This is a genomic window from Streptomyces sp. NPDC002386, assembly GCF_053593175.1.
Genome location: NZ_JBSFBX010000009.1, coordinates 115,109 through 172,246, shown reverse-complemented (window position 1 = coordinate 172,246; position 57,138 = coordinate 115,109). Strand labels below are relative to the sequence as shown.

At 72.2% G+C, this 57,138-nt stretch carries 50 protein-coding genes and 5 tRNA genes (2 of these 55 only partly in view); 21 read left to right on the top strand and 34 right to left on the bottom strand.

Annotated features, from left to right (window positions below):
* A protein-coding gene (gene recG / locus ACWCPN_RS19815; RefSeq protein ID WP_451207714.1) for an ATP-dependent DNA helicase RecG crosses the window boundary here: on the bottom strand, positions 1-587 show its 5' portion. Its footprint begins 1,630 nt before the window's first position; only the first 587 of its 2,217 coding nucleotides appear in the window; the start codon lies at positions 585-587; the stop codon falls past the left edge of the window.
* A gap of 203 nt (positions 588-790) precedes the next feature.
* Here recG and ACWCPN_RS19810 point away from each other — a divergent pair, with 203 nt between their 5' ends.
* On the top strand, positions 791-2,617 hold the full coding sequence (locus ACWCPN_RS19810) for an HSP90 family protein (RefSeq protein WP_451207711.1): 1,827 nt from the start codon (positions 791-793) through the stop codon (positions 2,615-2,617).
* Positions 2,617-5,565, top strand: a complete 2,949-nt coding sequence (locus ACWCPN_RS19805; protein ID WP_451207708.1) for a tetratricopeptide repeat protein — start codon at positions 2,617-2,619, stop codon at positions 5,563-5,565. Before ACWCPN_RS19810 ends, ACWCPN_RS19805 begins: the two co-directional genes overlap by 1 nt.
* A 32-nt stretch (positions 5,566-5,597) precedes the next feature.
* Here the strand turns inward: ACWCPN_RS19805 and ACWCPN_RS19800 are convergent, their stop codons facing one another.
* A complete protein-coding gene (locus ACWCPN_RS19800; RefSeq protein ID WP_451207706.1) occupies positions 5,598-7,292 on the bottom strand; it encodes a DAK2 domain-containing protein in 1,695 nt (564 codons plus the stop codon).
* Between the two features lie 259 nt (positions 7,293-7,551).
* On the opposite strand from ACWCPN_RS19800, the gene rpmB reads away from it, so the two are divergent.
* On the top strand, positions 7,552-7,737 hold the full coding sequence (gene rpmB, locus ACWCPN_RS19795) for a 50S ribosomal protein L28 (RefSeq protein WP_003993230.1): 186 nt from the start codon (positions 7,552-7,554) through the stop codon (positions 7,735-7,737).
* Positions 7,738-7,863: 126 nt separating this feature from the next.
* Here rpmB and thiD read toward each other — a convergent pair whose 3' ends face one another.
* Both thiD and ACWCPN_RS19785 read right to left on the bottom strand, forming a co-directional pair.
* Positions 7,864-8,655, bottom strand: coding sequence for a bifunctional hydroxymethylpyrimidine kinase/phosphomethylpyrimidine kinase (gene thiD / locus ACWCPN_RS19790; RefSeq protein WP_451207703.1), 792 nt, complete (start codon positions 8,653-8,655; stop codon positions 7,864-7,866).
* The gene (locus ACWCPN_RS19785) at positions 8,652-9,617 is read right to left on the bottom strand and encodes a thiamine-phosphate kinase (RefSeq protein ID WP_199212156.1); all 966 of its coding nucleotides are present in this window, start codon (positions 9,615-9,617) and stop codon (positions 8,652-8,654) included. Before ACWCPN_RS19785 ends, thiD begins: the two co-directional genes overlap by 4 nt.
* A gap of 205 nt (positions 9,618-9,822) precedes the next feature.
* On the opposite strand from ACWCPN_RS19785, the gene ACWCPN_RS19780 reads away from it, so the two are divergent.
* Both ACWCPN_RS19780 and ACWCPN_RS19775 read left to right on the top strand, forming a co-directional pair.
* A complete protein-coding gene (locus ACWCPN_RS19780; RefSeq protein ID WP_143635949.1) occupies positions 9,823-10,056 on the top strand; it encodes an Lrp/AsnC family transcriptional regulator in 234 nt (77 codons plus the stop codon).
* 20 nt (positions 10,057-10,076) lie between these two features.
* A complete protein-coding gene (locus ACWCPN_RS19775; protein WP_451207699.1) occupies positions 10,077-10,595 on the top strand; it encodes a DUF3515 domain-containing protein in 519 nt (172 codons plus the stop codon).
* 10 nt (positions 10,596-10,605) lie between these two features.
* On the opposite strand, the gene ACWCPN_RS19770 is transcribed toward ACWCPN_RS19775, so the two are convergent.
* The 3 genes from ACWCPN_RS19770 to ACWCPN_RS19760 all read right to left on the bottom strand — a co-directional run bounded on the left by ACWCPN_RS19770 (position 10,606) and on the right by ACWCPN_RS19760 (position 13,743).
* Complete coding sequence (locus tag ACWCPN_RS19770) at positions 10,606-11,763, bottom strand: D-alanine--D-alanine ligase family protein (protein WP_199212154.1); 1,158 nt, start codon at positions 11,761-11,763, stop codon at positions 10,606-10,608.
* Positions 11,764-11,911: 148 nt separating this feature from the next.
* The gene (locus ACWCPN_RS19765) at positions 11,912-12,922 is read right to left on the bottom strand and encodes an NAD(P)H-dependent glycerol-3-phosphate dehydrogenase (protein ID WP_451207696.1); all 1,011 of its coding nucleotides are present in this window, start codon (positions 12,920-12,922) and stop codon (positions 11,912-11,914) included.
* On the bottom strand, positions 12,919-13,743 hold the full coding sequence (locus ACWCPN_RS19760; RefSeq protein ID WP_392295134.1) for a lysophospholipid acyltransferase family protein: 825 nt from the start codon (positions 13,741-13,743) through the stop codon (positions 12,919-12,921). Before ACWCPN_RS19760 ends, ACWCPN_RS19765 begins: the two co-directional genes overlap by 4 nt.
* A gap of 218 nt (positions 13,744-13,961) precedes the next feature.
* Here ACWCPN_RS19760 and cofC point away from each other — a divergent pair, with 218 nt between their 5' ends.
* The gene (cofC, locus tag ACWCPN_RS19755; protein WP_451207693.1) at positions 13,962-14,600 is read left to right on the top strand and encodes a 2-phospho-L-lactate guanylyltransferase; all 639 of its coding nucleotides are present in this window, start codon (positions 13,962-13,964) and stop codon (positions 14,598-14,600) included.
* Positions 14,601-14,710: 110 nt separating this feature from the next.
* Positions 14,711-14,914, top strand: a complete 204-nt coding sequence (locus tag ACWCPN_RS19750) for a hypothetical protein (RefSeq protein ID WP_199212151.1) — start codon at positions 14,711-14,713, stop codon at positions 14,912-14,914.
* An 82-nt stretch (positions 14,915-14,996) separates the two neighbouring features.
* Here the strand turns inward: ACWCPN_RS19750 and ACWCPN_RS19745 are convergent, their stop codons facing one another.
* From ACWCPN_RS19745 to leuC, 4 genes are all read right to left on the bottom strand, one after another.
* Positions 14,997-15,647 (bottom strand): HU family DNA-binding protein, encoded by a 651-nt coding sequence (locus tag ACWCPN_RS19745; protein ID WP_451207689.1) that lies wholly within the window; start codon positions 15,645-15,647, stop codon positions 14,997-14,999.
* A 136-nt stretch (positions 15,648-15,783) separates the two neighbouring features.
* A complete protein-coding gene (locus ACWCPN_RS19740) occupies positions 15,784-16,014 on the bottom strand; it encodes an SCO5555 family protein (RefSeq protein ID WP_451207686.1) in 231 nt (76 codons plus the stop codon).
* Positions 16,015-16,279: 265 nt separating this feature from the next.
* A complete protein-coding gene (gene leuD, locus ACWCPN_RS19735; protein ID WP_451207683.1) occupies positions 16,280-16,873 on the bottom strand; it encodes a 3-isopropylmalate dehydratase small subunit in 594 nt (197 codons plus the stop codon).
* A gap of 2 nt (positions 16,874-16,875) precedes the next feature.
* Positions 16,876-18,303, bottom strand: a complete 1,428-nt coding sequence (leuC, locus tag ACWCPN_RS19730) for a 3-isopropylmalate dehydratase large subunit (protein WP_451207680.1) — start codon at positions 18,301-18,303, stop codon at positions 16,876-16,878.
* 190 nt (positions 18,304-18,493) lie between these two features.
* On the opposite strand from leuC, the gene ndgR reads away from it, so the two are divergent.
* On the top strand, positions 18,494-19,210 hold the full coding sequence (gene ndgR, locus ACWCPN_RS19725; protein WP_451207677.1) for an IclR family transcriptional regulator NdgR: 717 nt from the start codon (positions 18,494-18,496) through the stop codon (positions 19,208-19,210).
* A gap of 91 nt (positions 19,211-19,301) precedes the next feature.
* Here ndgR and ACWCPN_RS19720 read toward each other — a convergent pair whose 3' ends face one another.
* On the bottom strand, positions 19,302-19,826 hold the full coding sequence (locus ACWCPN_RS19720) for a DUF4188 domain-containing protein (RefSeq protein WP_451207674.1): 525 nt from the start codon (positions 19,824-19,826) through the stop codon (positions 19,302-19,304).
* Between the two features lie 81 nt (positions 19,827-19,907).
* Here ACWCPN_RS19720 and ACWCPN_RS19715 point away from each other — a divergent pair, with 81 nt between their 5' ends.
* Positions 19,908-20,552: a MerR family transcriptional regulator gene (locus ACWCPN_RS19715; RefSeq protein WP_451207671.1), complete on the top strand. Its 645-nt coding sequence runs from the start codon at positions 19,908-19,910 to the stop codon at positions 20,550-20,552.
* Between the two features lie 52 nt (positions 20,553-20,604).
* Here the strand turns inward: ACWCPN_RS19715 and ACWCPN_RS19710 are convergent.
* The 9 genes from ACWCPN_RS19710 to ACWCPN_RS19670 form a co-directional block, all read right to left on the bottom strand.
* Positions 20,605-20,677 (bottom strand) — tRNA-Glu (locus tag ACWCPN_RS19710).
* A gap of 28 nt (positions 20,678-20,705) precedes the next feature.
* Positions 20,706-20,777, bottom strand: a tRNA-Gln gene (locus tag ACWCPN_RS19705).
* Between the two features lie 21 nt (positions 20,778-20,798).
* Positions 20,799-20,871, bottom strand: a tRNA-Glu gene (locus ACWCPN_RS19700).
* A gap of 62 nt (positions 20,872-20,933) precedes the next feature.
* Positions 20,934-21,006: transfer RNA gene (locus ACWCPN_RS19695), tRNA-Glu, on the bottom strand.
* A 38-nt stretch (positions 21,007-21,044) separates the two neighbouring features.
* A tRNA-Gln gene (locus ACWCPN_RS19690) sits at positions 21,045-21,116 on the bottom strand.
* Positions 21,117-21,207: 91 nt separating this feature from the next.
* Entirely contained in the window at positions 21,208-21,942 is a 735-nt protein-coding gene (locus ACWCPN_RS19685) for an HAD family hydrolase (RefSeq protein ID WP_451207668.1), read from the bottom strand.
* A 130-nt stretch (positions 21,943-22,072) separates the two neighbouring features.
* Positions 22,073-23,557 (bottom strand): glutamate--tRNA ligase, encoded by a 1,485-nt coding sequence (gltX, locus tag ACWCPN_RS19680; protein WP_451207665.1) that lies wholly within the window; start codon positions 23,555-23,557, stop codon positions 22,073-22,075.
* Positions 23,550-24,335 (bottom strand): fumarylacetoacetate hydrolase family protein, encoded by a 786-nt coding sequence (locus ACWCPN_RS19675; protein ID WP_365130101.1) that lies wholly within the window; start codon positions 24,333-24,335, stop codon positions 23,550-23,552. Before ACWCPN_RS19675 ends, gltX begins: the two co-directional genes overlap by 8 nt.
* A 463-nt stretch (positions 24,336-24,798) precedes the next feature.
* Complete coding sequence (locus ACWCPN_RS19670; protein WP_351664614.1) at positions 24,799-24,990, bottom strand: hypothetical protein; 192 nt, start codon at positions 24,988-24,990, stop codon at positions 24,799-24,801.
* A gap of 565 nt (positions 24,991-25,555) precedes the next feature.
* Here ACWCPN_RS19670 and ACWCPN_RS19665 point away from each other — a divergent pair.
* The 8 genes from ACWCPN_RS19665 (at position 25,556) to ACWCPN_RS19630 (ending at position 36,101) form a co-directional block, all read left to right on the top strand.
* A complete protein-coding gene (locus tag ACWCPN_RS19665) occupies positions 25,556-29,311 on the top strand; it encodes a sensor histidine kinase (RefSeq protein ID WP_451207662.1) in 3,756 nt (1,251 codons plus the stop codon).
* A 9-nt stretch (positions 29,312-29,320) separates the two neighbouring features.
* Entirely contained in the window at positions 29,321-29,734 is a 414-nt protein-coding gene (locus tag ACWCPN_RS19660; RefSeq protein ID WP_003973453.1) for a roadblock/LC7 domain-containing protein, read from the top strand.
* A gap of 111 nt (positions 29,735-29,845) precedes the next feature.
* The gene (locus ACWCPN_RS19655) at positions 29,846-30,244 is read left to right on the top strand and encodes a DUF742 domain-containing protein (protein ID WP_143635912.1); all 399 of its coding nucleotides are present in this window, start codon (positions 29,846-29,848) and stop codon (positions 30,242-30,244) included.
* Positions 30,225-30,800, top strand: coding sequence for a GTP-binding protein (locus ACWCPN_RS19650; protein ID WP_100828422.1), 576 nt, complete (start codon positions 30,225-30,227; stop codon positions 30,798-30,800). The genes ACWCPN_RS19655 and ACWCPN_RS19650 overlap by 20 nt, the downstream gene beginning before the upstream one ends.
* 375 nt (positions 30,801-31,175) lie before the next feature.
* On the top strand, positions 31,176-34,451 hold the full coding sequence (locus ACWCPN_RS19645) for a nitrate- and nitrite sensing domain-containing protein (protein ID WP_451207658.1): 3,276 nt from the start codon (positions 31,176-31,178) through the stop codon (positions 34,449-34,451).
* A gap of 10 nt (positions 34,452-34,461) precedes the next feature.
* The gene (locus tag ACWCPN_RS19640; RefSeq protein WP_005479603.1) at positions 34,462-34,875 is read left to right on the top strand and encodes a roadblock/LC7 domain-containing protein; all 414 of its coding nucleotides are present in this window, start codon (positions 34,462-34,464) and stop codon (positions 34,873-34,875) included.
* 94 nt (positions 34,876-34,969) lie between these two features.
* Entirely contained in the window at positions 34,970-35,539 is a 570-nt protein-coding gene (locus ACWCPN_RS19635; RefSeq protein WP_365130098.1) for a DUF742 domain-containing protein, read from the top strand.
* A complete protein-coding gene (locus tag ACWCPN_RS19630) occupies positions 35,520-36,101 on the top strand; it encodes a GTP-binding protein (RefSeq protein WP_026248371.1) in 582 nt (193 codons plus the stop codon). The genes ACWCPN_RS19635 and ACWCPN_RS19630 overlap by 20 nt, the downstream gene beginning before the upstream one ends.
* A gap of 200 nt (positions 36,102-36,301) precedes the next feature.
* On the opposite strand, the gene ACWCPN_RS19625 is transcribed toward ACWCPN_RS19630, so the two are convergent.
* From ACWCPN_RS19625 to ACWCPN_RS19610, 4 genes are all read right to left on the bottom strand, one after another.
* Positions 36,302-36,490, bottom strand: coding sequence for an acyl-CoA carboxylase subunit epsilon (locus tag ACWCPN_RS19625; protein WP_199212144.1), 189 nt, complete (start codon positions 36,488-36,490; stop codon positions 36,302-36,304).
* 57 nt (positions 36,491-36,547) lie between these two features.
* Entirely contained in the window at positions 36,548-38,143 is a 1,596-nt protein-coding gene (locus ACWCPN_RS19620) for an acyl-CoA carboxylase subunit beta (protein WP_199212143.1), read from the bottom strand.
* Between the two features lie 154 nt (positions 38,144-38,297).
* On the bottom strand, positions 38,298-40,625 hold the full coding sequence (locus tag ACWCPN_RS19615) for a polysaccharide lyase 8 family protein (RefSeq protein WP_451207653.1): 2,328 nt from the start codon (positions 40,623-40,625) through the stop codon (positions 38,298-38,300).
* Between the two features lie 24 nt (positions 40,626-40,649).
* Positions 40,650-41,156 (bottom strand): hypothetical protein, encoded by a 507-nt coding sequence (locus tag ACWCPN_RS19610; protein WP_451207650.1) that lies wholly within the window; start codon positions 41,154-41,156, stop codon positions 40,650-40,652.
* Between the two features lie 270 nt (positions 41,157-41,426).
* On the opposite strand from ACWCPN_RS19610, the gene ACWCPN_RS19605 reads away from it, so the two are divergent.
* Complete coding sequence (locus tag ACWCPN_RS19605; protein ID WP_199212141.1) at positions 41,427-42,026, top strand: YceI family protein; 600 nt, start codon at positions 41,427-41,429, stop codon at positions 42,024-42,026.
* A gap of 158 nt (positions 42,027-42,184) precedes the next feature.
* Here ACWCPN_RS19605 and ACWCPN_RS19600 read toward each other — a convergent pair whose 3' ends face one another.
* Together ACWCPN_RS19600 and ACWCPN_RS19595 are read right to left on the bottom strand one after the other, a co-directional pair.
* Positions 42,185-43,537, bottom strand: coding sequence for a hypothetical protein (locus ACWCPN_RS19600; RefSeq protein WP_451207647.1), 1,353 nt, complete (start codon positions 43,535-43,537; stop codon positions 42,185-42,187).
* A 58-nt stretch (positions 43,538-43,595) separates the two neighbouring features.
* Positions 43,596-46,607 carry a glycoside hydrolase family 3 N-terminal domain-containing protein gene (locus ACWCPN_RS19595; RefSeq protein ID WP_451207644.1) on the bottom strand — a complete coding sequence of 1,004 codons (3,012 nt, stop codon included), beginning with the start codon at positions 46,605-46,607 and terminating at the stop codon, positions 43,596-43,598.
* A 233-nt stretch (positions 46,608-46,840) separates the two neighbouring features.
* Here ACWCPN_RS19595 and ACWCPN_RS19590 point away from each other — a divergent pair, with 233 nt between their 5' ends.
* The 3 genes from ACWCPN_RS19590 (at position 46,841) to ACWCPN_RS19580 (ending at position 49,818) form a co-directional block, all read left to right on the top strand.
* The gene (locus ACWCPN_RS19590) at positions 46,841-48,709 is read left to right on the top strand and encodes a lectin (protein WP_451207640.1); all 1,869 of its coding nucleotides are present in this window, start codon (positions 46,841-46,843) and stop codon (positions 48,707-48,709) included.
* 70 nt (positions 48,710-48,779) lie between these two features.
* Positions 48,780-49,133, top strand: coding sequence for a hypothetical protein (locus ACWCPN_RS19585; RefSeq protein ID WP_451207637.1), 354 nt, complete (start codon positions 48,780-48,782; stop codon positions 49,131-49,133).
* Between the two features lie 82 nt (positions 49,134-49,215).
* Positions 49,216-49,818 (top strand): GPP34 family phosphoprotein, encoded by a 603-nt coding sequence (locus ACWCPN_RS19580; protein ID WP_451207635.1) that lies wholly within the window; start codon positions 49,216-49,218, stop codon positions 49,816-49,818.
* A 1-nt stretch (position 49,819) separates the two neighbouring features.
* On the opposite strand, the gene ACWCPN_RS19575 is transcribed toward ACWCPN_RS19580, so the two are convergent.
* The 7 genes from ACWCPN_RS19575 to ACWCPN_RS19545 form a co-directional block, all read right to left on the bottom strand.
* Positions 49,820-50,248, bottom strand: a complete 429-nt coding sequence (locus ACWCPN_RS19575) for a VOC family protein (protein ID WP_365130092.1) — start codon at positions 50,246-50,248, stop codon at positions 49,820-49,822.
* 13 nt (positions 50,249-50,261) lie between these two features.
* Entirely contained in the window at positions 50,262-51,872 is a 1,611-nt protein-coding gene (cimA, locus tag ACWCPN_RS19570; RefSeq protein WP_199212136.1) for a citramalate synthase, read from the bottom strand.
* A 348-nt stretch (positions 51,873-52,220) separates the two neighbouring features.
* On the bottom strand, positions 52,221-52,832 hold the full coding sequence (locus ACWCPN_RS19565) for a TetR/AcrR family transcriptional regulator (protein ID WP_451207631.1): 612 nt from the start codon (positions 52,830-52,832) through the stop codon (positions 52,221-52,223).
* Between the two features lie 9 nt (positions 52,833-52,841).
* The gene (locus tag ACWCPN_RS19560; protein ID WP_199212134.1) at positions 52,842-53,861 is read right to left on the bottom strand and encodes an agmatine deiminase family protein; all 1,020 of its coding nucleotides are present in this window, start codon (positions 53,859-53,861) and stop codon (positions 52,842-52,844) included.
* Between the two features lie 15 nt (positions 53,862-53,876).
* Positions 53,877-55,601, bottom strand: coding sequence for an urease subunit alpha (locus ACWCPN_RS19555; RefSeq protein WP_451207628.1), 1,725 nt, complete (start codon positions 55,599-55,601; stop codon positions 53,877-53,879).
* Positions 55,598-56,308, bottom strand: a complete 711-nt coding sequence (gene ureA, locus ACWCPN_RS19550) for an urease subunit gamma (RefSeq protein WP_451207625.1) — start codon at positions 56,306-56,308, stop codon at positions 55,598-55,600. Before ureA ends, ACWCPN_RS19555 begins: the two co-directional genes overlap by 4 nt.
* A 213-nt stretch (positions 56,309-56,521) precedes the next feature.
* Positions 56,522-57,138 carry the 3' portion of a branched-chain amino acid aminotransferase gene (locus tag ACWCPN_RS19545; RefSeq protein WP_365130089.1) on the bottom strand. It continues 472 nt past the right edge of the window, so 617 of the gene's 1,089 nt are visible here — the last part of the coding sequence; the start codon falls outside the window, past its right edge — the gene reads right to left on this strand; the stop codon is at positions 56,522-56,524.

Below are 57,138 nucleotides of genomic sequence, written 5' to 3'. Positions count from 1 at the left end.
AGCGGGTCGACGGCCTCCCCGGCGCTGGGCAGCACCGTCTGGACCGCCTTGCCGATCTTCCAGGACTCCAGTTTCGCGGTGGCCGGATAGATCGGGATCAGGGCGCCGGCCCAGGTCTCGACGGTCTCCTCGCTGTCGCCGCGCAGCAGTTCGTAGGCCGGGTGGGCGAGCTGGAGGCGGCGGTTGAAGACGGAGACCTTGCCGGAGAACATCGCGCGGGTGCCCGGCAGCAGGTCCTTGTGGGGCTTGTGCACGCCGTTGCCGAAGAAGACCAGCTGGATCCTGCCGCTGCCGTCGGTGATCGTGACCTCGAGGCGCTGCCCCTTGCCGCGCGGGGCCCGGGACGAGGCGAAGGTGTGCAGGCGGGCGTCGGCGACCTGGGCGACCACCGTGACGTGCTCGTCCATCGGGAGCTCGGCGAGGGGGGTGAGCCGGCCGCGCTCCTCGTATCTGCGCGGGTAGTGGTGCAGGAGGTCGCCGACCGAGGTCAGGCCGAGGTGCTCGGCCATCACCTTCGCGGTGGCGGGGCCGAGCACTGACTTCAGTGACTGCTTCAGTGGTTCTTCCAGTGCGGGCACGCGATCCATTGCACACCACCACACTGACAAAGCCGTAGCGGCCGGCCGGCGGCGTCGTGCGCACCAGCCGCGCGGGGTTCGCGAAACCGCTGGTCAGGTGGCCCGTTCCGGCTCTAGGATGGCGCGCTCCGGCCATCCCCCGCGGTCACCGCCCCACCCGGGACCGCCCGACCCCGCGCCGAACGCACGCTCCCCCCGCCGGCGCTGCGACGATGGACTCCCAGACCTCACAGTCATCCCAGGCATCCCAGTCACCCCACACGTTCCAGGTCGACCTGCGCGGTCTGGTGGACCTGCTCTCCCATCACCTCTACTCCAGTCCCAAGGTCTATCTGCGCGAACTGCTGCAGAACGCGGTGGACGCCGTCACGGCACGGCGGGCCGAGGATCCCGGCGCTCCGGCGCGGGTGCGGCTGTACGCGGCGGACGGGACGCTGCGGGTGGAGGACACCGGCGTCGGGCTCACCGAGCCGGACGTGCACAGCCTGCTGGCGACCATCGGCCGCAGCTCGAAGCGGGCGGAGGGCGTGCAGGAGGCCCGGTCCGACTTCCTCGGGCAGTTCGGCATCGGCCTGCTGGCCTGTTTCGTGGTCGCCGAGCGGATCCGGGTGGTCAGCCGCAGCGCCCGTACGCCCGGGGCGCCGCCGGTGGAGTGGACGGCCCGTGACGACGGCTCGTACTCGGTGCGCACGCTGCCGGACGCGGAGCGTCCCGAGCCGGGTACCACCGTGCACCTGGTGGCGCGGGCCGGTGCCGCGGAGTGGCTGTCGCCCGAGCGGGTCCGCGCCCTGGCCCGGGACTTCGGTTCGCTGCTGCCGTACGACGTCCGGGTGGACGGGGAGGCGGTCACCGACCTGCCGGCGCCCTGGGACCGCCCGTACCCCTCTCCGGCCGCCCGGAGGGTGGCGCTGGCCCGGCACTGCCACGAGCTGTTCGGGTTCACCCCGCTGGACTCGATCGGCCTGGACGTGCCGGTCGCCGGGATCCGCGGGGTGGCGTACGTGCTGCCGTCGGCGGTCAGCCCGGCGCAACGGGCCACGCACCGCGTGCACCTGAAGGGCATGCTGCTCACCGAGCGGGCCGAACAGCTCCTGCCGGACTGGGCGTTCTTCGTGCGCTGTGTGCTGGACACCGACAGCCTGCGGCCCACGGCCTCGCGCGAGGCGCTGTACGAGGACGAGACGCTGGCGGCCGTGCGGGAGGCCCTGGGCGAGCGGATCAGGTCCTGGCTGACCGGACTGGCGGCCGGCGACCCGGAGCGGCTGGCGGCGTTCCTCGCCGTGCACCACCTGGGCGTGAAGTCCCTGGCCCGGCACGACGCGGAGATGCTCCGCACGATGCTGCCGTGGCTGCCGTTCGAGACCTCCGACGGCCGGCTCTCCCTGGAGGAGTTCGCACAGCGGCACCCGGTGGTGCACTTCACGCGGACGGTCGAGGAGTACCGGCAGGTCGCGCCGATCGCCTCCGCGCAGGGCGTCGGGGTGGTCAACGGCGGTTACACCTACGACAGCGAACTGGTGGAGGCGCTGCCCTCGGTGCGGCCGGGCACGGTGGTCGCCGAACTGGACGCGGACACGGTGACCGCCCATCTGGACGCGGTGGATCCGGCGGAGGAGCTGGCGCTGTCCGGCTTCCTGGCGGCCGCGCGGGCGAAGCTCGACCCGCTGGGCTGTGACGTCGTCCTGCGCGCGTTCCACCCGCTGTCGGTGCCCGCGCTGCACCTGGACGACCGGGCCGCCCGGCACGAACAGGCCCGGGCCGAGGCCGAGGAGCGGGCCGACGACCTGTGGGCGGGCATCCTGGGCTCGCTGCGCGGCGGCGCACCGCGCGCGCGGCTGGTGCTCAACCACCTCAACCCGCTGATCCGGCGGATCGCGGCGCTGCGCGACCCGGAGCTGATCGGCACCGCCACCGAGTCCCTGTACGGGCAGGCGCTGCTGATGGCACAGCGCCCGCTCAGGCCGGCGGACTCGGCGCTGCTCAACCGGGCGTTCATCGGTCTGCTGGAGTGGGCCACACACGGGGAGAACGGTCACTGATGGGCGAGATCACGGACTTCGACGCACTGCGCCGGGCGATGGCGGAGAACTCCGGCCTGCCGGAGGGACCGGCCCGCAACGCGCGCGCGGAGCAGTTGCTCGCCGAGGCCGAGCGGCTGGACGTCCCGCTCGCCGTGATCGAGGCGCTCGGGCACCAGCTGAAGGTCTACAACTACAGCTCCGAGAAGGACAAGATGTTCGTCCCGTTCGCGCGGCTGCTGCGCATGTGGGACGAACGGCCCGAGGACTTCGACGAGTACGAGACGCACTCGCTGCACTGGGTCTTCAAGTGGATGTCGGCGGGCATGCTGGACCAGCCGCACGTCCCGCTGGCCTCGGTCGAGAAGTGGCTCGCCGAGATGGAGCACCGCTACCGGCTCGCCGGGCACTCCGAACGAGCCGTGCGCGCCGCCGAGTTCAGCGTGGCCGCGCACATCGGCGACCTCGGCCGGGCCGGGCGGGCGTACGCGGCCTGGCTGGCCGCGGACCGGGACCGGATGGCCGACTGCCACGCCTGCGAGCTGCACGGCCAGGGCACCTGGCAGGTCGAGTGCGGCGAGGACGCGGAGGCGCTGCGGCTGTGGCGGCCGGTTCTGGAGGGCGAGTACAGCTGCGCCCACGAGCCGCACACCGTGCTGGCCTCCTCGCTGGCGCCGCTGCTGCGGCTGGGCCGGACCGAGGAGGCCCGTGCCCACCATCTGCGCGGGTTCCGACTGGTGCGCCCCATGGAGAGCATGCGCGGCGCCTACGCCGACCACGTGGAGTTCTGCGCCCTGACCGGGAACGAGGCGCGCGGTCTGGAACTGCTGGCCGAGCGGCCTGCGTACTTCACGGACACCGGGCATCCGCGCAGCCGGCTGGACTTCCTGGCCGTGGTGGCGCTGCTGATGGACCGGCTGACCGTCCTCGGTCTGGGCGGGCAGCGGGTGCCGGGACCGGCCGGCCGGTCCCCGACCGCGGCGGAACTGGCCGCCCACGCGCGTGCGGAGGCGCTGGAGTTGGCGGCGCGGTTCGACGCGCGCAACGGCACCTCGTACGTCGGCGACCGCGTCCGCGCGCGGATGGCCCAGGAGCCGCTGGCGGAGCGGCTGCCGCTCGGGGTGCGCACCGTGCGCGCCCGGCCGGCGGCGGTGGTCGCGCCGGCCGCGCCCGAGGCGCCCGAGGCGGCCGCCGCTTCCGGCGAGTCGGGCCTGGCGGCCCTGCTGGCCGAGGCGCGCCGGCTGTCGGACACGCTGCGGCCGCACGCGCCGGAGGCGTGGGCCGCGGTCGCGCGGGCCGCCGAGGGGACCGGGCTGGACCCGCGCGACCGGGCGGAGATCGCCGACCACGAGGCGATGGAACGCGGCCCCGAGGGCGCCCCCCTGTTCGAGCGGGCCGCCGCGCTGTACGCGGAGGCGGGCGACCTCGGCGAGGCGCTGGCGGCACGCGCGCGCGGTGCGTACGCGCGGGCGCTGGCGGGCGAGACGGACGCCGCGGTGACGGCGGTCGCCGCGCTCCGCGACGAGGTGCTCGCGCTGTACGCCGCGGAGGGCACCGGAGTACGGCAGACGGCGGCGGTGCTGATGAGCCGGGCGCGGATCCTCGTGCGGCGGCTGCACGAGCGCGCGGGCGACGGCGGCACGGGTGACGGCGCGGAGGCGGCGCTCGCGGAGGCCGGACAGGCCGTGCGGGAGGTGCGGGCGCTCGTCGACGGGCGCGCGGACGGCGACGTACGGCTGGCCGCCCGGGCCGCCGAGGCGAGCGGGATGCTCGCCGGGCTGGCCGCGCTCACCGGGGACGCGGAGCGGGCCGCCGAGGGCTACGCGCTGGCCGCCGCCGAGTACGTGGCGGCCGGTCTGCCCTGGTTCGCGCTGGAGTACGAGGTCGAGGCGGCCGGGCTGGCCCACGGGCTCGGCGACGCGGCCGGGACCGAGCGGGCGCTGCGGTCGGCGCTGGAGCACGGCGGCCCCTACGTGGAGCCGGCCGGAAGGGCCCAGCTCCATCTCCAGCTCGCCGAGGTGATCGGCGGCCGGGGCGGGACCGGGGAGGCCGCGGAGCACGCGCTGGAGGCCGCGCACTGGGCCGACGAGGCGGGCGAGAGCGGCACGCTGGGCGCGTGGGCGCGCCACCAGCTCGGCGGCTTCCTGCTGCGTGAGGGGCGGTGCGCGGAGGCCGCCGAGGTGCTGGAGTCGGCGCTGCCCGACCTGACCGCCGAGACGCACGGCGAAGGGGCCGTCGTCCAGGCGCTGTGGTGGCTCGGGGACTGCCTGAGCGAGCTGGGCGAGCACCGGGAGGCGGCGGAACGGCGGCTGCGGGCCGCCGGGATCGCCCGGCACTGGCCCGAGCAGCAGGACCACGCCACGCTCGCGCATCTCGCCGCGGAGTCGCTGGGCGACGCGGGGCTGCTCGAGGACGCGGACCGCGCCTACGCGCGCGCGGGCGAGCTGTGGCGCGGGCTCGGCAACCCGTACTTCCTGGTGCGCTCGGTGCGCGCCCGTGCCTGGCTGGCGCTGCGCGGCGAGGGGCCGGCGGACGGGGCGCGGGCGCTGATGGCGGAGGCGGTGCGCGAGTGCGAGCGGGCCCTGGCGGCGGCGGAGCCGGCGGTCCGGGACCGGCTCACCGCGGAACTGGCGAACACGCACCGTCAGTTCGGTGATCTGCTGGCCCGGTCGGCCGGGGGCTCCGAGGACGGGGAGCAGGACGCCGAGGAGGCCTTCGAGGCGGCGCTGGCCCGGATGGACCGCGCGGCCGAGCTGTTCGGCGCGCTCGGCGCGGAGGGGCTGCACGGCCGCACCGGTGCCGAGCTCGCCGCCGGCCGGCTGGAGGCGGGCCTCGGCCGTCCGGCGGAGGCGGCGGCACGCGCGCGCGGTGTCCTCGCGGCGTACGAGGGCGCCGGTACGCCGGACGACACGGCCCGCTCCCGCCGGGCCGAGGCCGAGGAGCTGCTGGGCGCCCTGCCGGACCACTGAGCGGGCGGCTCACGGCACCAAGGGCACCGGGGTCACTCCACGCCGATGAGCAGCGGGGATCCCTGGCGGCCGCCCCGGTAGACCAGCGTGTCCACCGCCAGGTAGGACTCGCGGACGTGGGTCTCCAGGTGGGTGGCGACGGACTCGGGGGCCTCGTCGCCGACGACGAGGGTGACCAGTTCGCCGCCCGCCCGGAGCATGCGGTCCAGGAGGGTCTCGGCGGTGGCGGTGAGGTCGGGCCCGATCACCGCCACGTCGCCGTCGATCAGGCCCAGCACGTCCCCGGCCTGGCAGATGCCGGCCGACGTCCAGGACCGGTGTTCGGCGACGAGGACCTCGGCGTACCGGGTGGCGCCCGCCGCCGAGGTCATCTGGACGACGTCCTCGTCGAACCGGCGTCCGGGTTCGTGCACGGCGAGCGCGGCGATGCCCTGGACCGCGGAGCGGGTCGGGATCAGGGCGACCCGGATGCCCTCGGTACGGGCCTGCTCGGCGGCCGCGGCGGCGGTGTGGCGCAGTTCGGCGTCGTTGGGCAGCAGCACCACCTCGCGCGCGTGGGCACGCCGTACGGCCTGCACCAGCTCCCCGCTGGCGGGCGGCTCCCCGGGGCGGGCGAGCACGGTGGTCGCGCCGGCCTCGGTGTACAGCCCGGCCAGTCCCTCGCCGGGCACGACGGCCACGACCGCCCGCTGGACGCGTTCGCGCGGCGGCCGCTCGCCGCCGGTGTGCACGTCGCCGGCCCCGAAGTGGGTGATCCGGATCCGGTACGGCCGGCCCGCTTCGACGCCCGCCTCCACGGCGGCACCCGCGTCGTCGACGTGGACGTGCACGTTCCACAGTCCGTCGCCGCCGACCACGACGAGGGAGTCCCCGAGGGCGTCGAGCCGCGCGCGCAGCCGCGCCACGGCCTCGTCTTCGGCCTCCAGGAGGTAGATCACCTCGTAGGCGGGGCCGTCGTCGCCTTCGACGCAGTTGTCCGTGCCGGAGACGGCCGCCACGCGCGCGTGCGCCCCGGCGACGGCCGCCGCGGTCTCGCGGGCGGTCTCCCGCGCCCTGGAGAGTTCGTTGACCGCTTCGCCCGTGCACGCCTCCACCAGGGCGCCGAGCACCGTGACCAGCCCCCGGCCGCCCGCGTCGACCACTCCGGCCCGCCGCAGCACGGCGAGCTGCTCCGGGGTCCCGGCCAGTGCCAGGCCGGCGCCCTCGTAGGCGGCCCGGGCGACCGCCGCGCAGTCGCCCTCCGCCTTCTCGGCGGCGGCCGCGGCGGCCGCGGCGACGGTGAGCACGGTGCCCTCGACGGGGTGGGCCACGGCCAGGCGGGCGGAGTCGGCGGCGTGCCGCAGGGCCAGGCGCAGTCCGGCGCCGTCGCAGTGGGACGCCTCCCCCGTCTCTCCCCCGGCGAGCACCTGGGCCATGCCCCGCAGGAGCTGGGCGAGGATCGTGCCGGAGTTGCCCCGGGCCCCGATGAGCGCCCCGTGGGCCATCGCGCGCGCGGCGTCCGCGAGGGAGGGCTCCCCGGCCCCGGTCCCGTACCCGGCGAACACGGCCTCCACGGCGGTGGCGGCCGATTCGACGGTCAGGTACAGATTGGTCCCGGTGTCCCCGTCGGCCACGGGATAGACGTTGATCGCGTCGATCTCCTCGCGCGCCCGCCCGAGCGCGCTCAGCGCCAGACCGCACCAGGAGCGCACCGCGAGAGCGTCCAGTGTCTGCGGCACCTGCGCCACCTGCGCCTCCCTGAGCTGCTTGGACGTGGACGCAGCGTAGACCCCAAAGCGGTGGCCTCCGGTAGAGGGCCGGGAACGGGCCCCCGAGCTGCCGTGGTAGTTTCGCGGTACGGACGCAGCCGTTGTATGCTGCTCCGGTTGCCCGATCTCGATCGGGCCATTCCCCCTGGCAACGCCACTCAAGGTCTCGGATCCTAGGATCTCGATCCCGGCATGCCGGGATCAACCGTAAGTGCATCTGAAGTCTTTGGAGTGACCCGTGGCTGCCAACTGCGACGTCTGCGGCAAGGGGCCGGGCTTCGGCAACAACATCTCGCACTCGCACCGCCGTACGTCCCGCCGCTGGAACCCGAACATCCAGCGTGTGCGTACCGTGGTCGGCGGGACGCCGAAGCGCGTGAACGCCTGCACCTCGTGCATCAAGGCCGGCAAGGTCTCGCGCTGACGCTTAGCTGAGCGCGCGGCCACCGTCCGGTCCGCCGCACTGAGCCGGTCCACCTCTGGGTGGGCCGGCTTTTTGCCGTACCCGCGTTCGGCGTCTCCCGCGTTCCCGTCTCCCGCGGCGGCAAGATCACTTCGGTGACCGGAACCGCCACCCGTGGTCCACCGGTCCGATCCCCGCGCCCAGCGCGAACCCGGCGGCGATCGCCCCGGTCACGTACTCCTTGGCCCGGGTCACCGCCTCCGGCACGGTCAGGCCCTTCGCCAGCCCCGCCGCGACGGCCGAGGCGAGCGTGCAGCCCGTGCCGTGCGTGTGCCGGTTGTCGTGGCGCGGGGCCCGCAGCCAGTGCTCCCGCGAGCCGTCCGTGAGCAGGTCCACGGCGTCGCCGGACAGATGACCGCCCTTGATCAGCGCCCAGCGCGGCCCGTACTCGAGGACGGCCGCCGCGGCCCGGCGCAGATCGCCCTCGGACTCGACCCGGACCCCCGTGAGTTGGGTCACCTCGTCGAGGTTGGGCGTGGCCACGGTCGCCACCGGCAGCAGCCGGCCCCGGACCGAGTCCAGGGCGGAGGCGGCCAGCAGCGGATCGCCGTGCTTGGAGACACCCACCGGGTCCACCACGGCCGGTGCGTCGGTCTCGGAGATCAATTCGGCGACCGCCTCGACCAGTTCGGCCGAGGCGAGCATCCCGGTCTTCACGGCACCCACGCCGATGTCGTCGACCACGCTGCGGTACTGGGCCCGTACGGCCTCCACCGGCAGCTCCCAGGCGCCCTGCACGCCCAGCGAGTTCTGCGCGGTCACCGCCGTGATCACGCTCATCCCGTGCACGCCGTGCGCCAGCATCGTCTTCAGGTCGGCCTGCACGCCCGCGCCGCCGCCGGAGTCGGACCCGGCGACCGTGAGTACCCGGGGGATCACGACTCGATGTCCCCGAAGTGGTCCCAGCCGCCCTTGCTGGTCCACGGGGCCCCGTCGACGGTCACCTGGGGCAGCGCCGAGGGGTTGAGGACCTCGCCGATCACCTTCCAGCGGGCCGGGAGCTTGGCGTCCGGCGGGAACGTGGCCACGATCGCGTGGTCCTCTCCCCCGGTCAGCACCCACTGCAGCGGGTCGACGCCGACGGCCTGCCCGATGTCGTTCATCTGCGTCGGGATGTCGATCGCGCCGGACCGGATGTCGATGCGCACCTTGCTGGCCTCGGCGATGTGTCCGAGGTCGGCGATCAGTCCGTCGCTGACGTCGCACATCGCGGTGGCACCGAGCGCGGCGGCGGCCGGACCCGCGTGGTACGGCGGTTCGGGGCGCCGGTGGGCCTCCACGAAGGCGCGCGGCGAGCGGAAGCCACGGGAGAGCACCGCGTAGCCGGCCGCGGACCAGCCAAGCCAGCCCGTGACGGCCACGAGGTCGCCGGGCTGGGCGCCGGCGCGGGTCACCGGCTCCTGGTTGCGCAGGTCGCCGAGCGCGGTGATCGACACCATGATGGTGTCCCCGCGGACCACGTCCCCGCCCACGACCGCGGCTCCGGCGACCTGGCACTCGTCGCGCAGCCCGTCCATCAGCTCGGTCGGCCAGGTGACCGGGAGTTCGGCCGGGACGACCAGGCCGAGCAGCAGCGCGGTCGGTACGGCGCCCATCGCGGCGATGTCCGCGAGGTTCTGCGCCGCGGCCTTGCGCCCGACGTCGTACGCCGTGGACCAGTCGCGGCGGAAGTGCCGTCCCTCCAGCAGGATGTCGGTGCTCGCCACCACCCGGCGGTCGGGCGCGGCGACCACCGCGGCGTCGTCACCGGGGCCGACCCGGACCACCGGGGTCGTGGTGAGACGGGAGGTCAGCTCCCGGATGAGCCCGAACTCACCCAACTCACCCACTGTGCCCTTCATTGCCTCAAGCCCCTTCTGTGCCTCTGCGTGCCCGGTCGCGCGTCATCAGTCTCCCCGATACCGTCGAGGTGACCGTCAACTTCTGTCGTGCCTGCACCCCTGGCGCGCAAGCCCGGTCCCCGCGGGTCTCCCCGCGGGGAGCGGCGACGCGATACCGTGGCGTTCCTTTTCCCCACATGATCCTCGTGGCCGCCCTGGAGGTTCCGTGGTACAGGCGTACATCCTGATCCAGACGGAGGTCGGCAAGGCGTCGACCGTCGCCGAGACGATCGGCAAGATCCCTGGAGTGATCCAGGCCGAGGACGTCACGGGACCGTACGACGTCATCGTGCGCGCCCAGTCCGACACGGTCGACGAGCTCGGCCGCATGGTGGTCGCCAAGGTCCAGCAAGTGGACGGCATCACCCGCACCCTGACCTGCCCGGTCGTCCATCTGTAGCCCCCGTCTACGCTTGGCCGGTGAACTTCTTCCGTCACCGGCCGTTCGGCCTGCTCGCGCCCGCGCTGCTGATCGCGGTCGCGGGCTGCTCCACAGCAGACGACAGCGCCACGGTCGCGGTTCCCACCCCCGACGCGAAGACGGCCGAGGTCTGCCGGGACCTGCACCGGGCGCTGCCCGGGAAGCTCGACGGACGGAGCCGTCACGACCCCGAACCCCGGTCCGCCTACACGGCGGGCTGGGGAAGCCCGGCGATCATACTGCGCTGCGGTGTCGTGCGGCCGCCGAAGATGGTCGATCCCGAGGTGGCCCGGGGCGACGACCCGGACGCCGTCGCGGGCGAGGTGAACGGTGTCGGCTGGCTGATGGAGAAGCAGGGCGACGGCACCTGGCGGTTCACCACGGCGAACCGCGTGGCCTACGCGCAGGTGAGCCTGCCCGGCGGGATGTCGGCGCAGGACGAGGGCGCCTCGGTGCTCACCGAGCTGGCCGCAGCCGTGAAGAAGGCGATCCCCGAGGGGATCGCCTCCATGCGGTGAGCGTGCGGGGTCAGCGCAGTCCGGTCGAGCGGCGCAGGGCCGCCTGCACCAGCCGGTCCACCAGCTCCGGGTAACCGATCCCGGTGGCCTGCCACATCTGCGGGTACATCGAGATCGGCGTGAAACCGGGCATGGTGTTGATCTCGTTGATCACGAACTCGCCGTCCTCGTCGAGGAAGAAGTCGGCGCGGACCAGGCCCTCGCAGGAGGCCGCCTCGAACGCCTCGACCGCGAGCCGCCGCACCTCGGCGGTCTCCTCGTCGGTGAGCGGGGCCGGGACGATGCCGGGCGTGGAGTCGATGTACTTGGCCTCGAAGTCGTAGTACGCGTGCGCGTCCGGCGGCGGGATCTCGGCCGGCACCGAGGCGCGCGGCCCGTCCTCGAACTCCAGGACGCCGCACTCGATCTCGCGGCCGCGCACGGCGGCCTCGATCAGGATCTTCGGGTCGTGCGACTGGGCCTCGGCGATCGCCTCGTCCAGGCCGGAGAGGTCGTCGACCTTGGTGATGCCGATGGAGGAACCCGCGCGCGCGGGCTTCACGAACAGCGGCCAGCCGTGCTCGCCGGCGAAGTCGACGATCCGCTTGCGGGCCGCGGACTCGTCCTGCTCCCACTCGCGGGGGCGGATCACCAGGTACGGGCCGACCTTGAGCCCGAAGGAGGTGAACACCCGCTTCATGTACTCCTTGTCCTGGCCGACGGCCGAGGCGAGCACGCCCGAGCCGACGTACGGCACTCCGGACAGCTCCAGGAGGCCCTGGAGGGTGCCGTCCTCCCCGTACGGGCCGTGCAGCACCGGGAAGACGACGTCGACCTCGCCGAGGGCCTTGGGCACCGAGCCGGGCTCGCTGTAGACGACCTCGCGGTTCGCGGGGTCGACGGGGAGCACCACGCCGCCCTCGGCCGACTCGGCCAGCTCCGCCACGCTCGGGGTGCGGCGGTCGGTGATGGCCATGCGGTCCGGCTCGTCGGCCGTGAGCGCCCAACGGCCGTCCGCGGTGATGCCGATCGGCAGGACGTCGTACTTCGTCCGGTCGATGGCCTTGAGGACGGCGCCCGCGGTGACCACGGAGATCCCGTGTTCGGAGCTGCGCCCGCCGAACACGACGGCCACGCGCGGCTTGCGGGACGGCTGGTCAGGGCTCTGGGGGAGGTTCTCGGTGCTCATATCGCGTTGAGAGTACCCGTTGGTATCCCCCAAGTCAGCGGCCGCTCCGGCGCGGTCGCTCAGCGTCGCACGGACGGTCGCTCAGCGTCGCGCGGGGGCCGCGTGGGGCGCCGGACCGGCCCCCGCCCGGCGCCGCGTGGGGCGGGGTTCAGCGCCGCTCGGGCTTGGCGCTGCGCGACATCAGCTCCTTGAGGGCGACCACCGGCGGCTTGCCCTCGTGCACGATGTCCACGACCGTCTCGGTGATCGGCATCTCCACACCGTGCCGGCGGGCCAGATCAGCCACCGACTCGCAGGACTTGACGCCCTCGGCGGTCTGCTTGGTGACCGCGATGGTCTGCTCGAGGGTCATGCCCTTGCCGAGGTTGGTGCCGAAGGTGTGGTTGCGGGACAGCGGCGAGGAGCAGGTGGCCACCAGGTCGCCGAGGCCCGCGAGTCCGGAGAAGGTCAGCGGGTCCGCGCCGAGCGCCATGCCGAGCCGGGTGGTCTCGGCGAGGCCGCGGGTGATGAGCGAGCCCTTGGCGTTGTCGCCGAGGCCCATGCCGTCGGCGATGCCGACCGCGAGACCGATGACGTTCTTGACCGCGCCGCCGAGTTCGCAGCCGACCACGTCGGTGTTGGTGTACGGCCGGAAGTACGGCGTGTGGGAGGCGGCCTGGAGCCGCCGGGCGACGGCCTCGTCGGTGCAGGCCACGACGGCCGCGGCGGGCATGCGGGCGGCGATCTCCCGGGCCAGGTTGGGTCCGGTGACGACGGCGATGCGGTCGGCGCCGACCTTGGCGACGTCGTCGATCACCTCGCTCATCCGCATGGTGGAGCCGAGCTCGACGCCCTTCATCAGGGAGACGAGCACGGTGCCCGGCGCGAGCAGCGGGGTCCACTCGGCGAGGTTGGCGCGCAGCGTCTGGGACGGCACGGCGAGGACGGTGAAGTCCGCGTCGCGCAGCGCCTCGGCGGCGTCGGCGGTGGCCCTGAGACTGCGCGGGAGTTCGACGCCGGGCAGGTAGTCGGGGTTGGTGCGGGTGGAGTTGACCGCCTCGGCCAATTCCGGACGGCGGGCCCACAGGGTCACCTCGCAGCCGGCGTCGGCGAGCACCATGCCGAAGGCGGTGCCCCACGAGCCGGTGCCCATGACTGCGGCGCGGACGGTCCTGCTCACTTGCCGCTCTCCTCCTCGGTACCGGTCCGTGAGACCTCCCGGCCCGCCTCCGCGGCCTCCGGGCCGCCGGCCGTCGCCCGCGCGGCCTGCGCTGCGGTCCTGCGGCGCTGCTCGATCCGCTCCTGGCGCGGGTCGTAGGGGGTCTCGGGCGCCTTCTCGCCGCGGATCTCCTCGAGGAGGCGGGTGACGGCCGCCATGATGACCTCGGTGGCCTCCTTCAGGAGGTCGGCGGTCATCTCCTTGTCGTAGAAGCGCGAGAGGTCCACGGGCGGGCCCGCCAGGACCTGGTGCGTCTTGCGCGGCAGGAGGTGGGGCTTCTTGGCGTAGGGCGGCAGCAGTTCGTTGCAGCCCCACTGGGCGACGGGGATCACCGGGCACCTGGTCTGCAGGGCCACGCGGGCCGCGCCGGTCTTGGCGGTCATGGGCCAGCCGTCGGGGTCGCGGGTGAGGGTGCCCTCGGGGTAGAAGGCGACGCACTCGCCGCGCTCCACGGCGTCGATCGCGGCCCGGAACGCGCTGAGCGCGTCCGTGCTCTCGCGGTAGACGGGGATCTGCCCGGTGCCGCGCATGGCGGCGCCGACGAATCCCTTCTTGAAAAGGCCGCTCTTCGCCAGGAATCGCGGAACCCGTCCGGTGTTGTACTGATAGTGCGCGTACGCGAAGGGGTCCACGTGTGAATTGTGGTTCACCGCGGTGATAAAGCCGCCCTCGGCCGGAATGTGCTCCATTCCGCGCCAGTCCCGCTTGATCAGAACCACCAGCGGCGGTTTGCAGAGGACCGCAGCGAAGCGGTACCAGAACCCGATTTGGCGGCGGGGCACGCGGACACCTTCCTCTAGGCCTCTAAGGGCTGTCACCTCGGCACCTCGGCCGGGGGGCCGCACAAGTGTCGCCCCAGGCCGCCGGTCTGTCGAGAACACCGTACGCCCGCCCGTCCCCGGCCACCGCCCTGCCGGGAGCGTCGCGTCCCCGCCGGTGCCCCGCACGGCCGGACGCGGCCGGGTGACAATGAGCGCGACAAGAGAGGGACGGTACGCCGGTGCAGTGGACCTTGGTCATCCCCCTGAAGCCTCTGGCGCGGGCCAAGAGCAGGCTCTCGGACACCGCCGGGGACGGGGTGCGCCCCGGGCTGGCGCTGGCGTTCGCGCAGGACACGGTGGCCGCGGCGCTGGCCGCCACCGCGGTCGCGGATGTGGTGGTCGTCACGGACGACGCGCTGGCCGGCCGGACGTTGGCGGCGCTCGGCGCCCGGATCGTCCCGGACGCGCCGGGCAGCGGGCTGAACGCCGCGCTCGGGCACGGGGCGGCCGCCGTACGGGAATCGCGCCCGGCCGCCGCGGTGGCGGCGCTGAACGCGGATCTCCCGGCGCTGCGCCCAATGGAATTGTCCCGGGTGCTGGATGCGGCGGCCGAATTCCCGCGTGCCTTTCTCGCGGACGCGGCCGCGGTGGGCACGACTCTGCTGAGCGCGGCACCCGGGCGGCCGTTGCGGCCGGCATTCGGTACCGATTCCAGGGCCCGGCACCGGGCGTCGGGCGCCGCGGAACTCGGGCTCGCGGACGTGAATTCCGTACGGCAGGACGTGGACACCGGTGAGGACCTGCGGGCGGCGCTGGCGCTCGGGGTGGGGCCGTACACGGCGACGGTGTCCGCGGGGTTGCTGATTCCCGGCTCCTGACGAACGCTCCCGAAGGGCGCGGACAACAGCGCGATCAGGCCCGGCGGGCCGGCGCCCGGCGGTGTGACGCGCCCCGGCGGCGAACGGCCGAAGGCACTACGCTGGCCGTCATGCAGGCGACCGCGTACACGTACGACCCCGGCACCCGCAGCGGGCAGGTGCTGCTCGACGACGGGACCCCCGTGCCCTTCGACGCGGCGGCGTTCGACGCGGGCGGACTGCGGCTGCTGCGGCCCGGGCAGCGGGTGCGGATCGAGGCGGAGCGCGAGGGCGCGGCCGTACGGATCACCCTGGTGACCCTGCAGACGTTCTAGGGCCGTTGACCATGGCCGCACACACGCCGCGGGCCGGGCTCCCGAGGGGAGTCCGGCCCGGCGCGTGAGTGCCCTGGTGACCTCAGGAGGACTTGCGGGCGGTGGCCTTCTTGGCGGTGGTCTTGCGGGCCGTCGACTTCTTGGCCGGGGCCTTCTTGGCGGTGACCTTCTTGGCCGGGGCCTTCTTGGCCGTCGCCTTCTTCGCGGTGGTCTTCTTCGCCGCGGCGGTCTTGGCGGTCGCCGTGGTCTTCTTGGCGGTGGTCTTCTTCGCCGTGGCCTTCTTCGCGGCGGCGGTGGTCTTCTTCGCCGGTGCCGCCTTCTTGGCGGTGGCCTTCTTCGCCGCGGCGGCCTTGGTCGTCTTCTTCGCGGCGGCCTTCTTGACCGTGGCGGAAGCGCCGCCGGTCAGGCTGCCCTTGGGCGCCTTCTTCACCGAGACCTCGCCGCCCCGCGGCAGCTTCTTCGAGCCGCTCACCAGGTCCTTGAAGCCCTGGCCGGCGCGGAAGCGCGGCACGGAGGTCTTCTTGACGCGAACCCGCTCGCCCGTCTGGGGGTTACGGGCGTAGCGGGCGGGCCGGTCCACCTTCTCGAAGGACCCGAAGCCGGTGACCGAGACCCGCTCGCCCGCGACGACCGCGCGGACGATGGCGTCCAGGACATGATCGACAGCCTCGGCGGCCTGCTGGCGGCCGCCCATCTTGTCGGCAATCGCTTCTACGAGCTGCGCCTTGTTCACGTCTTCCCCTTCGGAGACATCGCCAGAACGAAAGTGTTCAAGCTTTTTCGCACGTTAGGCAGATATATACCGCAAATCAAACACGAAACGGGCTTATCACCCTTGTGCCGCAGCGGAATCGGCTGTGCCGGACCGGTCAGCGGCCCTCTTCGGGGATCCGCCCCTCGTCGAGGTCCGCGTTGAACCGCTCCAGTCGCCTTGCCGCGGCGGCGAGATCGTGCTTGGCCGCGGCCGTAATGACCAGCAGCTTCCGGGTCAGCGCCATCCGTACGCCCTCCGGGACTTGCAGTGCGCGCACCCTTGAGTGCGCTTCCTTGAGTTGGTCCGCGACCGCCGTATAGAGCTCGAGTTGGCCGTCGTGTTCCATGCACAGATTGTGCCATCTGGGGCGAGTTGTCGCCTGCGCAGGGTGCAACTGCCGCGCCGGACAGTCCTGTCGGTGCCCGCGCGGACGCCGGCCCCGCAGGCCGCCTACCCGGCCAACCACCCCTCTAACGTGGGAAGTTACGGGCGCCCGGAGAGCGGGGCGGGGCCGTTCGGGTGCAGACATGGCCGTACCCCCAATCGTGGCGATCGGGGGTACGGCGGGTGTGTTGGGGTGGCCGAAAGTCGACCTGCCGGGGCCTGTCGGGTCAGGCCTGCAGGGTGCGCGGCTTGTAGGCGGGCCGCTTGCCCTCGTAGTCGGCGATGTCGGTCTCGTTCCGCAGGGTGATGGAGATGTCGTCCAGCCCGTTCAGCAGCCGCCAGCGGGAGTTCTCGTCCAGCTCGAAGGGGGCGGTGACACCCTCGGCGCGCACCTCGCGGGACTGCAGGTCGACGGTGATCTCGGCCTGCGGGTCCGCCTCGGTCAGCGCCCACAGCGCGTCCACGACCTTCTGGTCGAGCACCACCGTGAGCAGGCCGTTCTTCAGCGAGTTGCCCCGGAAGATGTCCGCGAAGCGGGAGGAGATCACGGTCTTGAAGCCGTAGTTCTGCAGCGCCCAGACGGCGTGCTCCCGGGAGGAGCCGGTGCCGAAGTCGGGACCGGCGACCAGGACGGACGCGCCCTGCCGCTCGGGGCGGTTGAGCACGAACTCGGGGTCCTTGCGCCAGGCCTCGAACAGCCCGTCCTCGAAGCCGTCCCGGGTCACCTTCTTGAGCCAGTGGGCGGGGATGATCTGGTCGGTGTCGACGTTGCTGCGGCGCAGCGGGACGGCCCGGCCGGTGTGAGTGGTGAAGGCTTCCATGGTTATCGGGCTCCAGCGGGCGTGCGGTCGTCGGTCAGATCGGCGGGCGAGGCCAGGTGGCCCAGGACCGCGGTGGCCGCAGCGACCTGCGGCGACACCAGGTGGGTGCGGCCGCCCTTGCCCTGCCGGCCCTCGAAGTTGCGGTTGGAGGTGGACGCGGAGCGCTCACCCGGGGCCAGCTGGTCGGGGTTCATGCCGAGACACATCGAGCAGCCCGCGTGCCGCCATTCGGCGCCGGCCTCCTTGAAGACCACGTCCAGTCCCTCGGAGACGGCCTGCAGACCGACCCGGGCGGACCCGGGGACGACCAGCATCCGTACGCCGTCGGCGACTTTGCGGCCACGCAGCAGGTCGGCGGCGGCCCGCAGGTCCTCGATGCGTCCGTTGGTGCAGGAGCCTACGAAGACGGTGTCCACGTCGATGGAGCGCAGCGGCTGTCCGGCCGCCAACCCCATGTACTCCAGGGCCTTTTCGGCGGCGAGGCGCTCCGAAGCGTCTTCGTACGAAGCAGGGTCGGGGACGGACGCCGAAAGCGGCGCGCCCTGGCCGGGGTTGGTGCCCCAGGTGACGAACGGCGACAGCTCGTCGGCGGCGATGACGACCTCGGCGTCGAAGACCGCGTCCTCGTCGGTGCGCAGGGTCTTCCAGTACTCGACCGCGGCGTCCCAGTCGGCGTCCTCGGGGGCGTGCGGACGGCCCTTGAGGTACTCGAAGGTGGTCTCGTCCGGGGCGATCATGCCCGCGCGGGCACCGGCCTCGATCGACATGTTGCAGATGGTCATCCGGGCCTCCATCGAGAGCTTCTCGATGGCGGAGCCGCGGTACTCCAGGACGTAGCCCTGGCCGCCGCCGGTGCCGATCCGCGCGATGATCGCGAGGATCAGGTCCTTGGCGGTGACGCCCTCGGGCAGCTCGCCCTCGACGGTGATGGCCATGGTCTTCGGGCGGGCCATCGGCAGCGTCTGGGTGGCCAGCACGTGCTCCACCTGGGAGGTGCCGATGCCGAACGCCAGCGCGCCGAACGCGCCGTGCGTCGAGGTGTGGGAGTCGCCGCAGACCACGGTGGTGCCCGGCTGGGTCAGGCCCAGCTGGGGGCCGACCACGTGCACGACGCCCTGCTCGACGTCGCCCAGCGGGTGCAGCCGTACCCCGAACTCGGCGCAGTTCTTGCGCAGCGTCTCCAGCTGGGCGCGGGAGACCGGGTCGGCGATGGGCTTGTCGATGTCGAGGGTCGGGGTGTTGTGGTCCTCGGTCGCGATGGTGAGGTCGAGGCGGCGCACCTGGCGACCACTCTTGCGCAGCCCGTCGAAGGCCTGCGGGCTGGTCACCTCGTGCAGCAGGTGCAGATCGATGTAGAGGAGGTCGGGCTCGCCCTCGGCGCGCCGGACGACGTGGTCGTCCCAGACCTTCTCCGCGAGTGTCCTACCCATCGCTTTCCCTCCGGCCGGCGAACGTCCACCGGCCCAACTAGAGATCTTGGGGAGACGGCGCCCGCGCCCCGGGTTCTCGGACGTCCGCCGCCGGGCCCTGTGGTGCACGGGCCGCTGTGTGATTCCAGGGTGGCGCGTTCCACGGAAAATTGAACTTGCGTTTCACAGAGTGAGACGCGAGTATCGTTGCATGGACAACAGTAGCGGCGTCGGCGTTCTGGACAAGGCGGCCCTCGTCCTGAGCGCTCTGGAGTCCGGTCCGGCCACCCTCGCGGGTCTGGTCGGCGCCACCGGACTGGCACGACCCACGGCCCACCGCCTGGCCGTGGCCCTGGAACACCACCGCATGGTGGCACGCGACATGCAGGGCAGGTTCATCCTCGGCCCGCGCCTCGCGGAACTGGCGGCGGCGGCCGGCGAGGACCGCCTGCTCGCCACGGCGGGCCCCGTGCTCACCCACCTCCGCGACGTCACCGGCGAGAGCGCGCAGCTCTACCGGCGCCAGGGTGACATGCGGATCTGCGTGGCCGCGGCGGAGCGCCTGTCCGGCCTGCGGGACACGGTCCCGGTCGGCTCCACGCTGACCATGAAGGCCGGCTCGTCCGCCCAGATCCTGATGGCCTGGGAGGAACCGGAGCGGCTGCACCGCGGTCTGCAGGGCGCCCGTTTCACGGCGACGGCCCTGTCGGGCGTCCGCCGGCGCGGCTGGGCCCAGTCTATCGGCGAGCGCGAGCCGGGCGTGGCGTCCGTCTCCGCGCCCGTGCGCGGCCCCTCCAACCGCGTGGTGGCGGCGGTGTCCGTCTCCGGCCCGATCGAGCGCCTCACCCGCCACCCGGGCCGTATACACGCCCAGGCGGTCATCGACGCCGCGGGCCGCCTCTCCGAGGCGCTGCGCCGCTCGGGCTGAGGCCGGACGCCCGGGAACGTCACACCGGAGAGGGCCCGCCCCAACGCCGCGGCGAGCCCTCTCCGGTCCCCCGTCCCCCCGGTCCCCCCGGTCAGACGGCCTTCCCCGGCTCCGGCGCCCGCTGCGAGCGGTGCGCGAACCGGTCCCCGGCGGAGCGCCCGCGCCGCTCCACCGGCACCTGGCCGTGCGCCTTCGCGAGACCGAAGGGCGGCATGTCGAAGTAGATGGACTCACGGGAGCCCTCGGGCGCGATGTACGTCTCGTGCCACAGGCCCACGTGCCCGCGCGCCCTGCCCTGGCGCTGCTTGCGGTTGACGGCCGTCCAGGCCCGGTGGTGGAACATGTCCGGCGAGGCCGCGTAGGCGTACAGCTTCTCCTTGGACTCCCAGTACTGGACGACGTAGTACGTCCGCGGCGAGGCCGTCAGCAGGACGTGCCCCAGCAGCCCCCGGCCCGGGTCCCGCGCGAGCTCCCCCAGCATGCGGATCATCGACAGCATGACCGGGAGCCACTGGTGCACCGCCCGGAAGTGGTTGATCCGCATGCCGATGAGCAGCACCACCACATCACCGTCGGCCGCCGCGGTCGTGTAGCCCCGCACGGGCTTTGCGAACATGCCGGTCCCCCTCATCGGATAGCGTCACTATCCTTCTGCCGATGGTTGGATAGTGGCACTCCCCTAGGAAAGGCGCAAGAGATGCGGCTTGCGGAACTCAGCGAGCGCAGCGGTGTGTCCACGGCGACGATCAAGTACTACCTGCGCGAAGGGCTGTTGCCGCCGGGCCGCCAGGTCAACGCCAGGACGGCCGAGTACGACGAGGAGCACCTGCGCCGGCTGCGGCTGGTGCGGGCGATGATCCAGGTGGGCCGGGTGCCGGTGGCGAAGGTGCGCGAGGTGCTCGGGCACGTGGACGACGACTCCCTCGGCCGCACGATCCGCCTGGGAGCGGCGATGTGGTCGCTGCCGCAGGTGCCGGACCCGGACGAGGAGGACGAGGCCGTCCGGGCCGCGCACGAGGAGGTCGCCACGCTCCTCGACCGGCTCGGCTGGGAGAACGCCAAGCGGCTGACGACCATCTCCCCCGCGTACCGCTCACTGGTGCTGGCGGTGGCGGCGTTCCGCCGGATCGGCTACGGCTGGGGGGCCGAACAGCTCGCGCCGTACGCCGAGTTGATGCACCGGACGGCCGTCCTCGACCTGGACAACATGGAGACGCACCCCTCGGAGGCGGAGCGGATCGAGTTCGCCGTGCTCGGGGCGATCCTCAACGAGCCGGTGCTGCAGGCGCTGCACCGGCTGGCGCAGGAGGAGGAGACGGCGCGGCGGTACGGCTTCGAGTAGCCGGCGCCGGGAACGGCGAAGGCCCTCCGCCGAAGCGAAGGGCCTTCCGATGTACCCCCGACCGGATTCGAACCGGCGCTACCGCCTTGAGAGGGCGGCGTGCTAGGCCGCTACACAACGGGGGCGTGGACACTGCGTTTCCGCAGGTCCGAGCTGGTCTACCTGGACTCGAACCAAGACTAACTGAACCAGAATCAGTCGTGCTGCCAATTACACCATAGACCAATGATGGTTTAGACCAGTCAGTACCCCCGACCGGATTCGAACCGGCGCTACCGCCTTGAGAGGGCGGCGTGCTAGGCCGCTACACAACGGGGGCCCTAGCGATCCTGCATCGAGGTGAGCGGGAGCTACCCGAACTCTCCTCGCGGGAAGGATCTGTACCCCCGACCGGATTCGAACCGGCGCTACTGCCTTGAGAGGGCAGCGTGCTAGGCCGCTACACAACGGGGGCTTGCGGATGTGATCCGCGGCGCAGATGAGCTCTGCGAGCTGGCCTACCTGGACTCGAACCAAGACTAACTGAACCAGAATCAGTCGTGCTGCCAATTACACCATAGGCCACTGGAACTCAAGCCCCTGAAGGGTTCTCGTTCTAGTTCGCTCCCCCGGTTACCGGCCTTTCGGCCCGCTCTCCGGCGGCGCAGGAAGAACATTACCCGAAGGTGGACGGGGCTCCAAAACGACTATCCGCGCCGAGGAGCCCGGGCAGTTCGGAGAGGGAGGCGATGCGGTGCGGTCCGGTGGGCGGCTCCAGCGTCGCGTAGGCGCCGCCGCGGTCGATCCAGACCGACAGCAGCCCGGCGTCGGCGGCGCCCCGTCCGTCGATCTCCGGGTGGTCCCCGACGTACGCGACCTCGTGCGGGGCGAGCGAGAGCGCGTCGCAGGCGGCCAGGAAGGCGCCGGGCCGGGGCTTGGAGACGCCCAGCTCGGCGGCGCACAGCAGGGCCTCGAAGCGGTCCCGCACACCGAGCAGGCGCAGCTTGCGCTCCTGGACGGTCAGGCTGGAGTTGGACAGCACCGCGTGCCGGTGGCTGGCGGCCAGGGCGTCGAGCACCGGCAGGACGTCCGGGAACAGGGACCAGGCGGCCTCGTAGTGCCGCACGTACCGCTGGAACCAGTCGTCGGCCTCGGCGTCCGTCAGGTCCGGCCGGTCCAGGAAGACCCGGGCGCGGTCACGCCGCTGTGTGACGAAGTCGACCTCGCCGGCGGCGAAGCGGCCCCACTGGGCGTCGGTGATCTCCCGCCAGCGCGCGAGCGCCTCCTCCGGCGATCCGTACCCGGCGAGGAGCCCTTCGGCCACCAGGTGGGCGCGCATGCCCTCGCGGTCGGCGGTGGTGTAGTCGAAGAGGGTGTCGTCGACGTCCCAGACCACGGCGCGAATGCTCATGCCCCGACCGTAACCGGCGAACGGCCGTCGTGTCCGGGTACGGGACGCGCCCGGTGCGCGGACCGGGGCGGGGTACGGCGAAGGGCGGCACCCGGGTGTACCGGATGCCGCCCTCGGTGTGTGGCGCTCGTTACGCCGCGAGCCTCGCCAGCGCCGCGTCGATCCGGGCCAGCGTCCTCTCCTTGCCCAGGACCTCCAGGGACTCGAAGAGGGGCAGGCCGACCGTGCGGCCGGTGACGGCGACGCGGACCGGGGCCTGGGCCTTGCCGAGCTTGAGGCCGTGCGCCTCGCCGGCGGCCAGGACCGCCTCCTTCAGGGACTCGGCCGAGGTCCAGTCGGCCGTCTCCAGCTTCTCCCGCGCCGTGCGCAGGAGGGCGTCGGAGCCCTCCTTCATCGCCTTCGTCCAGGACGCCTCGTCGAAGACCGGCTCGGCGAGGAAGAGGAAGTCGACGTTGTCGGTGATCTCGGACAGGACCTTCAGCCGGGTCTGCGCGTGCGGCGCGATCGCCTGCCACTTCGCCTCGTCGAAGTCCTCCGGCGCCCACGGGGCGGCCGGGGCCTTCAGCCACGGGCGGCAGCGCTCGGTGAAGTCCTTGACCTCCAGCATCCGGATGTGGTCGGCGTTGATGGCCTCGCACTTCTTCAGGTCGAAGCGCGCCGGGTTGGGGTTCACGTCCGCGATGTCGAAGGCCGCGACCATCTCCTCGACCGAGAAGATGTCCTGGTCGGCCGAGAGCGACCAGCCCAGCAGCGAGAGGTAGTTGAGCAGGCCCTCGGGCAGGAAGCCGCGCTCGCGGTAGAGGTTGAGCGAGGACTGCGGGTCGCGCTTGGAGAGCTTCTTGTTGCCCTCGCCCATGACGTACGGCAGGTGGCCGAAGGCCGGGGTCTCCTTGGCGATGCCCAGCTCGGTCAGCGCCTTGTACAGGGCGATCTGGCGCGGGGTGGAGGAGAGCAGGTCCTCGCCGCGCAGGACGTGGGTGATCTCCATCAGGGCGTCGTCAACCGGGTTCACCAGCGTGTACAGCGGGGCGCCGTTGGCGCGCACGATGCCGTAGTCCGGCACGTTCTCCGGGAGGTACGTGATCTCGCCGCGGACCAGGTCGTCGAAGGTGATCGCCTCGTCCGGCATGCGGAAGCGGACGATCGGGCTGCGGCCCTGGGCCCTGTACTCCTCCACCTCCGCCTCGCCCAGGTCGCGGCAGTGCCCGTCGTAGCCGGACGGCTTGCCCGCGGCGCGCGCCGCCTCGCGGCGGGTGTCCAGCTCCTCCTGGGAGCAGTAGCAGTGGTAGGCGTGGCCGGCGTCCAGGAGCTTCTGGGCGACGTCCTTGTAGAGGTCCATGCGCTGCGACTGGCGGTACGGCGCGTGCGGGCCGCCGATCTCGGGGCCCTCGTCCCAGTCGAAGCCCAGCCAGCGCATCGCGTCGAGCAGCTGGTTGTAGGACTCCTCGGAGTCGCGGGCCGCGTCGGTGTCCTCGATGCGGAAGACCAGGGTGCCCTGGTGGTGCCGGGCGAACGCCCAGTTGAACAGGGCGGTGCGGACCAGGCCCACGTGGGGGTTACCGGTGGGCGAGGGGCAGAAACGGACGCGTACGGGTGAGCCGGATGCGCTAGCCACGCTTGACAACCTTGTTGGTGAGAGTGCCGATGCCTTCGATGGTGACGGCGACCTCGTCGCCGACGTTCAGGGGGCCGACCCCCGCGGGGGTGCCGGTGAGGATGACGTCGCCGGGGAGCAGGGTCATGGCCTCGGAGATGTTGACGATCAGGTCCTCGATGGGGTGGATCATCTCGCTCGTACGGCCGAGCTGGCGCTGCTCGCCGTTGACGGTGAGCTGGACGGTGAGGTCGTTGGCGCGCTCCAGGTCCAGGTCCGTCTCCACCCAGGGGCCGAGCGGGCAGGAGGAGTCGAAGCCCTTGGCCCGCGCCCACTGCTTCTCGCGCCGCTGCACGTCCCGTGCGGTGACGTCGTTGGCGCAGGTGTAGCCGAGGATGACGTCCTTGACGCGCTCGCGCGGGACCTCGCGGCACATGCGCCCGATGACGACGGCCAGCTCGGCCTCGTGGTGCAGTTCCTGCGAGAAGGACGGGTACCGGATCTCGTCGCCGGGGCCGATCACCGAGGTGGAGGGCTTGAAGAAGGCGAAGGGGGCGTCGGGCACCTCGTTGCCCAGCTCGCGCGCGTGCTCCGCGTAGTTGCGGCCGAACGCCACGACCTTGTTGGGGAGCACCGGGGGGAGCAGCCTGACCTTGCTGAGCGGCACCTTCGTACCGGACAGCTCGTGGTCCGCGAACGGGATGCCCTTGATGATGTCGAGGACGAGTTCGTCCTCCTTGTCGCCCTCGACCGCGCCGAAGGCAACGTTCCCGTCGATGGAGAACCTGGCGATGCGCACGGGATCCTGCGCCCCTCAACTAGAACCGGCGTACTGACGCCCCAGGTTAACCGGTCGGGCCGTGCGGCGTTCGGGCAGTGCGGCGTGGCGGGCATTTCCGGCGCGTGGATCCTCGTGCGGCGATCGGTGAATTCCGCGGGATTAGCGCACCGGGCATTCGCGCATTACCCGGGAATTCACGGAGGCGTCCGCGGGTGCGGCGGGGCCGTGCGGCGCCCGGGCCAGGGGCGTCCCGGGCGCGCGTCCGGCCGGGGCGGCGGGGCCGGCGCCCTCGGACACCGGCCCGTGCCGCGCACGGGATATCGGCCGCGGACGGCGTGCCCGCCTATCGGGTAGGTGGTGGTGCCATGGATTCCGGCGCGGGACGGAAAAGAGCCCGGGGAGCGAATCCCGTGAAAAACGAGCGCGGCCCGGAGATCAGCTGATCTCCGGGCCGCGCTCGGTGTGTCCGGTGCGGGCTCGGCTACTCGCCGGCCGCGGCGGCGCCGACCGGGACCTCCATGAGAACGGTGCGCCGGGGGTTGGCCGTCTGGGCCGGGAGGTCGACGGAGTGCTCCGGCAGCTCCGGCGTCTGCAGTTCGTCGGCGTCCTCGAGGTGCGCCAGCGTCGTGCGCCGCGGGTTGGCTATGTTGCGGAACATCATCGTCGTCTTCACCGTTGTCATCCTGTGGCCGAGGGTGGGTTGACAGAGCATCTCATCCTGTAAAGCGCAAGGCTAAACACCGGATTCCCCGTCACGGACGCGAACTCCACAGGATCTCCATGTGAGTTTGCTCACGACGTCATGGGCAATTCGGTCAATTCCGACGCCCACCTCCGGCCGGGGAAACGGACATTGACCCCCTGAAGCCCTCATTCCGCTCCCGATCATGGCGACTGGGACACCGGGCGGTGAGCGGTGAGTCGCAGCGGTAAGCCCGTTTTGTACGAGATCGACTTACACGGGTCGTAGCCCGGGCCTCACCGTCCGTCACGTAGGTCACAGCTCGGCTCATGGCCCTTGTTGGAGATCCGGCACTGTGCTGGAATTCCACGGACCGCCGCGGGATCGAGCCGGCGCGCAGGGGGCGCAACGCAGCGCCGAGTGGCGGCGAGAAGGGGGAACCAGCGCCGGGTCACTCAAGACCACCGGGGGGCGTATTCAGGGCGCTCTCCAAGACGCCGACACCGTGTCTCTCCGTTCGCGCGGGGAGGCGCCTGGTCCAGAGGTTGCGACGCTAGTGCAGGGACGTTTCAAGAGGGATGGCAGCGCTTCGGCGGAGCCGGAGGCGCACGGCGGGACCGACCGCGGTTCCTCCCCCCAGCACGCCCAGAACCCGGGCCCGGCCCAGCCCGGCGACAGCGGTGAGCGCCCCGGGCGCCCCGGCACGTCGTCCACGGCGGGCCCGGCCGGTTCGGCGAAGACCCAGAACCCCACCCCGGCCGCCAAGCCGGCGGGCAAGAGCCCGAGCGGCCCCGGCTCGCGCATGGCCCTGCGCAACTGGCGCATCTCCACGCGCCTGGTGTCGCTGCTGGCCCTCCCCGTCGTCGCGGCGACCTCGCTGGGCGCGCTGCGCATCGGCGACTCGATGGACGACATCCAGCAGCTCGACAACATGAAGCTGCTGACGGACATGACCAAGCAGGCGACCGAGCTGGCCATGGCGCTCCAGGACGAGCGCGACCAGTCCGCCGGTCCGCTGGCGCACGGCCTCAAGCCGACCGACTACACGGTCAAGGGCTACCAGGACAAGACCGACCGGGCCCGCGAGAACTTCCTCGACTCCTCCGAGCAGATCGACGAGGCGAGCAAGAACGGCAACCTCCAGGGCGTCCGCGACACCCTGGTCAGCCTCGCCAACCAGCTCGACGGCCTCGCCAAGATCCGCCAGGACGCCTACAAGTCGAAGAACAACTCGACGCAGACGGTCGAGGCGTACCACCGGCTGATCACCCAGCTGATCGACCTCTCCCAGTCCATGGCCGAGGCGTCCAGCAACCCGGAGATGATCTCGCGCACCCGCGCCCTGGCGGCCTTCTCCAGCGCCAAGGAGTACGCCTCGGTGCAGCGTGCCGTCATCGCGGCGGCCCTGACCTCCAGCAACACCTCCAAGGGTGAGCTGTCCAAGAACGACCAGCTCTACGGCGAGTCGGCGTACTCGAGCGAGAAGTCGCAGATCGCGATCTTCCGCAAGATCTACAGCAGCCAGAACCCGGACGAGCTGCTCAAGCCGATCGAGGACAGCAACCCGACGATCCAGGCGGCCGACCTGTACGCCAAGCGGGTCCTGGAGTCCCCCGGCGGCCTCAACGACCTGCCGGCGCGCTCCTACCGCGACTGGGTCGACGACAGCTCCACCAAGATCCAGCAGATGAAGAACATCGAGCACACGCTGCTCGAGGACATGGAGCAGAAGGCCCGCGAGCTGAAGTCGTCCTCCGAGCAGGAGGCGATCCTCTCCGGTGCGCTGATCCTCATCGTGCTCGGCGTCTCGCTGGTGGGCGCCTTCGTCGTGGCCCGGTCCATGATCCGCTCGCTGCGCCGGCTGCAGGACACGGCCACCAAGGTCGCCCAGGACCGGCTGCCCGAGCTGGTCAAGCAGCTCTCCGAGTCCGACCCGCAGGACGTGGACACGTCCGTGGAGTCGGTCGGTGTGCACTCCCGGGACGAGATCGGCCAGGTGGCCGCGGCCTTCGACGACGTGCACCGCGAGGCGGTCCGCCTCGCCGCCGAGCAGGCCCTGCTGCGGGGCAACGTCAACGCGATGTTCACCAACCTCTCGCGCCGTTCCCAGGGCCTCATCCAGCGTCAGCTCTCCCTGATCTCCGAACTGGAGTCCCGCGAGGCCGACCCGGACCAGCTCTCCTCGCTGTTCAAGCTGGACCACCTCGCCACCCGTATGCGCCGGAACGGTGAGAACCTCCTCGTCCTCGCGGGTGAGGAGCCCGGCCGCCGGTGGACCCGCCCGGTCCCGCTGGTCGACGTGCTCCGTGCCGCCGCGTCCGAGGTGGAGCAGTACGAGCGCATCGAGCTGGCCGCCGTGCCGACCACCGAGGTCGCCGGCCGCGTCGTCAACGACCTCGTGCACCTCCTCGCCGAGCTGCTCGAGAACGCCACCTCCTTCTCCTCGCCGCAGACCAAGGTCAAGGTCACCGGTCACGCGCTGCCCGACGGCCGCGTCCTGATCGAGATCCACGACACCGGTATCGGCCTCTCCCCCGAGGACCTCGCGGCGATCAACGAGCGGCTCGCCTCGCCGCCCACCGTGGACGTGTCGGTGTCCCGCCGCATGGGTCTGTTCGTGGTCGGCCGTCTGTCGCAGCGGCACGGCATCCGCATCCAGCTCCGCCCGTCCGACTCCGGTGGCACGACCGCGCTGGTCATGCTGCCCGTCGACGTCGCGCAGGGCGGCAAGAAGCCCGCTCCGGGCAAGCCCGGCGCGCCCGCGGCGACCGGTGGCCCCGCCGCCGCGCAGGCCGCGGCCGGCGTCGCCGCCGCCCGCCGCAACAACGGCGGCGGCAGCGGTCAGGGCGGTGCCCTCGGCGGCGCGCCGACCGCCGGACGCCTCGGCGCCGGCCAGGGCCCGCGTGGCCAGGTCGGCTCCGCCCAGGGTCCGCGGGCCGCGCTGCCCGGCACGGGCCAGGGCGGCCGTCCCGGTGCGCCCGGTGGAGCGCGCGGTCCGCAGGGGCCGGGTGGCCCGCAGCAGGGCCGGCCGGCTCCGGCCGGTGCCGGCGCGGGCGCCTTCGGCGGTCAGACGCCGGGCGCCGGGCAGGGCCAGCAGGCCGCGGGCGGTCAGCAGCAGGACATGTTCGGCGCTCGCGGTCCGGTGGCGCCGCGCGGTGGCGCCGGCGCGTCCGACCAGGGCCGTCAGCCCCAGCTTCCGCCGCGTGGCGGTCCCCGGGCCGAACTGCCCGGCGGCAACCAGCAGTCCGGCCCCGCCGACTGGCGCGGCAGCGCCCAGGCCCCGCTGTCGCGCGCCTCGCTGGACACCCCGCGCGGCCACGACGAGCAGGACCCGGGACAGACCTCGGGCATGCCGCGCTACGACGGCCGGCAGGGTCCGGGCTCGACGACGGAGATGCCGCGGATCGACGCCCAGGGCCCGGCCTCGACGGGCGAGTTCCCCCGCCCGGACTTCGGGATAAACGGCTCCACCGGCCAGTTCGCCCGTCCCGGCACCGAGAACCCGCAGCAGACCGGCCAGTTCCAGCGTCCGGCCGCACCGCAGGACAACGGCCAGTACGGTCAGCAGGGCGGCAACGGCCAGTACGTCCGCTCCGACGTCTTCGGCACCTCGGCGTCCGGGCAGCAGGACCCGCAGAGCACCGGTCAGTTCGCGGCGCCGCAGGCCTACAACGGCGGCTACGACGGCGGCTCCACCGGTCAGCACGCGCTGCCCGGCCGCCAGTCCCCGGCCGACACCGGCCAGTTCGAGCGTCCGCAGCCGGGTGCCCGCGCCGACTTCGGCGCGCCGCGTCCGCCGGCCCCGCAGCAGCAGCCGCAGCAGCCGCAGCGTCCCGTCCGCCGTGAGCCGGAGGCGCTGCCGCCGGCCGCCGGTCCGGGCGACGGCCGCACCCCGCTGTACGACACGCTGGAGACCAACTGGTTCCACGGTCAGCAGCAGGGGCAGCCGGACGGCAACCCGGCCGCGGCGCCGCAGCAGCAGGCGGCCGCGCCGGCCCCGCAACGTCCCGCCGCCACCGGTTCCTGGCGCACCTCGCCGAACGACGAACTCGTCCGGCAGGCGGAGCGCGTCAGGCAGCCCGCGGCGGGCGGCGTCACCACCTCCGGCCTGCCGCGCCGGGTGCCCCGGGCGAACCTCGTCCCGGGCACGGCTCAGCAGCAACAGCACCAAGCCGGTCCGCAGGTCTCGCGTGCGCCTGACGACGTACGCGGCCGGCTGACCAATCTCCGTCGGGGCATAGCGCAGGGCCGCCAGGCCGGCAACGGCCAGACCGGCAGCTACCCGAGCCCCACTCACCAGCAGGAGCGTTAGTTGAGTCCGATGAGCCAGGCGGCACAGAACCTGAACTGGTTGATCACCAACTTCGTGGACAACACCCCCGGGGTGTCGCACACGGTGGTGGTCTCCGCCGACGGCCTTCTGCTGGCCATGTCCGAAGGATTTCCGCGTGACCGCGCCGACCAGCTCGCGGCGGTCGCGTCCGGCCTCACCTCGCTGACCGCCGGGGCGTCCCGGATCTTCGAGGGCGGCAACGTGGCGCAGACCGTCGTCGAGATGGAGCGCGGGTTCCTCTTCCTCATGTCCGTCTCGGACGGGTCTTCCCTCGCGGTCCTGGCCCACCCCGAGTGCGACATCGGCCTGGTCGGCTACGAGATGGCACTGCTGGTCGACCGCGCGGGGGCGGTACTCACCCCGGACCTGCGCGCCGAACTCCAAGGCAGTCTGCTTCACTGACCGGCCCCGGCACCACCCACCTCACAAAAACACCGTCCGGCCGCCACAATCCCCCCACCGGCCCCTTCCGACGGCTCGACTGACCGACTTGCTGTCCCGCCCGGAGGATTCATGACCCCGCCCACCGCCTCTCATGATCCGTACGCGGAGCCGTACGGGGACGAGGGCGACCAGCCGCTGGTACGTCCGTACGCGATGACCGGCGGCCGGACCCGGCCGCGCTATCAGCTCGCCATCGAGGCGCTGATCAGCACCACGGCCGACCCGGCAGCGCTCATGGGACTGCTCCCGGAACACCAGCGCATCTGCCACCTCTGCCGTGAGGTCAAGTCGGTCGCGGAGGTGTCGGCGCTGCTGGCCATGCCGCTCGGCGTGGCCCGGATCCTGGTCGCCGACCTCGCGGAGGCCGGCATGGTCGCCATCCACCAGCCGGGTGGCGACGAGAACAACGGCGGCGCTCCGGACGTGACGCTGCTCGAAAGGGTGCTCAGTGGACTTCGCAAGCTCTGACGCGGGCCGGGCCACCACCTCCGCGAAGATCGTGGTGGCGGGCGGCTTCGGCGTGGGCAAGACCACGTTCGTCGGCGCCGTCTCGGAGATCAACCCGCTGCGCACAGAGGCCGTCATGACGTCCGCTTCGGCCGGCATCGACGACCTGACCCACACCGGGGACAAGACCACCACCACGGTGGCCATGGACTTCGGCCGTATCACCCTGGACCAGGACCTGATCCTGTACCTCTTCGGTACGCCCGGTCAGGACCGCTTCTGGTTCATGTGGGACGACCTGGTGCGCGGCGCGATCGGCGCGGTGGTCCTCGTGGACACCCGCCGTCTCGCCGACTGCTTCCCCGCGGTCGACTACTTCGAGAACAGCGGCCTGCCCTTCGTCATCGCCCTCAACGGCTTCGACGGACAGCAGCCCTACGCCCCCGAGGAAGTACGGGAAGCTCTCCAGATCGGTCCGGACGCCCCGATCATCACGACGGACGCCCGGCACCGCGCGGACGCCAAGAGTGCGCTGATCACGCTGGTCGAGCACGCGCTCATGGCGCGCCTGCGGTAACACCCAATTGGGACGCGCCGTACGGCAGTTGTCGTAGTGCAAGCGGAGCCGGCTGTGGCCTTTGACACGGTCGGCTCCGGTGTTCATAACAGTTCGGCAGAGGAATCGCCGTTCTTCGCCACGCGACGCGTTCGTACGGTGCCACTGTGCGCACGACTGCCCCGCCTTTTGGCGGGGCTCGCTCTTTATGCCCGTTTTATCTAGGGCTTACATCGCTCGGAACCTCAGGTTCCGAGTGTTTGGAGGAGCGGATGCCGACGTGCTGGAATGCCTGAACTGCCCATTAGTCAAAGACGTACTGAGATCGATGACGAACCGGGCTCTGAGAGACTGCGGCACGACGAAGGTGCCGACCGCCGAGAGGTTGTTGGTCGAGTGAGGCGAAGCAAGAACGGTCCCGAGCCGTCGGCGCGGGGCAACTTCACCCCGCCGCCGCGCGCTGCGGTGCCCACCCCTGTGCCGGGTGCCGAGCCCTCGGCCGCTCCCCCGGCCGGCGGTGGCCGGTTCTCACCGCGGAACTGGCGGGTGCCGACCCGGCTGAACGCGATCCTGCTCATACCCGTGGCGGTCGGCCTCATCATGGGCGGCTTCCAGGTGAAGAGCTCGATCGACACCTGGAACGAGGCCCGGGACGCGGAGAACACCGCGCGCCTGGTGCGTGCCTCCCTCGGCTACGCCGACGCGCTCGAGAACGAGCGTGACGTCACGGCCGCTCCGCTGCTGCTGGGCAACCAGAAGGACGTCGTCACCGCGGCGCGCAAGCAGACGGACCAGGCGGCCGCCGTCTTCCACCAGGCGGCGCAGAACGTGCCGGACAAGCCCGGCGTCCAGCGCCGGCTGGATCTCTTCCGCAAGGCGGAGCCCACGCTGCAGACGCTGCGCCGGGTCGCGTACACCAAGAACACCACCGGCGTGAAGACCGAAGAGGGCTACGTCGAGGTCGCGCACCCCCTGATGGAGTTCGCCAACGAACTCGGTCTGGGCACCGGCAACATCACCTCCTACGGCCGTACGGTCTACGCCATGTCGCTCACCAAGGCGGCGCTGTCGCTGGAGCGGTCGATCGGCATGCACCTGCTGGTCAAGCCCGGTCCGGACGACCCCAACCTGGCGACCCAGCGGGTCTCCCTGTCCTCGTACGCCTACCTGGAGCGCATCGCGCTGGAGGAGTACCTCGGTGGTGGCACCGACGAGGACGCGCAGAAGCTGACCGACGCGCAGACGAAGATCAAGACGGACGGCGCCGCGCTGGTCGCGCAGGAGAAGCAGAAGGACCCGAAGTACGTCGCGCCGCCGGCCAAGCCGAACGCGATGGTCTCGGCGCTGGCGACGATGAAGGACACCACCCCGCTCACCCGCCAGCAGATGGCGGCGGGCGGCGTGACGGCCCAGAACTGGTGGGCGGTCAACACCCTCAAGTACAAGGCGTACCGACAGATCGAGTCGGACCTCGCCGACAAGGCCGTGAACGAGGCGTCCGGCATCGCCGACGACGCCAAGGCCTCGGCCATCACCACCGGTGCCGTCGTCGTCGTGGCCCTGCTCCTCGCCTTCATCCTGGCCGGTGCCGTGGCCCGCCAGATGAGCCGCTCGATGCGCCAGCTGCGCAACGCGGCGTTCGGTATCGCCGAGCAGCGCCTGCCGATGCTCGTCGACCAGCTCTCCCGCACCGACCCCGGCCGGGTCGACACCCGGGTCGCCCCGATCCCGATCCACACCAAGGACGAGATCGGCGAGGTCGCCCGCGCCTTCGACCAGGTCCACCGCGAGGCGGTCCGGCTCGCCTCCGAGCAGGCCCTGCTGCGGGGCAACATCAACGCGATCTTCACCAACCTCTCCCGCCGCAACCAGTCGCTGATCGAGGGCCAGCTGACCCTGATCACCGACCTGGAGAACAACGAGGCGGACCCGGACCAGCTCGAGAACCTCTTCAAGCTGGACCACCTGGCCACCCGTATGCGCCGCAACGGCGAGAACCTCCTGGTCCTCGCCGGCGAGGAGCCCGGCCGCCGCTGGGACCAGCCGGTCCCGCTGGTCGACGTGCTGCGCGCCGCCTCCTCCGAGGTGGAGCAGTACGAGCGCATCGAGCTGTCCGGCGTGCCGGAGGCCGAGATCCACGGCCGTGCCGTGACCGACCTCGTGCACCTGCTGGCCGAGCTGCTGGAGAACGCCACCACGTTCTCCTCGCCGCAGACCAAGGTGCGCGTCACCGCGACCCGTCTGCCCGACGGCCGCGTCATGGTCGAGATCCACGACAAGGGCATCGGCCTGACCGCCGAGGACTTCGCGGACATCAACCACAAGCTGGCCAACCCGCCGACCGTGGACGCCGCGATCTCCCAGCGCATGGGTCTGTTCGTGGTCGGCCGGCTGTCCGACCGGCACGGCATCCGGGTCCAGCTGCGCCCCTCGGGCGAGCAGGCCGGCACCACCTCGCTGGTCATGCTGCCGGACGCGATCACGCACGGCGGTGGCGGCGAAGCCCCGCTGGACCGCGAGGAGTTCACGGTCTCCCAGATCATCCCGGAGCAGCAGTTCCGGGGTGAGGACTTCGCCCAGGTGCAGCATCAGCCGATGCGCACCGCCGCCGAACTCGGCTTCGACGACAGCCGCTACTCGGAGGTCCCCGACGACCTCCGCGACCTGGACCCGGTGGGCCGCTCCCTCATGCGTGAGGAGCGACGTGCCGCGCTGGAGGCCCAGTCGCACGGCGAGCCGCAGCAGGAGATCGACGGCGGACGCGGCTACGCGGACGAGTTCGACGCCCGGCAGACCGGCTACGACGGCGCCACCGGCTTCGGCGAGCAGCCCGCCCAGCCCGCCGCCTACGACGAACAGCAGGGCTACGGCGACCAGCAGCAGGGGTACGACGAGCACCGGAACGCCGGCTACGAGCCCTCGTACGACGACCAGTACTACGCGCCGAACGGCGGCGCGCAGCGCGACGACGGCTTCGCCCGGAACGGCGGCGGCTACCCCGAGCCCACATATGCGGAACCGGCCCAGGAGGAGCAGGCGCCCGCGCACGGCTCCGGATCGGACGCGTTCGGCTCGTACGACAGCCGCTCCTACCAGGACGACTGGCCGCAGCAGGACAGCTACCAGAACGGCTACCCGGCCCATTACGCTCCGGAAACGGAATCGCAGGCCGCTGACGCGGGTGAGCGGAACGGCGTAGGCTTCGACCGTCCGGGAACGGCTTCTGCCGCCGCGCCCCAGATGACCGACGCGGGTCTGCCCCGACGCGGGTCCGCCAACGGTGCCGGCGCCTCGAACGGCGCCCGGCGCGCGCAGCCGGAGACGCCGGCCCCCGTGCCGAACACCCCGGCGAGCAACGGCGACGGCGACTGGCGTTCGGCCAACGACGAGCGCTGGCAGCAGGCTTCGCAGCTCCGCAAGCCGAAGGCGGGCGGAGTCACCGCCTCCGGTCTGCCCCGGCGGGTACCCAAGGCCAATCTGGTCGAGGGCACCGCCGAGAGCACCCCTCAGGGAGGCCCGCAGGTCTCCCGCGCCCCGGAGGACGTCCGGGGCAGGCTGAGCAACCTGCGTCGAGGTGTCCAGCGCGGACGCAGCGCAGGCAGTGAATCGAACGGCCAGGCCACTGGGAATCAGCACAGTGGTCCTGACAGCACCTACAACCAGGAGCGTTAGTGTGAGCCCGATGAGCCAGGCGGCACAGAACCTGAACTGGTTGATCACCAACTTCGTGGACAACACCCCGGGGGTGTCCCACACGGTGGTGGTCTCCGCCGACGGACTCCTTCTGGCGATGTCCGAAGGGTTTCCCCGCGACCGCGCGGACCAGCTCGCGGCCGTCGCCTCCGGTCTGACGTCTCTGACGGCAGGCGCCTCGCGCATCTTCGAGGGCGGCAGCGTGAACCAGACAGTTGTGGAGATGGAGCGGGGATTCCTCTTCATCATGTCCGTCTCCGACGGTTCCTCGCTCGCCGTTCTGGCCCATCCGGAAGCGGACATCGGCCTCATCGGGTACGAGATGGCACTTCTGGTGGACCGCGCGGGCACGGTTCTCACCCCGGATCTCCGCGCGGAGCTCCAGGGAAGCCTTCTCAACTAACAGACGAACGGTGCGTATTCGCGTCCCGGGGCCGTAAGGTTTCGGGACGCGGCTCCACACGTATGGGTGCCCGGCACGGTCGGAGGAGGAGAAAGTGGCAACACCCCCAGGCGGTTCGCATTCGGGCAACTGGTCGTACGGCCCTGCCCAGGGCCAGAGCGACGGTTCGGCGAACCGGTACAACTTCCCCTCCACCCCTGGTCACCGGCAGCCGTACGCTCCGCAGGGCCCCGGGCCCTCGCCGTACGACCAGCCGCCGGCCCCGCGGATCCAGCCGGTGCAGCCGCAGCGCCGCCCCGAGCCGGCGCCGGCGTCCGCATCGAACAACCCCCTGGTGCGTCCGTACGCCATGACCGGCGGCCGGACACGCCCGCGCTACCAGCTCGCCATCGAGGCACTGGTGCACACCACCGCCGCTCCGCACCAGATGCAGGGCCAGTTGCCCGAGCATCAGCGGATCTGCAACCTGTGCCGGGAGATCAAGTCGGTGGCCGAGGTCTCGGCCCTGCTCACGATCCCCCTCGGCGTCGCCAGGATTCTCGTCGCCGACTTGGCGGAAGCGGGCCTGGTCGCCATCCATCAGCCCGGCGGCGACGAGAACGCCGGTGGCCAGCCAGACGTGACACTGCTCGAAAGGGTGCTCAGTGGACTTCGCAAGCTCTAGCGGCGGTCCTTCCCGCTCCACCACCTCCGCGAAGATCGTGGTGGCGGGCGGCTTCGGCGTGGGCAAGACCACGTTCGTCGGCGCCGTCTCGGAGATCAACCCGCTGCGCACAGAGGCCGTCATGACGTCCGCTTCGGCCGGCATCGACGACCTGACCCACACCGGGGACAAGACCACCACCACGGTGGCCATGGACTTCGGCCGTATCACCCTGGACCAGGACCTGATCCTGTACCTCTTCGGTACGCCCGGTCAGGACCGCTTCTGGTTCATGTGGGACGACCTGGTGCGCGGCGCGATCGGCGCGATCGTCCTGGTCGACACCCGCCGTCTCGCCGACTGCTTCCCCGCGGTCGACTACTTCGAGAACAGCGGCCTGCCCTTCGTCATCGCCCTCAACGGCTTCGACGGCAACCAGCCGTACAACCCGGACGAGGTCCGTGAGGCCCTGCAGATCGGCCCGGACACCCCGATCATCACGACGGACGCCCGGCACCGCGCGGACGCCAAGAGTGCGCTGATCACGCTGGTCGAGCACGCGCTCATGGCGCGTCTCCGCTAGCCGCTCCGCCCGGAGCGCAAGACCGCCGGCTCCCGTCCCTCCTCGCGAGGGACGGGAGCCTTCGTCATGTGCCGGCACACCGGACGGTCCTCCCGCCCCTGGTACGGCCACCGGGCCGCCCTGACACGAAGAAGGGCCCCTCCGCGGTGGAGGGGCCCTTCTTCACGTGGTGCGGGGGCGGCCCGTGGGGCCGGCGCCGGTCAGCCGTGCCAGCTGTGCGGGGCGCGGAAGCCGGGCTCGCGCTCCAGCCGGCGCCAGCCGGCCTTGGCACGACCGCGGTGCGCCGGGGCGGCCGGCTGGGCGGCCGCACGGGCCAGCAGGACCGCCGTGATGGCGGCGACTTCCTCGGGCTCGGCGTGGCCCTTCTCGACGCGGATGTCAGTGTTCATGGGTCTCAGTCTCCGTCAGTAAGGGGTCCGCGGGGTTGCCGCGACGGGTCCGCTCGGTTACTGCGGGGGGTTGCCGTGCTTGCGGGAGGGCAGATCGGCGTGCTTGGAGTGCAGCATCGCCAGCGACTTCACCAGCACCTCGCGGGTCTCGGCGGGGTCGATCACGTCGTCGACCAGACCGCGCTCGGCCGCGTAGTAGGGGTGCATCAGCTCGGCCTTGTACTCCTTGACCATCTTCTGCCGCATGGCCTCGGGGTCCTCCGCGTCGGCGATCTGGCGGCGGAAGATGACGTTGGCCGCGCCCTCGGCGCCCATCACGGCGATCTCGTTGGTGGGCCAGGCGTAGGTGAGGTCGGCACCGATCGACTGGGAGTCCATCACGATGTACGCACCTCCGTACGCCTTGCGCAGGATCAGCGAGATCCTCGGCACGGTGGCGTTGCAGTAGGCGTACAGCAGCTTGGCGCCGTGCCGGATGATTCCACCGTGCTCCTGATCGACGCCGGGCAGGAAGCCGGGTACGTCCAGAAGAGTGATGATCGGGATGTTGAAGGCGTCGCACATCTGAACGAAGCGGGCGGCCTTCTCGGACGCCTCGATGTCCAGCACGCCCGCCAGCACCTGGGGCTGGTTGGCGATGATGCCGACGACCTGTCCGTCCAGCCGGGCCAGCGCGCAGATGATGTTCCGCGCCCAGCGCTCGTGGACCTCGAGGTACTCGCCGTCGTCGACGATCTCCTCGATGACCTTGGTCATGTCGTACGGGCGGTTGCCGTCGGCCGGGACCAGGTCGAGCAGGACGTCGGAGCGGCGGTCCACCGGGTCCGAGGAGTCGGTCCCGGGCGGGTTCTCGCGGTTGTTCTGCGGCAGCAGCGACAGGAGGTAGCGCACCTCGGCGATGCACGTCTCCTCGTCGTCGTAGGCGAAGTGGCAGACGCCGGAGGTCTCGGCGTGCACGTCGGCGCCGCCGAGCCCGTTCTGGGTGATCTCCTCGCCGGTGACGGCCTTGACGACGTCCGGGCCGGTGATGAACATCTGCGAGGTCTCGCGGACCATGAAGACGAAGTCCGTCAGCGCCGGGCTGTAGGCCGCGCCGCCCGCGCACGGGCCCAGCATCACGGAGATCTGCGGGATGACACCGCTGGCCTTCGTGTTGCGCTGGAAGATGCCCCCGTAGCCGGCGAGCGCCGAGACGCCCTCCTGGATGCGGGCGCCCGCGCCGTCGTTGAGGGAGACCAGGGGCGCGCCGGCCGCGATGGCCATGTCCATGATCTTGTGGATCTTGGTGGCGTGGGCCTCGCCCAGGGCGCCGCCGAAGATCCGGAAGTCGTGGGCGTAGACGAAGACCGTACGGCCCTCCACCGTGCCCCAGCCCGTGATGACACCGTCGGTGTACGGCTTCTTCGCCTCCAGGCCGAAACCGCTCGCCCGGTGCCGGCGCAGCTGCTCCACCTCCTGGAAGGAACCCGGGTCCAGGAGCAGCTCGATGCGCTCCCGCGCCGTCAGCTTGCCCTTGGCGTGCTGGGCGGCGGTCGCCTTCTCGCTGGGACCGGCCACGGCCCGGGCACGGATCTCGTGCAGCTCGGCGACCCGTCCACGCGCGTCCGCCGGCTCCGCGGTCGGCTCACCCGTCGTCTCTTCCAAAACGGTCATGTAGCGACCTTACGAAGGACACCAAGGAAAGCGAGCCGTCGACTCCGTACAGTCTCGGGACCGTTTTACTGGTACCACTGAACAGAACCACAGCGACATGCAGGCGTTCCGACTGCTCAGAGGGCGCTTCCCTTGTAGGGGGGCCACAAAGCAGTCACCCGAGAGCGACCTCACATTGATGGGTGGCACATGCCATCCCTGGAGTGACACGGAGCCTCAGACGGCGGTGGGCGGCGAGAACCTCCACGGTCTCGTCGGCGTGCACGACCGAGCGCACCGGACGGTCCCAGACGATCTCCAGCGGCGCGCCCGTGCGGGGCGGCTCGCTGATCCACAGCGTAGCGCTCCGCCCCCGCCGGCGGACCAGCACGCTCGCTCCCGCGGCCGCGGACAGGCCGCCGGCCGTCCCGGCCGCCCAGAAGTTCACCGCGGTCACGCCGAGCGAGGGCACGGCCACGGCCTGGCGGCGGGCGTCGTTGGCGAGGACGCGCAGCCAGTGGCGGTCGGCGGCCCGGGCGGCGACCTCGCGGCGGCCGGCGCCCGGCATGAGGACGTAGACGTAGGCCGCGTCCGCCGGATCGGTGCCGTGGTCCAGCCAGAGGGTCTGCCAGCGGCGGGTGCGCCGCTCGTCCGTGCTGGTGGTGTTGATGTCGGACCAGGCGCCGGTGCGGTCCTCGCGGAGGGTGCGCAGCACGCCGCCGCGGGGCAGCAGCCAGCCGCCGTGGCCCTCCAGGTGGGCCCAGCCGGGGCCGCGCACGAAGGTCTGGGCGCCGTCCTCGCCCAGGTTGCGGTTGTCGACGACCGTCTCGACCGGGACGCCGTCGGCGCAGCGGATCCCGGCGCCGAGGCAGACCACCGCGTCGGCGAGGAAGAACCAGGACTTGCGGGCCTCGAGCGTGGATCCCAGGCCCTTCAGATGCTGGCCCACGGCCGCGTACTCGCCGTCGGTCGTGCCGCCGACCCAGCGCACGTCCGGCCTGGGGGCGCCCCACTCGCCGCCCGCCCGGTCGGGGAGGCGCCTGGTGGAGACCGTGGTGCCGGGCAGCCGGTACCAGTCGACGGTCGGCCAGTACCAGTCCGTGTACTGGTCGGACCGGGCGCCGCGCCCAGCCGGCCACCAGGAGAGCATCCCGGAGCCGGTGTGCCAGCCGCGCGGGTTCTCGCCGTTTCCGCATTCGTAGTGGGCGACGCGCTCGCCGGCCATGGAGAGCGCGGCGGTGAACGCCGGGCGGCGGTGGACGGCGCGGTCCATGGCCGGGAAGAGCCGGTGGCCGGTCGGTTCGGGAGCCGCGGGTACGGGCGAGGCGGCGGCGCTGTGCAGCCGGGACAGGTCCGCGATCCCGAACTGGGGGGCCGTCAGGACCGGTGTCACGGTGTCCCGTTCGATCCAGCCCTTGACGCGCCCGTACCAGCGCTGCCGTTCCTCCTCGCTCGCGCCGCCGGCCAGCAGGGTGATGGCCGCGATCAGCGCCTGTCCGTGGTAGTGGTCGCCGCGCATGATGTGCTGGTCGTCATCGCGCAGGTAACCCCGGCTGATGGCACGGCCGTTGACGCAGTCCATCACCAGTCCGTCGTGGATCAGCGGGGCGTAGGCGTGCTCGACGCTCTCCAGGACGTTCCGCCGGGCGGGGTCGGTGATCTCCCACGGGGAGCCGGCGAGCAGGGCGAAGAGCCGGCCCAGGCCGTCCAGCAGGACCTGGCCGTAGGTGCCTGAGTAGGCGACCCAGGTGTGCTGCACGAAGGAGCCGTCGGCGTAGAGGCCGTCGCCCCCGGTCACGTACGGGAAGACCGGCGAGAGGGCGTCCCGGGCGAGCGCGAGGCGGTCGCCGGCCCGGCCGAGGATGCCGCGCAGGGCGACGGAGCGGCAGAGGTCTACGCGGTTGGCCCCCGTGGAGGTGCCGGAGTACTCGGTGAGCAGGGTGTCCGGGATGAAGTGGTCGACGGCGGCACACGCCGCCGCGACGCGGTCCGCGCCGAGGCGGTCGTACAGGGCGGCCGTGATGTCGGTCAGCAGCCGGGGGCTGCCGATCTGCCACTCCCACCAGTTGCCGTAGCGCGTGGTGGCCGGGTTGTAGACGGTCGCGGAGAGGTGGTCGAGGCCGCGGAGCACGCCGGCGAGGAGGGAGTCGTCACCGGTGGCGCCGGTGCCGGGCTGGACGTACGCCTGGGCCATGGTCCACAGGCGGCCGTAGCCGAAGGTGATCCCGGCGGGCGGGTCGAAGGGGTGGCCGGGCCACAGGGAGCCGGTGGTCGGGGCCATCGTGGCGTGGAAATCGCGGGCCATCGCGCCGAGTTGGGCGAGGCGGGAGGCGTACGGCTCGGCGGCCGGGTCGTATCCGGTGCCCAGGGCGATGCCGAGCCACCGGCGGCGGAGGGTGTCGAAGGGGTCGGCGCCGGCCGCCGCCGCGCGGGCCACGGGCGCCGTGGCGGCGGTGAGGGCGGCGGCCAGCAGCAGAGCGCGTCGGCTCGGTCCCGTGCTCATGCGGCCGGTCACCGCCCTCCTGGCTCAGCAGCCGCCGCAGTTGTAGTACAGGACGTCCCAGTGGCTGCCCTCGTCGGCGTAGATGTTCCCGGACCCGGACTGGTACTGCGGGGCGCCGTCGCCGCGCAGGCCGATGTAGCCGAAGTTGTTCTTGATGTACGAGGTGACGCAGGTGTTCTTGCCGTAGTCGAGCTTGTAGCCGTTCCAGTGGGAGTAGGTGCCCGAGGCGTGCCCCGTCTCGGTGCCGCCGGTGATGTTGAGGGCGCAGCCGCTGGCCTTCTTCAGGGTCTGGGCACCCTGGGCGGTGGCGAGGTTCAGCTGCTCGAACGAGGTACAGGTGGAGTTGTAGCGGTCGGAGCAGTTGCCGGAGGACGACCAGGTGATGCCCACGGTGCGGAACATCCCGGTGGCGGTGGAGTGACTGATCTTGGTGACGGCGAAGGCGTCGGTGGCGGTGCCGACCACGGCGACGCCGGGGGCGACGACGAGGGCGAGCGCGGTCAGGACGGAGCGGGCCTTCAGGACCTTCATGGGGAGAGACCTTCCTGCGGTGGGCCGGGATCGCTGTGGTTCGGCTGTGCAGGTGGTGCGGGTGCGCAGAGAGATGGTGCCCGAGGTCTACGCGCGTTCGCCAGAGGGCGTACCCGGTTACTCTCCGTTGTGACGAGAACACGTGACGGATGATGTTGAAAACTCAACGGAATAGGTCTACGGTCGAACCCGTTGGGCTAGTTGAACGTTAAACAGAAACCCCGCCGCGGCTTCCCCCCGAGAGCCGCGGCCGTCCCCAAGGAGCACCGCATGGGCATCTTCGGCCGCAAGGAAAACACCCCCGAGACCCCCGCCGCCGCCGGACCCGATCTGGCCGCGCTGACCGGCGAGTACACGATCGACCCGGCCCACACCACGATCGGCTTCGTGGCCCGCCACGCGATGGTCACCAACGTCAAGGGCAGCTTCCAGGAGTTCTCCGGCGCGCTGCACCTGGACGGCGGCGAGCCCGCGAAGTCCACCGCCACCCTCGACGTCCGGATGGACAGCATCGACACCGGCAACGCCGACCGCGACGGCCACCTGAAGTCAGCGGACTTCTTCAAGACCGACGAGTTCCCGGCGATGACCTTCCGCTCCACCCGGGCCGAAGCGCTCGGCGGCGACGACTACCGCATCACCGGCGACCTCTCCATCCTCGGCGTCACCAAGCCGATCACCATCGACCTGGAGTTCAACGGCGCCGCGAAGGACCCCTTCGGCAACGAGCGCGTCGGCTTCGAGGGCAAGGCCGAGATCCTGCGCTCCGAGTGGGGCCTGACCTGGAACGCGGCCCTGGAGACCGGTGGCGTGCTCGTCTCCGACAAGATCAAGCTGGTCTTCGACATCTCGGCCATCAAGAACGCCTGAGCCCGCGGCGCCCACCGGCGTCACTCCGGCGGCCTCCCGCGCCGCGCCCGCCCTCCGTTCCCCGGAACGAGAGGGCGGACGGGTGTCCGGCCTCGTCTCCGGCCCGGCGGCATGCGGCCGACGAGCGTCACGCCCGTGCGCACCGACGCCGACGCGGGTCAGAAGCCGCCGCCGAAGTCGCCGCCGCCCCCTCCCCCGTCGAAGCCGCCGCCGTCGCCGAAGCCGCCGCTGAAGTCGCCCGGGTCGAAGTCGGCGCCGGAGACGTCGCCGCCCTGGTAGCCGCCGGCACCGAAGTCGCCGTAGCCGGTGCCGTAGTCGGAGGCGTAGGACGGGGTGGACATCAGGCTGCCGAGCAGGGTGCCGGCCAGGAGGCCGGGGAGGAGGCCGCCGCCGAAGTAGCCGCCGGCCCAGGGGCCGTAGGCGGGGCCGGCGTCCCAGTAGGGGCGGCGGCCGTGGTCGGTGTCGACCTCGCGGATCACCGGGTCGCGGCCGTCGGCCAGCCGGGTGGCGTCGGCGGCGCAGACCGGGACCTCGCGGAGGCTGCCGCCGGGCGGGGTCCAGGCCGCGTCCGTGACGGAGGGCCCGTGACGGGGATCGAAGAAGCAGGGCGGGCGGCGCTCGGGCAGGGGCCGGCCCTCGCGTCGGGCGGCCAGCCCGGCGAGGGAGAAGCGGCCGTCCTCCAGTGCCTCGGTGACCGGCCGGACGTCCTCGGGCCCGCGCGCCCCGGCCATGTACTGCTTGGCCCTGTCGTAGGCGTCCAGGGCCCGCTCGTAGTCGGCGCGCATCGCGTCGTCGGCGCCCGGCTCGGCCGGGTGGAAGTCCAGCCGGTCCAGCTCCTCGCCGAAGGCGGTGATGTCCTCGTCGACGACCACCCGCAGCCGGTCCAGCGCGGCCCGCTGTTCCTCGGCGCGACGGCGGCGGCCGCGCCGGACCAGGGTGTAGGCACCCGCCCCGCCGGCCACCAGGACGACGCCGGCCGTGATCAGCGCCGTGCTCGACGCGCCCGTCCCGCCGCTCGGGCCGCCCCAGCTCGCGGGGGCGCGGCCGCCCATGTTGGCCAGCGCCCGGTCGGTGAAGTCGGCGAGCTGGGTCCTGGCGTCCTCGCCCTGCACACTGGCGACCAGGTTCCGCACGGCGGTGCGCGAGAGCACCGAGGCGTCCGCGCGGGCGTCGAAGCGGTCGCCGAGCCGGATGGCGTAGAGACCGGTGACGCCGGTGGCCGTGCGCAGGCCGGAGAAGAGGTTCGCGGTGGGGTAACCGGCCGGCAGGACCGCGATGAAGAGGGGCTTTCCGGCACCCTTGATCTGCTTGGCGAGCCCGTCGGCGTCGGCCCTGGACAACTGCCCGGAGGCCGCCGGTTCGACGTGGACCGGGCTCTTGCGCAGGGCCTGGGCGATGCCGGACACGCTGGTGGCCGCCGTCGCGCCGGGGGCGAGGACGGTCGCGACGACCAGCGCCAGCGCGGCCAGCAGCAGCGCCGGGAGGCTTCGGATCCGAAGGACGGCCTTCACCCTTCGAAACTACCCGAAGCCTCCCAAATCAGTCAGGTACGGGACTCCCCGGGGGGACTCACGCGGCCTCGTACGCCTCTGTGAGCTTCCGCACCGCCTTTCCGTAGTGGCCGGTCAGCAGCAGGTGGTCCGCGTCGGCGAAGGGCTTCGCCACGGCCGCCGTCATCCGGTCGCCCGCCTCGTGCTGGACGATCAGCCGGGCCCGGGTGACCAGCTCCCGTCCGGTCCGGCCGGCGCCGGTCCGCTCCGCCGCCGCCGCCGCGAGCCCGAGCGCGCGCAGTGTGGCCGCGCCGCCCCGCGGGGCGGGGGTGAGCGTCGTCAGGCCCCACCCGTAGGGGAACTGCGGATCGTACGACGCGTCACCGACGTTGATCGGGAGCTGGGACTCCGACCGGGGCCAGGTGACCGGGAGCTGCCCGGTGAAGGGCCGCCTGCCGTAGAGGACGTCGGCGACACCGGCGCCCTCGGTGCCCGGCAGCCAGGAGGCGACCAGCGCGTCGATCCGGCCGAGCCGGTCGCCGACGAGCTGCGGGCGCCCGGAGACGACGAGCACCGCGCACTTCATGGCCGCGCACACCTTGTCCACGGCCGCCTGGTCGGCGGCCGACAGGGTGAGGCGGTGGCCGTTGCCGACGTCGCCGACCCCCTCCGCGTACGGGGTCTCGCCGACGACGACCACACCGGCGTCGTAGCCGCCGGTCGGCGCGGAGGCGTCCTTGGAGTACGTGACGTCCCCGCCCGCCTCGCGCATGCCGTCGAGGATCGTCGTACCCGGGGTGGTGTTCCCCGAGCCGCCCTGCCAGGTGACGGTCCAGCCGCCGGTCTGGTTGCCGATGTCGTCGGCGTTGGACCCGGCGACGTAGACCCTCTGCCCCTTCTTCAGGGGCAGCAGCCCGCCGCTGTTCTTCAGCAGCACCTGGGACTCGGCCGCCGCCCGGCGGGCCACCGCCCGGTGCGCCGGGGAGCCGATGGCGGCGGCGCCGCGGGTGTCGGCGTACGGGTGCTCGAAGAGGCCGAGCCGGAACTTCTGGGTGAGGACGCGGGAGACGGCGTCGTCGATCCGCCGCCCGTCGATCCGCCCGGCCCGCACCTCGTCGGTGAGCGTGCGGGTGAAGTCCTTGTACGTGTACGGCACCATCATCATGTCCAGGCCCGCGTTGACCGAGGTGCGGACGTGGGAGGCGTAGTCGCCGGGGAGCTGGTCGATGGCGTTCCAGTCGCTGATGACGAACCCGTCGAAGCCCATGCGGCCCTTGAGCACACCGTTGATCATGTCGGCCCTGGCGTGCATCTTCACCGGACCCCGGCCGTCACCGAGGATGTCGAGCGAGGAGTACGACGGCATGACCGTGCCGACGCCCCGGTCGACGGCGGTCCCGAACGGCGCCAGGTGGACGGCCTCCAGCTGCTGCCGGGTGACCTTGGTGACGCCCTGGTCGACCGTGTAGGTGCCGGTGGTCGAGGAGCCGTACTCGGTGCCGCCGTCGCCGACGAAGTGCTTGGCGGTGGCGAGCACCTTGTCGCCGCGGCTCAGGTCCCGGCCGTCGGCCCGGCCCTGGAGACCCTGGATGACGGTCTCCATCGACTCGACCAGCGCCGGGTCCTCGCCGAAGGACTCGTATGAGCGTCCCCAGCGTTCGTCGCGGCTCACGCACAGGCAGGGCGCGAAGTCCCAGGGGATGCCGGTGGCCCGGACCTCGGCCGCCGTCACCGCGCCGGTCCGCTCGGCCAGCCCGGGATCGCGGGTGGCGCCGAGGCCGACGTTGTGCGGCATGATCGTGGCGCCGACCAGGTTGTTGTGACCGTGGACGGCGTCCACGCCGTAGATCAGCGGGATCTGGAAGCGGGTGGCCTGCGCGCGGAGCTGGAACCCGTCGATCATCTTCGCCCAGGCGTCCGGGGTGTTGGGCGCGGGCGTCGAGCCGCCACCGGACAGGAGGGAGCCGAGCGCGTAACCGGCGATGTCCCCCTGGTCGGACAGGGCGCCGCGCTCGGCCTGGGTCATCTGGCCGGCCTTCTCCGCCAGGGACATACGGCTCAGCAGGTCCGCCACCCGCTTGCGCACGGGCAACTTGGCGTCCAGATAAGGCAGTCCGTGGGCGTCGATGACAACCTGCGGCGTCTCGGCGGGTGCCTTGGCGCCGGTCACCGTGAGCTTCAGCGGGACGGTCTCGGCGGGCTCGGCGGCCTTGTCCCGGAGGGTGGGCACCCGGACGGTCCGCAAGGTGCCGGAGGCGGTGCCCGCCGGGAAGGTGAGGGTGCCGGAGACCGGGGTGTAGTCGCTGCCGGGTCCGGCGGTGCCGCCCGCCGTGGTGTACGTGACGGTCACGGGCTCGTCCAGGGGACCGGCACCGGTGGTGTTCACGGTGACCCCGACCTTCGCCGTACCGCCCTCCTCCACGGGGTACACGGCCGCGCCGGTGCTCACCGAGGCACGCAGCGACTGGTCGGCCCGGCCGTACAACTCCACGCCGTCCATGGCGAAGTCGCCCTTGACGCCGGTCGGCAGCGTGACCGCGTACCCCCACATCCGGTCGAGGCCGAGGACGTGGTCGATGCCTCCGACGGGCTGGTAGTCCGTGCGATAGGTGAAGTCGGTGAAGGGAATCTCGACCTGTTTCCAGCCGGTGAAGTCGTCGGTGAAGGAGGTGGTCCACAGCTCGGAGGCCTCGCCGTGGGCGCCGCCGTCCTTGATCTCGAAGGCGATCTTCCGGCCGTTGTCCCGGCCGTCCCACCAGAACCGGATGCCCCGGTGGGCGGACCAGTCGTGGCAGGGCTCGGTGGCGGCGAAGTCGTGGGTGAACCCGCCGTAGCCGCTGATGTCGTAGGAGCCGGTGAGGACCTTCGCGCCCTCGGGGGCGTCGGTGCGGGTGGCCAGCCGCAGGGCCGGCGGGTCGTCCGAGTCGCCGCCCCAGGTGAAGATGCCCTCGGCGGGCTGGGCGGCGAAGGGGACCTCGCCCTCGAAGCGGTCGACGGGGACCGGGGCGGGATCGTCGGCGGCTCGCGCGGTCGCCCAGGGGAGCAGCCCGGTGAGGAGTGCGGCGGAGACGAGCAGGGCGGTTCTTCGCATGTACCTTCCCTCGGCTCATGATTCACTCATGGCTTAGATCACGTCGTGAGTTAACTGGGCCCACACGGCGCCGTCAATACTTCACGTCAGAAGTGGTACGGAGCCAACAGGCGGCCGGATGAAGGCGGTTGTGCGTTCGGAAGCTGAATGCGCAACCTCTTGACGCGCCCTCGAAGCCGTCATTTACTCACGGCTCGCACGCCCCCATCCCCACCCCCGAAGGGCGGCGCTCCATGAGACGACCCCTGCGCACGGCCCGGCTGCTGCTCGCCGGCCTGCTCACCACCGCCGGGTTCACGACCCTCGGCATGCCCTCCGCGCACGCGGCCGGCGAGCAGGTCACGGCCTGGCTCACCACCACCGACGACTCCGGCGGACGGCACGTCGTGCGCGGTCTCCAGGCGCAGACGCCGTTCGCCTTCCAGTCCGGGGCCGGGGGCGGCGGCGAGAACATCACCGTCGACGAGAACACCCGGTACCAGACCTTCACCGGCGGCGGCGCGTCGTTCACCGACACCGCCGCCTGGCTGATGAACGGCAGCGGCGCGCTCTCGCAGGCGACGCGGGACGCGACGATGCGGAAGCTGTTCTCGCCCACGGACGGCATCGGGCTGTCGTTCCTGCGCAATCCGATGGGCGCCTCGGACCTGGCGCGCTACGGGTACACGTACGACGACGTGCCCGCCGGGCAGACCGACCCGAACCTGAACGGCTTCTCCGTCTCGCACGACCTCGCGGACGTCGTCCCGCTGACCAGGCAGGCGCTCCAGCTCAACCCCTCCCTGACCGTCATGGCCTCGCCGTGGACGGCTCCGGCCTGGATGAAGGACAGCGGTTCGCTCAACGGCGGCTGGCTGAAGGCGGAGGACTACGGGGCCTACGCCGCGTACTTCGTGAAGTACCTCCAGGCGTACAAGAACCAGGGCATCGACGTCTCGTACGTCACCCCGCAGAACGAGCCGACGTGCTGCTCCGGCTATCCGTCGATGAGCTGGAACGCCTCCGGCATCCAGTACTTCCTCAAGAGCGAGCTGCTGCCCAGGCTCCAGTCCGCCGGGCTCAGGACCAAGGTGCTGGCGCACGACTGGAACTGGGACGTCTACGACTCCTACGCGGCCCGGAGCGTCGACGACGCGGCGATCCGCGACCACCCCAACTTCGGCGGCATCGCCTGGCACGGCTACGGCGGTGACATCGCCAAGCAGACCTCGGTGCACGACCAGTACCCGAACCTGGACGCCTTCGGCACCGAGCACTCCGGCGGCACCTGGATCGCCAACCAGCAGCGCGAGGACATGAACAACATCATCGACTACACCCGCAACTGGGCGAAGTCGGTGACCAAGTGGTCCCTGGCGGTGGACCAGAACATGGGTCCGCACAACGGCGGCTGCGGCACCTGCACCGGCCTGGTCACGGTGCACGACGGCGACGGGGCGAGCGGGACCGTCGACTACACCGTCGAGTACTACACGATGGGCCACCTGACCAAGTTCGTCCGGCCCGGTGCCCAGCGCATCGCGTCGACCGCGTCGAGCGCCGTGCCGAACGTGGCGTGGCGCAACCCCGACGGGAGCAAGGCGCTGATCGCCTACAACAACTCGGCGTCGGCGCGGACGATGACGGTCAACTGGGGTGGTCAGCATGCCACTTACTCGCTGCCGGGCAAGACCTCGGCCACGTTCACCTGGTCCGGCACCCAGTCCGGCGGCGCCGCCGGCAGCGGCTCGTTCGTCGGGCCGGCCGGCAAGTGCCTGGACGTGGCGGGCGGTTCGAGCGCCAACGGCACGGCGGTGCAGCTCTACGACTGCAACGGCAGCGCGGCGCAGAAGTGGACGGTCGCGGCCGACGGCTCGGTCCAGGCGCTCGGCAAGTGCCTCGACGTCACGTCCGGCTCGACGGCGGACGGCGCGAAGGTGCAGTTGTACGACTGCAACGGGACCGGCGCCCAGCGGTGGTCGTACGACGCCGCCACCGGTGATGTGGTGAACACGGCGGCCGGCAAGTGCCTCGACGTCACCGACAACTCGTCGGCGAACGGGGCCCGGGCCCAGATCTGGTCGTGCACCGGCGCCGCCAACCAGAAGTGGAAGCTGCAGTAGGGCGGGGCGCCCCCCCGTCCGTGAGGGGTGGGGTGTGCGCAGGGGTGCCCGTACTGGCGACGGTCGCCGGGTGTCTGCCGCTCGGCGGCTGCGCGGCGGTCGATCTGCCGCCGGCCGCGTGGCGGCGACGGGCCCGTCACCACGGGACGGGACGTACGCGAGGAGGGCCCTGCGCGGCGACGCCCGCTTCCCCCTGCTCACGCCGCCCGGGAGTGGGCGGGCCCGGCACCGCGGCGAGCGCCGGCTGCTCCCCCGCCACCGGGGCGAGCCGGGCTTCGGGCACTGCGTGACCGGCGACTCGTACAACGGGGGGGCGGAGTTCACCCGGGAGCGGATCGGCCGGCTGATGCCGGGACGGCTCCGGGCCGGCGGCCCGGTGACGAGCCGGGCCGGCGTCGAGCGGCTCGCGGCGGATTCCTGCTGAGCGGCGCCGCCTTGTCGCGGATCGGCCTCCCACGTTTCATGGTGGTCGTAGGGAAAGCCGTCCGGGACCGGGAGAGCGCCACATGACCACAGCACGGGATCTGTTCATCGTCGCCACCGACGTCTCCGGTGACCGCCCCGTGGAGCAGGGCGAGCTGTCGCTGGCGCTCGCGGGCGCCGAGCTGGTCGACCTGCTCGGCGCCCGGGCCGTGACCCTGGAGGGCGAGCGCATGGTGCCGGGGCCGCCGCTGGCCCTGGACGACCGGCTGCTGAACGAGGCGGGCTCGGCGCTGGTCCGGCAGGAGCCGTACGAGACGGCCGAGGACTGGCTGTGGCGCCGGGGCGAGGGGCTGGCCTCGGCCTACTTCGACGCCCTGGACACCGAGGGGCAGCTCACCGGCGAGCGCAGGCCCTGGTTCCCGCGGCGGCCGCGGACCGCCGCGGCCGCCGACACCGCGGCCCGGCGGCAGGCCACCGACCGCTGGGAGGGCCGCGAGCCGGTCCTCTCCAGCCTCGCGGCCGCCCTGGGCATCGGGAGCGGAGAGGGGGCCGGGGAGGAGTTCACCGACGAGCCGGTCGTGACCGTGCTGGCCGCGGTCGGCGACGCGGTGACGGAGCTGACCGCCGTGCGGCAGCGCCGGGAGATCGAGAACGCGGCCTTCGACAACATCTGGCGGGCGCCCTGACTCAGCGCACCGGCTGCCCGATCCCGAGGAGGTTGCCCTCGCTGTCCCGGAACCAGGCGCCGCGCTCCCCGCGGGCGCCCTTGCTCGGGTAGTTGCCGTCGATCTCGGCGACGCCGTCCCGGGTGCGGAACCCGGGCGCGTCGACCTCCTCGAAGACCACCCCGCGCCGTCTGAGTTCCGCCACGACCGAACCGAGGTCCCGGTCGGTCTCGAAGCCCATCTGGGTGAAGGTGCCGGGCGAGGACCCGGTGGAGCGGAACAGCACGAAGTCCGTTCCGCCGCACCGGTACAGCAGCCCGCCGGGGCGTTCGTCGACGGGCCGCAGTCCGAGTTTCTCGGCGTAGAAGCGCCTGGCCCGGTCCAGGTCCGCGGCGGGCAGCCGGGTCGCCACGCGGGCGCCGGACAGGAGGGCGCCGTCGTCTTCGGTCATCCCTCCACTGTGCCTACTCGGCCGGCTCCACGCCCGCCCGCAGCAGCCCGTAGGTGTAGGCGTCCTCCAGGGCCTGCCAGGACGCGGCGATGACGTTCTCGGCCACGCCGACCGTGGACCACTCGGCGCCGCCGTCGGAGGTGGAGATCAGGACGCGGGTGGTGGAGGAGGTGCCGTGCACGCCCTCCAGGATGCGGACCTTGTAGTCCACCAGCTCCAGCTTGGCGAGCTGCGGATAGATCTTCTCCAGCGCCACCCGCAGGGCCCGGTCGAGGGCGTTCACCGGGCCGTTGCCCTCCGCGGTGGCGACGATCCGCTCGCTCTTGGCCCACAGCTTGACCGTGGCCTCGTTGGCGTGGGTGCCGTCGGGGCGGTCCTCGACGATGGCACGCCAGGACTCGACCTCGAAGTACCTCAGCGGCCTGCCCTCGACCTCGGCCCGGAGCAGCAGCTCGAAGGAGGCGTCGGCGGCCTCGTAGGTGTAGCCCCGGAGCTCGCGCTCCTTGACCCGCTCGACCACCCGGCCGACCAGTTCCCGGTCGCCGCCGAGGTCGACGCCGAGCTCCTTGCCCTTCAGCTCGACGGAGGCCCGGCCCGCCATGTCGGAGACCAGCATGCGCATGGTGTTGCCGACCAGCTCGGGGTCGATGTGCTGGTACAGGTCGGGGTCGACCTTGATCGCGGAGGCGTGCAGTCCGGCCTTGTGGGCGAAGGCCGAGACGCCGACGTACGGCTGGTGCGTGGAGGGCGTGAGGTTGACGACCTCGGCGATCGCGTGCGAGATCCGGGTGGTCTCGCGCAGCCGGCCCTCGGGCAGCACCTTCTTGCCGTACTTCAGCTCCAGGGCCGCGACCACCGGGAACAGGTTGGCGTTGCCGACGCGCTCGCCGTAGCCGTTGGCCGTGCACTGCACGTGGGTGGCGCCGGCGTCGACGGCGGCCAGGGTGTTGGCGACCGCGCAGCCGGTGTCGTCCTGGGCGTGGATGCCGAGCCGGGCACCGGTGTCGGCGAGGACGGTGGAGACGACCGCGTGGACCTGGGCGGGCAGCATGCCGCCGTTGGTATCGCAGAGGATGACGACGTCGGCGCCGGCCCGTGCGGCCGTGCGGACGACGGCCTTCGCGTACTCGGGGTTCGCGCGGTAGCCGTCGAAGAAGTGCTCGCAGTCGACGAAGACCCGGCGGCCCTGTTCGCACAGGTACGACACGGTGTCCCGGACCATCTCCAGGTTCTCGTCCAGCGTGGTGCGCAGTGCCAGCTCGACGTGCCGGTCGTGCGACTTGGCGACCAGTGTGATCACCGGGGCGCCGGAGTCGAGCAGGGCCTTGACCTGGGGGTCGTCCGCCGCCTTGGCTCCGGCGCGGCGGGTGGCGCCGAAGGCGACCAGCCGGGCGTGCCGGAAGTCGATCTCCGCCTGCGCCCGCGCGAAGAACTCGGTGTCCCGCGGGTTGGCGCCGGGCCAGCCGCCCTCGATGAAGCCCACGCCGAAGTCGTCCAGGTGCCGGGCGATGGCGAGCTTGTCCGCGACCGTGAGATTGATGCCCTCGCGCTGCGCGCCGTCGCGCAGCGTGGTGTCGAAGACGTGGAACGAGTCGTCGAGCTCGCTGGTTACCGTCTCGGTCATGAGTTCAAGGCTCCTGATTGTGAATCTTCGGTCTTACCGGAATGTCCGGCTCCACCGCCCCTGCGATACTCCTCGCGCCGCGCCTCCCGGCCGTGGGTGAGCCGGAAAACGAAAAGACCCCTCGCGGGTGCGAGAGGTCTGCGCGCGGGTCTGAGACGACGATGGCCACCCGCACCTGGTAGTACGAGATGGTCACTGCGGACCGGCGCGCCTGCTGCCGATAATCATGGCGAACGAGGGCACGGAGGAAGTTTCGCACAGTCCCGGCCCCGGGCGGCCGCCCGTCTCAGTATCCGGTCGCGGTGATGGACGGGACACGGACCCGGCCCCGTCCCCCGGTCCGTGCGGTCAGGCGGCCGGCGCCCGCGGCGCGTACAGGGCCTCGGCGAGGAACTCCCGCACGTGGGAGACGACCTGCTCGCGGTCGGTGCCGCGCAGGCCGATGGCGACATGGATGGAGAAGCCGTCCAGCAGGGCGCGCAGCCGGGTGGCGAAGCGGTCGGCGTCGACCGGCCGGAACTCGCCGCGCGAGACGCCCTCGGCGACGAGCGCGACCAGGTCGCGGTGCCAGGCGCCCTCGATGGCGGCCTGCCGCTCCCGGGCGTCCTCGGCGGCGTTCTGCGAGCGGTTCCAGACCTCCAGCCACAGGGTCCAGTGCGGGTCGCGGTGTCCGTCGGGGACGTAAAGGCCCACGTACGCCTCCAGCCGCTCGCGGGCGGAGCCCGGACGGGTGAGCAGCCGGCCGCGCTCGGCGCCGAGCCGGCCCTCGCTCCACTCCAGGGTGCGCAGCAGCAGCTCGTCCTTGGAGCGGAAGTAGTACAGCAGGTGGCCGCTGCTCATCCCGACCTCCCGGCCGAGCGCCGCCATGGTGAGCTTCTCCAGACCGCGCTCGGCGATCATGTCCATGGCGGCGGCGAGGACGTCCTCGCGCGGCGGCGCGTTCCTGCGCGCACCGGCCATCGGCTGCTCCTAGCTCTTCGGCTGCTGCTGGGTGATGCAGTGGATGCCTCCACCGCCGGCGAAGATCGTACGGGCGTCCACCGGTGTCACCTCCCGGTCGGGGAACAGGCGGCGGAAGATGCCGGCCGCGACCTCGTCGTTGGGGTCGTCGAAGGCGCAGAGCACGACGCCGCCGTTGCACAGGTAGTGGTTGATGTAGGAGTAGTCGACCCAGTCGCCCTCCTCGTCCTTCAGGACGGTGGGCGCGGGCACCTCGACGACCTCCAGCGGGCGCCCCCGGGCGTCGGTCTCGCCGCGCAGGATCTCCAGGTACGTCCTGGAGCGGGCGTGGTCCGGGTGGGCCGGGTCCCGCTGGGTGTGCACGAGGACCGTGCCGGGCCGGGCGAAGGCCGCGACGATGTCGACGTGGCCCTGGGTGCCGTACCTGCCGTAGTCGCCGGACAGGCCGTGCGGGAGCCAGATCGCCTTGCTGGTGCCCAGCCTCGCGTGGATCTCCGCCTCGACCCGCTCCCGGCTCCACCCGGGGTTGCGGCCGGCGCCGAGCTGGACGGTCTCGGTGAGCAGTACCGTGCCCTCGCCGTCGACGTGGACGGCGCCGCCCTCGTTGACGAGTTCACTGCTCAGCACCGGCACCCCGGCCAGGTCGGCGACCTGGCGGGCGATCTTGGCGTCGTGCTCCCAGCGGGCCCAGTCCTGGCCGCCCCAGCCGTTGAACACCCAGTCCACGGCGGCCGGCCGGCCCTGCTCGTCGAGCACGAAGGTCGGGCCGATGTCGCGCATCCAGGCGTCGTCGAGCTCGCGCTCCACCAGCTCGACGTCCGGACCGAGCAGGGCGCGCGCCCGCTCGCCCTGGCCGGGGCCGTGCACCATCGTCACCGGCTCGAAGCGGCGCACCGCGCGGGCCACGGCCGCCCAGGCGGCGCGGGCCGCGGCCAGTTCCCCGTCGTCGGCGAAGGTCGGGTTGGGCCCCGGCCAGGCCATCCAGGTGCGCTCGTGCGGGGCCCACTCGGGGGGCATGCGGTAGGTCATGGGCAGGTCCTTGGATCAGAGGAAGTAGAGCCGGTTGAGGGACACGGACTCGGCGGGTTCGGACCGCAGCGGGTCGCCGTCGAGGGTGACCAGGCCGGTGCGCCGGTCGACGTCGACCGCTCCGGTGCGGGAGTTGAGCCGCAGGTCGGCCGGTCCGATGCCGCGGGTACCGCGGACGGCGACCCGGCGGCGCCGGGTGGGCATCGTGTCGCTCCCCTGCTCGGCCGCGGCGCGGGCGACGAAGGCCACCGAGAGGTCTGCGGCGGTGGCGCCGTACGCGCCGAACTGCGGCCCCAGCACCAGGGGTTCGCAGGTGTCGGTGGCCGCGTTCGGGTCGCCGGTGACGCCGTAGGCGGGGAAGCCGGACTTGAGGACGAGCTGCGGCTTGGCGCCGAAGTACTCCGGGCGCCACAGCACGATGTCCGCGAGCTTGCCGGTCTCGATCGAGCCGACCTCGTGGGCGAGTCCGTGCGCGATGGCCGGGTTGATGGTCAGCTTGGCGATGTAGCGCAGGACGCGGGCGTTGTCGTCACCCTCGCCGTCGCCCTCCAGCGGGCCCAGCTCGGCCTTCATCTTGCCGGCCATGGCGAAGGTGCGCCGGACCGTCTCACCGGCCCGGCCCATGCCCTGCGCGTCGGACGAGGTGATGCCGATCGCGCCCAGGTCGTGCAGGACGTCCTCGGCGCCCATCGTGCCGGCCCGGATGCGGTCGCGGGCCATGGCGGCGTCGCCGGGCAGGTCGGTCTTCAGGTCGTGGACGGAGACGATCATGCCGTAGTGCTCGGCGACCGCGTCCCGGCCGAAGGGCAGGGTGGGGTTGGTGGAGGAGCCGATGACGTTCGGCACGCCGGCCATCTTCAGCACGTTCGGCACGTGGCCGCCGCCGCAGCCCTCGATGTGGAAGGCGTGGATCGTGCGGCCCTCCAGCACCCGCAGGGTGTCCTCGACGCAGAGGCACTCGTTCAGGCCGTCGCTGTGCAGGGCGACCTGGACGTCGTGCTCCTCGGCCACCCGCAGGGCGGTGTCGAGCGCGCGGGTGTGGGCGCCCATGTCCTCGTGCACCTTGAACCCGCTCGCCCCGCCCTCGGCCAGCGCCTCGACGAGCGGCGCCTCGTGGGACGACGAACCCCGGCCCAGGAAGCCGATGTTGACGGGCCAGGCGTCGAAGGCGCCGAACGCGTGCCGCAGCGCCCAGGGCGAGTTGACGCCCACGCCCCACACCGGTCCGAACTCCTGCCCGATGATGGTGGTCACGCCGGAGGCGAGGGATGCCTCCATGATCCGGGGCGACAGCAGGTGCACATGGGTGTCGACGGCACCGGCGGTGGCGATCAGCCCCTCCCCGGACACGATGGACGTGCCGGTGCCGACGACGACGTCGACGCCGTCCAGGGTGTCGGGGTTGCCGGCCCGGCCGATGGCGTGGATGCGCCCCTCGCGAATGCCGATGGACACCTTGCGGATGCCCTGGACCGCGTCGATCACGACGACGTTGCTGATCACGACGTCGCAGGTGTCGCGGACGGCGGCGGCCTTCAGGTGCAGGCCGTCGCGGGCGGTCTTGCCGAACCCGGCGAGGAACTCGTCGCCGTACCGCTGGGCGTCCGACGCGATCCGCACGGTCAGCCCGGAGTCGCCCAGGCGGACGCGGTCGCCGGCCCGGGGGCCGTGGGTGGCGGCGTAGGCGTGCGGGTCGACGTGGACCGACCTGCTGACCTCTCGCCCCTTCGAGCGGCTCATCGCTCCTCGCCTCCGTCCGCCGCGCCCTGGGGCGAGACGCCCAGGTATCCGCAGGCCGCCGCCCTGCGCAGGGCCTCCCGCTGCGCGCCCGGCGCGTCCAGCGGGCCGTCGACCAGACCGGCGAAGCCGATCGCGATCCGCTCCCCGCCGATCGGCACCAGGCCGACCTCCTCGCTCTCCCCCGGCCCGAACCGCACCGAGGAGCCCGCGGGCACGGCGAGCCGCATGCCGTAGGACCTCTCACGGTCGAAGTCCAGCCGCGGGTTGGCCTCGAAGAAGTGGAAGTGCGAGGTGACGGAGACCGGCACGGACGCGGTGTTGGTGACCCGGAGCCGGACGGCCGGCGCGGGGTCGGCGTGCTCGGGCCCCGGCAGCAGGGCGCCCGGCGCCCGCTCCCCCAGGCCGCCGCCGATCGGGTCGGAGACCACCGCCAGCCGGGAGCCGTCGTCGAAGACGGCCTCGACCATCACCTCGGTGACGACGTCGGCGACGCCCGGCAGCACGTCCTCGGGGCCGAGCACCGAGCGGGCCGCCTCGACGGCCTCCGCGAGCCGCCGCCCGTCGCGGGCCGCCTCACAGACCGTGTCCGCGATCAGCGCGGTGGCCTCCGGCACGTTCAGCCGGAGACCGCGCGCCCGGCGGGCCCGGGCCAGCTCGGCGGCCCCGAAGAGCAGCAGCCGGTCCCGTTCGGTGGGAGTCAGTCTCACGGCACGGCACCTCCTTGTCGTCCGTCGTTTAGAGCATCACTCTAAACACAGGTTCCGGACAAGGGACGGATTGGCCGGTGCGACTCGATCAATGTCACATTGAGCACCGCTCGAACCGAGGAGCCGGGATGGCGGGACGCGAGGACCCCGGACGCACGAGGGGCCGCCCCGGACGCGATGTCCGGGGCGGCCCCTGAGCGTGCCGGGCGGGCGTCAGCCCAGCTTGTGCATCCAGCCGTGCCGGTCCTCGGCCTTGCCGCGCTGGATGTCGAGGAGGGCCTGGCGCAGGCGGACGGTGACCTCGCCCGGCTCGCCACCGCTCTGCTGCCACTCGGCGCCGGCCCGCTTCACGGTGCCGACGGGGGTGATCACGGCCGCGGTGCCGCAGGCGAAGACCTCGGTGAGCGTGCCGTTCTCGGAGTCGCGCTGCCACTGCTCGACCGAGACCCGGCCCTCCTCGGACGTGTAGCCGAGGTCGCGGGCGACGGCGAGCAGGGAGTCACGGGTGACGCCCTCCAGGATGGAGCCGGTCAGGGTGGGCGTGACGATCTTGTCGCCGTACACGAAGTACAGGTTCATGCCGCCCAGTTCCTCGACCCACTTGTGGTCCACGGCGTCGAGGTAGCAGACCTGGTCGCAGCCCTTGGCGGCGGCCTCGGCCTGGGCGAGCAGGGAGGCGGCGTAGTTGCCGCCGGTCTTGGCGTCGCCCATGCCGCCGGGGACGGCGCGGACCCGGTCCTCGGAGACCCAGATCGACACCGGGCGGACCCCGCCCGGGAAGTAGGCGCCGGCCGGGGAGGCGATGACGATGAACAGGTACTCGTTGGCGG

Coding starts and splice junctions, on each gene's coding strand:
- ACWCPN_RS19810 (WP_451207711.1), top strand. CDS start 791: ATGGACTCCCAGACCTCACAGTCATCCCAGGCATCCCAGTCACCCCAC.
- ACWCPN_RS19805 (WP_451207708.1), top strand. CDS start 2,617: ATGGGCGAGATCACGGACTTCGACGCACTGCGCCGGGCGATGGCGGAG.
- ACWCPN_RS19785 (WP_199212156.1), bottom strand. CDS start 9,617: ATGAAGGGCACAGTGGGTGAGTTGGGTGAGTTCGGGCTCATCCGGGAG.
- ACWCPN_RS19770 (WP_199212154.1), bottom strand. CDS start 11,763: ATGAGCACCGAGAACCTCCCCCAGAGCCCTGACCAGCCGTCCCGCAAG.
- ACWCPN_RS19750 (WP_199212151.1), top strand. CDS start 14,711: ATGCAGGCGACCGCGTACACGTACGACCCCGGCACCCGCAGCGGGCAG.
- ACWCPN_RS19740 (WP_451207686.1), bottom strand. CDS start 16,014: ATGGAACACGACGGCCAACTCGAGCTCTATACGGCGGTCGCGGACCAA.
- leuD (WP_451207683.1), bottom strand. CDS start 16,873: ATGGAAGCCTTCACCACTCACACCGGCCGGGCCGTCCCGCTGCGCCGC.
- leuC (WP_451207680.1), bottom strand. CDS start 18,303: ATGGGTAGGACACTCGCGGAGAAGGTCTGGGACGACCACGTCGTCCGG.
- ndgR (WP_451207677.1), top strand. CDS start 18,494: ATGGACAACAGTAGCGGCGTCGGCGTTCTGGACAAGGCGGCCCTCGTC.
- ACWCPN_RS19720 (WP_451207674.1), bottom strand. CDS start 19,826: ATGTTCGCAAAGCCCGTGCGGGGCTACACGACCGCGGCGGCCGACGGT.
- ACWCPN_RS19715 (WP_451207671.1), top strand. CDS start 19,908: ATGCGGCTTGCGGAACTCAGCGAGCGCAGCGGTGTGTCCACGGCGACG.
- ACWCPN_RS19685 (WP_451207668.1), bottom strand. CDS start 21,942: ATGAGCATTCGCGCCGTGGTCTGGGACGTCGACGACACCCTCTTCGAC.
- ACWCPN_RS19660 (WP_003973453.1), top strand. CDS start 29,321: ATGAGCCAGGCGGCACAGAACCTGAACTGGTTGATCACCAACTTCGTG.
- ACWCPN_RS19655 (WP_143635912.1), top strand. CDS start 29,846: ATGACCCCGCCCACCGCCTCTCATGATCCGTACGCGGAGCCGTACGGG.
- ACWCPN_RS19640 (WP_005479603.1), top strand. CDS start 34,462: ATGAGCCAGGCGGCACAGAACCTGAACTGGTTGATCACCAACTTCGTG.
- ACWCPN_RS19625 (WP_199212144.1), bottom strand. CDS start 36,490: ATGAACACTGACATCCGCGTCGAGAAGGGCCACGCCGAGCCCGAGGAA.
- ACWCPN_RS19620 (WP_199212143.1), bottom strand. CDS start 38,143: ATGACCGTTTTGGAAGAGACGACGGGTGAGCCGACCGCGGAGCCGGCG.
- ACWCPN_RS19615 (WP_451207653.1), bottom strand. CDS start 40,625: ATGAGCACGGGACCGAGCCGACGCGCTCTGCTGCTGGCCGCCGCCCTC.
- ACWCPN_RS19610 (WP_451207650.1), bottom strand. CDS start 41,156: ATGAAGGTCCTGAAGGCCCGCTCCGTCCTGACCGCGCTCGCCCTCGTC.
- ACWCPN_RS19605 (WP_199212141.1), top strand. CDS start 41,427: ATGGGCATCTTCGGCCGCAAGGAAAACACCCCCGAGACCCCCGCCGCC.
- ACWCPN_RS19595 (WP_451207644.1), bottom strand. CDS start 46,607: ATGCGAAGAACCGCCCTGCTCGTCTCCGCCGCACTCCTCACCGGGCTG.
- ACWCPN_RS19590 (WP_451207640.1), top strand. CDS start 46,841: ATGAGACGACCCCTGCGCACGGCCCGGCTGCTGCTCGCCGGCCTGCTC.
- ACWCPN_RS19580 (WP_451207635.1), top strand. CDS start 49,216: ATGACCACAGCACGGGATCTGTTCATCGTCGCCACCGACGTCTCCGGT.
- ACWCPN_RS19575 (WP_365130092.1), bottom strand. CDS start 50,248: ATGACCGAAGACGACGGCGCCCTCCTGTCCGGCGCCCGCGTGGCGACC.
- cimA (WP_199212136.1), bottom strand. CDS start 51,872: ATGACCGAGACGGTAACCAGCGAGCTCGACGACTCGTTCCACGTCTTC.
- ACWCPN_RS19565 (WP_451207631.1), bottom strand. CDS start 52,832: ATGGCCGGTGCGCGCAGGAACGCGCCGCCGCGCGAGGACGTCCTCGCC.
- ACWCPN_RS19560 (WP_199212134.1), bottom strand. CDS start 53,861: ATGACCTACCGCATGCCCCCCGAGTGGGCCCCGCACGAGCGCACCTGG.
- ACWCPN_RS19555 (WP_451207628.1), bottom strand. CDS start 55,601: ATGAGCCGCTCGAAGGGGCGAGAGGTCAGCAGGTCGGTCCACGTCGAC.